Annotated in this window: 43 protein-coding genes and 1 pseudogene (2 of these 44 only partly in view); 23 read left to right on the top strand and 21 right to left on the bottom strand. The window is 70.2% G+C overall.

From position 1 onward, the window contains the following. A protein-coding gene (locus ITJ66_RS05705) for a DUF1972 domain-containing protein (RefSeq protein WP_191940541.1) crosses the window boundary here: on the bottom strand, positions 1–461 show its start. 691 nt of this gene lie to the left of the window's left edge; only the first 461 of its 1,152 coding nucleotides appear in the window; the start codon lies at positions 459–461; the stop codon falls past the left edge of the window. Positions 462–622: 161 nt separating this feature from the next. Beyond that, on the bottom strand, positions 623–1,258 hold the full coding sequence (locus tag ITJ66_RS05700) for a hypothetical protein (protein ID WP_191940540.1): 636 nt from the start codon (positions 1,256–1,258) through the stop codon (positions 623–625). A 251-nt stretch (positions 1,259–1,509) separates the two neighbouring features. Here ITJ66_RS05700 and ITJ66_RS05695 point away from each other — a divergent pair, with 251 nt between their 5' ends. The 5 genes from ITJ66_RS05695 to ITJ66_RS05675 are packed head-to-tail and all read left to right on the top strand — an operon-like array spanning position 1,510 to position 7,781. Continuing rightward, the gene (locus ITJ66_RS05695; protein WP_194643925.1) at positions 1,510–2,952 is read left to right on the top strand and encodes a polysaccharide biosynthesis tyrosine autokinase; all 1,443 of its coding nucleotides are present in this window, start codon (positions 1,510–1,512) and stop codon (positions 2,950–2,952) included. Positions 2,953–2,991: 39 nt separating this feature from the next. Then, positions 2,992–4,095, top strand: coding sequence for a glycosyltransferase (locus tag ITJ66_RS05690; protein ID WP_194643923.1), 1,104 nt, complete (start codon positions 2,992–2,994; stop codon positions 4,093–4,095). Then, positions 4,095–5,444 (top strand): oligosaccharide flippase family protein, encoded by a 1,350-nt coding sequence (locus ITJ66_RS05685; RefSeq protein WP_192018714.1) that lies wholly within the window; start codon positions 4,095–4,097, stop codon positions 5,442–5,444. Before ITJ66_RS05690 ends, ITJ66_RS05685 begins: the two co-directional genes overlap by 1 nt. Next, on the top strand, positions 5,431–6,849 hold the full coding sequence (locus tag ITJ66_RS05680) for a hypothetical protein (RefSeq protein WP_194643921.1): 1,419 nt from the start codon (positions 5,431–5,433) through the stop codon (positions 6,847–6,849). Before ITJ66_RS05685 ends, ITJ66_RS05680 begins: the two co-directional genes overlap by 14 nt. Continuing rightward, the gene (locus tag ITJ66_RS05675) at positions 6,846–7,781 is read left to right on the top strand and encodes a glycosyltransferase (RefSeq protein WP_194643919.1); all 936 of its coding nucleotides are present in this window, start codon (positions 6,846–6,848) and stop codon (positions 7,779–7,781) included. Before ITJ66_RS05680 ends, ITJ66_RS05675 begins: the two co-directional genes overlap by 4 nt. Positions 7,782–7,883: 102 nt before the next feature. Here ITJ66_RS05675 and ITJ66_RS05670 read toward each other — a convergent pair whose 3' ends face one another. Together ITJ66_RS05670 and ITJ66_RS05665 are read right to left on the bottom strand one after the other, a co-directional pair. Further along, positions 7,884–13,562: a PKD domain-containing protein gene (locus ITJ66_RS05670; protein ID WP_194643916.1), complete on the bottom strand. Its 5,679-nt coding sequence runs from the start codon at positions 13,560–13,562 to the stop codon at positions 7,884–7,886. 214 nt (positions 13,563–13,776) lie between these two features. Continuing rightward, the gene (locus tag ITJ66_RS05665; protein ID WP_194643914.1) at positions 13,777–14,415 is read right to left on the bottom strand and encodes a hypothetical protein; all 639 of its coding nucleotides are present in this window, start codon (positions 14,413–14,415) and stop codon (positions 13,777–13,779) included. A gap of 228 nt (positions 14,416–14,643) precedes the next feature. Between ITJ66_RS05665 and ITJ66_RS05660 the strand changes: the two genes are divergently transcribed. The 5 genes from ITJ66_RS05660 (at position 14,644) to ITJ66_RS05640 (ending at position 18,859) form a co-directional block, all read left to right on the top strand. Further along, positions 14,644–15,687 carry a glycosyl transferase gene (locus ITJ66_RS05660; RefSeq protein WP_137242279.1) on the top strand — a complete coding sequence of 348 codons (1,044 nt, stop codon included), beginning with the start codon at positions 14,644–14,646 and terminating at the stop codon, positions 15,685–15,687. Then, positions 15,684–16,664, top strand: a complete 981-nt coding sequence (locus tag ITJ66_RS05655; protein WP_137242280.1) for a glycosyltransferase family 2 protein — start codon at positions 15,684–15,686, stop codon at positions 16,662–16,664. Before ITJ66_RS05660 ends, ITJ66_RS05655 begins: the two co-directional genes overlap by 4 nt. After that, positions 16,661–17,383: a polysaccharide deacetylase family protein gene (locus tag ITJ66_RS05650; protein WP_137242281.1), complete on the top strand. Its 723-nt coding sequence runs from the start codon at positions 16,661–16,663 to the stop codon at positions 17,381–17,383. Before ITJ66_RS05655 ends, ITJ66_RS05650 begins: the two co-directional genes overlap by 4 nt. Before the next feature lie 181 nt (positions 17,384–17,564). After that, on the top strand, positions 17,565–18,035 hold the full coding sequence (locus ITJ66_RS05645; protein ID WP_194643912.1) for an adenylyltransferase/cytidyltransferase family protein: 471 nt from the start codon (positions 17,565–17,567) through the stop codon (positions 18,033–18,035). A gap of 101 nt (positions 18,036–18,136) precedes the next feature. After that, positions 18,137–18,859: a polysaccharide deacetylase family protein gene (locus ITJ66_RS05640; RefSeq protein ID WP_194643910.1), complete on the top strand. Its 723-nt coding sequence runs from the start codon at positions 18,137–18,139 to the stop codon at positions 18,857–18,859. 127 nt (positions 18,860–18,986) lie between these two features. Here the strand turns inward: ITJ66_RS05640 and pip are convergent, their stop codons facing one another. The 4 genes from pip to recQ form a co-directional block, all read right to left on the bottom strand. Next, positions 18,987–19,946 (bottom strand): prolyl aminopeptidase, encoded by a 960-nt coding sequence (gene pip / locus ITJ66_RS05635; protein WP_192018718.1) that lies wholly within the window; start codon positions 19,944–19,946, stop codon positions 18,987–18,989. Between the two features lie 133 nt (positions 19,947–20,079). Further along, positions 20,080–20,967, bottom strand: coding sequence for a neutral zinc metallopeptidase (locus ITJ66_RS05630; RefSeq protein WP_194643908.1), 888 nt, complete (start codon positions 20,965–20,967; stop codon positions 20,080–20,082). 90 nt (positions 20,968–21,057) lie between these two features. Beyond that, the gene (locus ITJ66_RS05625; RefSeq protein ID WP_194643906.1) at positions 21,058–23,139 is read right to left on the bottom strand and encodes an acyl-CoA dehydrogenase; all 2,082 of its coding nucleotides are present in this window, start codon (positions 23,137–23,139) and stop codon (positions 21,058–21,060) included. A 161-nt stretch (positions 23,140–23,300) separates the two neighbouring features. Further along, a complete protein-coding gene (gene recQ, locus ITJ66_RS05620) occupies positions 23,301–25,295 on the bottom strand; it encodes a DNA helicase RecQ (protein WP_194643904.1) in 1,995 nt (664 codons plus the stop codon). Between the two features lie 208 nt (positions 25,296–25,503). On the opposite strand from recQ, the gene ITJ66_RS05615 reads away from it, so the two are divergent. Continuing rightward, the gene (locus tag ITJ66_RS05615; protein ID WP_137242286.1) at positions 25,504–26,163 is read left to right on the top strand and encodes a fasciclin domain-containing protein; all 660 of its coding nucleotides are present in this window, start codon (positions 25,504–25,506) and stop codon (positions 26,161–26,163) included. A gap of 850 nt (positions 26,164–27,013) precedes the next feature. On the opposite strand, the gene ITJ66_RS05610 is transcribed toward ITJ66_RS05615, so the two are convergent. The 5 genes from ITJ66_RS05610 to ITJ66_RS05590 form a co-directional block, all read right to left on the bottom strand. Then, positions 27,014–27,673 carry a copper resistance CopC family protein gene (locus ITJ66_RS05610; RefSeq protein ID WP_194643902.1) on the bottom strand — a complete coding sequence of 220 codons (660 nt, stop codon included), beginning with the start codon at positions 27,671–27,673 and terminating at the stop codon, positions 27,014–27,016. Continuing rightward, the gene (locus tag ITJ66_RS05605) at positions 27,673–28,440 is read right to left on the bottom strand and encodes a YcnI family protein (protein ID WP_137242288.1); all 768 of its coding nucleotides are present in this window, start codon (positions 28,438–28,440) and stop codon (positions 27,673–27,675) included. Before ITJ66_RS05605 ends, ITJ66_RS05610 begins: the two co-directional genes overlap by 1 nt. Before the next feature lie 142 nt (positions 28,441–28,582). Beyond that, positions 28,583–29,197 (bottom strand): hypothetical protein, encoded by a 615-nt coding sequence (locus ITJ66_RS05600; protein ID WP_194599297.1) that lies wholly within the window; start codon positions 29,195–29,197, stop codon positions 28,583–28,585. A gap of 279 nt (positions 29,198–29,476) precedes the next feature. After that, on the bottom strand, positions 29,477–29,920 hold the full coding sequence (locus ITJ66_RS05595; protein WP_192018741.1) for a DUF3592 domain-containing protein: 444 nt from the start codon (positions 29,918–29,920) through the stop codon (positions 29,477–29,479). A gap of 47 nt (positions 29,921–29,967) precedes the next feature. Beyond that, positions 29,968–31,086, bottom strand: a complete 1,119-nt coding sequence (locus ITJ66_RS05590) for an AI-2E family transporter (RefSeq protein ID WP_194643900.1) — start codon at positions 31,084–31,086, stop codon at positions 29,968–29,970. Between the two features lie 118 nt (positions 31,087–31,204). Between ITJ66_RS05590 and ITJ66_RS05585 the strand changes: the two genes are divergently transcribed. The 5 genes from ITJ66_RS05585 (at position 31,205) to ITJ66_RS05565 (ending at position 36,568) form a co-directional block, all read left to right on the top strand. Beyond that, positions 31,205–32,155, top strand: coding sequence for a pirin family protein (locus ITJ66_RS05585; RefSeq protein ID WP_194643898.1), 951 nt, complete (start codon positions 31,205–31,207; stop codon positions 32,153–32,155). A gap of 113 nt (positions 32,156–32,268) precedes the next feature. Next, complete coding sequence (locus ITJ66_RS05580; RefSeq protein WP_079705103.1) at positions 32,269–32,850, top strand: ECF transporter S component; 582 nt, start codon at positions 32,269–32,271, stop codon at positions 32,848–32,850. Continuing rightward, positions 32,851–34,602 (top strand): ABC transporter ATP-binding protein, encoded by a 1,752-nt coding sequence (locus ITJ66_RS05575; RefSeq protein ID WP_194643896.1) that lies wholly within the window; start codon positions 32,851–32,853, stop codon positions 34,600–34,602. Next, complete coding sequence (locus ITJ66_RS05570) at positions 34,599–35,429, top strand: energy-coupling factor transporter transmembrane component T (protein ID WP_194643894.1); 831 nt, start codon at positions 34,599–34,601, stop codon at positions 35,427–35,429. The genes ITJ66_RS05575 and ITJ66_RS05570 overlap by 4 nt, the downstream gene beginning before the upstream one ends. A gap of 47 nt (positions 35,430–35,476) precedes the next feature. Next, positions 35,477–36,568, top strand: a complete 1,092-nt coding sequence (locus ITJ66_RS05565) for an Rv2578c family radical SAM protein (RefSeq protein WP_194643892.1) — start codon at positions 35,477–35,479, stop codon at positions 36,566–36,568. Positions 36,569–36,636: 68 nt separating this feature from the next. Here ITJ66_RS05565 and ITJ66_RS05560 read toward each other — a convergent pair whose 3' ends face one another. Further along, positions 36,637–37,059 carry a GNAT family acetyltransferase gene (locus ITJ66_RS05560; RefSeq protein WP_192018748.1) on the bottom strand — a complete coding sequence of 141 codons (423 nt, stop codon included), beginning with the start codon at positions 37,057–37,059 and terminating at the stop codon, positions 36,637–36,639. A 67-nt stretch (positions 37,060–37,126) separates the two neighbouring features. Between ITJ66_RS05560 and ITJ66_RS05555 the strand changes: the two genes are divergently transcribed. Then, entirely contained in the window at positions 37,127–38,644 is a 1,518-nt protein-coding gene (locus ITJ66_RS05555; RefSeq protein ID WP_194643890.1) for a carboxylesterase/lipase family protein, read from the top strand. A 56-nt stretch (positions 38,645–38,700) separates the two neighbouring features. On the opposite strand, the gene ITJ66_RS05550 is transcribed toward ITJ66_RS05555, so the two are convergent. Further along, positions 38,701–41,076, bottom strand: coding sequence for a DEAD/DEAH box helicase (locus ITJ66_RS05550; protein ID WP_194643888.1), 2,376 nt, complete (start codon positions 41,074–41,076; stop codon positions 38,701–38,703). Positions 41,077–41,320: 244 nt separating this feature from the next. On the opposite strand from ITJ66_RS05550, the gene ITJ66_RS05545 reads away from it, so the two are divergent. Next, complete coding sequence (locus ITJ66_RS05545; RefSeq protein WP_228501758.1) at positions 41,321–43,177, top strand: glycoside hydrolase family 15 protein; 1,857 nt, start codon at positions 41,321–41,323, stop codon at positions 43,175–43,177. Positions 43,178–43,231: 54 nt separating this feature from the next. Here the strand turns inward: ITJ66_RS05545 and ITJ66_RS05540 are convergent, their stop codons facing one another. Next, entirely contained in the window at positions 43,232–43,717 is a 486-nt protein-coding gene (locus tag ITJ66_RS05540) for an NUDIX domain-containing protein (RefSeq protein WP_071262396.1), read from the bottom strand. A 65-nt stretch (positions 43,718–43,782) separates the two neighbouring features. Between ITJ66_RS05540 and ITJ66_RS05535 the strand changes: the two genes are divergently transcribed. Further along, positions 43,783–44,397, top strand: a complete 615-nt coding sequence (locus ITJ66_RS05535; RefSeq protein WP_191940512.1) for an antibiotic biosynthesis monooxygenase — start codon at positions 43,783–43,785, stop codon at positions 44,395–44,397. Between the two features lie 26 nt (positions 44,398–44,423). Here ITJ66_RS05535 and ITJ66_RS05530 read toward each other — a convergent pair whose 3' ends face one another. After that, entirely contained in the window at positions 44,424–45,392 is a 969-nt protein-coding gene (locus ITJ66_RS05530; RefSeq protein ID WP_192018751.1) for an AraC family transcriptional regulator, read from the bottom strand. A gap of 99 nt (positions 45,393–45,491) precedes the next feature. On the opposite strand from ITJ66_RS05530, the gene ITJ66_RS05525 reads away from it, so the two are divergent. Continuing rightward, positions 45,492–45,974, top strand: coding sequence for a hypothetical protein (locus ITJ66_RS05525; RefSeq protein WP_064294230.1), 483 nt, complete (start codon positions 45,492–45,494; stop codon positions 45,972–45,974). Positions 45,975–46,024: 50 nt separating this feature from the next. Here the strand turns inward: ITJ66_RS05525 and ITJ66_RS05520 are convergent, their stop codons facing one another. After that, positions 46,025–46,777: an IclR family transcriptional regulator gene (locus ITJ66_RS05520; RefSeq protein ID WP_079705092.1), complete on the bottom strand. Its 753-nt coding sequence runs from the start codon at positions 46,775–46,777 to the stop codon at positions 46,025–46,027. A gap of 45 nt (positions 46,778–46,822) precedes the next feature. On the opposite strand from ITJ66_RS05520, the gene hutH reads away from it, so the two are divergent. Beyond that, positions 46,823–48,511, top strand: coding sequence for a histidine ammonia-lyase (gene hutH / locus ITJ66_RS05515; protein WP_228501499.1), 1,689 nt, complete (start codon positions 46,823–46,825; stop codon positions 48,509–48,511). A gap of 872 nt (positions 48,512–49,383) precedes the next feature. On the opposite strand, the pseudogene ITJ66_RS05510 reads toward hutH, so the two are convergent. Together ITJ66_RS05510 and ITJ66_RS05505 are read right to left on the bottom strand one after the other, a co-directional pair. Next, positions 49,384–52,548: pseudogene (locus tag ITJ66_RS05510) on the bottom strand (efflux RND transporter permease subunit); the annotation flags it as partial. Positions 52,549–52,692: 144 nt separating this feature from the next. Further along, entirely contained in the window at positions 52,693–54,135 is a 1,443-nt protein-coding gene (locus ITJ66_RS05505; RefSeq protein WP_121291631.1) for a PLP-dependent aminotransferase family protein, read from the bottom strand. Positions 54,136–54,198: 63 nt separating this feature from the next. Here ITJ66_RS05505 and ITJ66_RS05500 point away from each other — a divergent pair, with 63 nt between their 5' ends. Then, positions 54,199–54,864: a YitT family protein gene (locus ITJ66_RS05500; protein ID WP_064294226.1), complete on the top strand. Its 666-nt coding sequence runs from the start codon at positions 54,199–54,201 to the stop codon at positions 54,862–54,864. Between the two features lie 86 nt (positions 54,865–54,950). On the opposite strand, the gene ITJ66_RS05495 is transcribed toward ITJ66_RS05500, so the two are convergent. Continuing rightward, entirely contained in the window at positions 54,951–56,273 is a 1,323-nt protein-coding gene (locus ITJ66_RS05495) for a cation:dicarboxylate symporter family transporter (RefSeq protein ID WP_071262402.1), read from the bottom strand. A 199-nt stretch (positions 56,274–56,472) separates the two neighbouring features. On the opposite strand from ITJ66_RS05495, the gene ITJ66_RS05490 reads away from it, so the two are divergent. Beyond that, positions 56,473–57,671 carry the 5' portion of a sensor histidine kinase gene (locus ITJ66_RS05490; protein WP_192018755.1) on the top strand. The gene runs 460 nt beyond the window's last position, so the window shows 1,199 of its 1,659 coding nt (coding positions 1–1,199); its start codon is at positions 56,473–56,475; its stop codon lies off the right edge, out of view.

Raw genomic sequence — 57,671 nt, 5'->3', positions numbered from 1 at the left:
CCGACCCAGCAGGCGATGCGTTCGTTCACGTAGAGGATCGCCTGCTTCATGAATCCCCAGCGCGCCCGTGACCACTCGATGCCGTCCATGTTGATGACGTTCGGGATGCCCTTGAGGCGCTGCAGGACGTTGAAGACGGCGGTGTTGTAGCCGAAGGTGAGGCAGACGTCGTCGAACCTCGAGGCGTGCCGGATCGACTTCAGGTCGAACAACGAGGTGCCCTTCCACCCGTCGGGACCCACGGGGATCGTCACGCGTTCGATGCCGCGCCACACGTCCTCGACGATCGGTCCGTCGCCGTCGGACTGGCAGTAGACGATGACGCGCCACCCCTGATCCCGGAGGAAGACGGCGATGTTCTCGGCCGCCGTCTCGAATCCGCCGTAGGCCGCCGGGATCCCGTGCGTGCCGAGGATGCGAACCGTCGGCTGCCCCTGCCGCCGTGCAGCGTTGTCCCCCATCGAGCTTCTCCTCATCGCTCCAGGCGCCGTTCGGGCGGCGCGGACACAGAGCGTGTCTCGGCTGGAATGCTGAAGAGCCTACCGCCCAACATTCGTCGGAAAACGGGAAAATCGCCCCCTGCGTACCCCCAAAGACAGGGGTAGTGATGACCCTCGAACCGCTACCGCGTGAGGGCTTCCACAGCGGCGCCGAACCGCTCGACCGAGCGCTGGACGGACCGCAGGGTCGTCCGGTGCGCCCGCTTGCCGAGGTTGTGTCCGTCGGCGATGTCGAGCGGGTCGACGTCGCTCCCGAATCGCGCGAACAGCCCGGTGCGCTCCGGCTTCGGAGCAGGAGCGAGACCTCGACGGGCGTTGAGCAGGGCCGCCAGGTCGGACAGACGTTGATCGGCCGTCGTGCCGGCACCGGGTCGCCAGGTGGCGATCGCCTGGTCGGGCGCTTCCGCCAGCGCGGCCGCCTCGCGGAGCGTGAAGACCTTCGATCGGGCCTCGGGAGAGAGTTTGGCGAGGGCGGAGCGCTCGGCGCGGCTCGCGGTCAGCACGAGCCCCGCACCACCGATCATCGACTTGGTGACGCGGCGTGCACGATGAGCTGGCGCCTTCGGTCCCTCCGACGGCAGGCCGAGGACCGCGGCCGCGTCAGCGCACATCTCGTGCCCGCGACTGACCTCGATGCCGGCGCTCGAGCAGACGAGGCGGTCGAAGCCGGGAATGGTCGAGAGTCGGGCTTGGAGGAGCTGTTCCGCGAGCGGGGAGCGACAGACGTTGGCACTGCACACTACGAGGATCCGCGCCATGACGTCCTTCGGTTTTCGCTCGGGGGAAGAATTCCGACAATCGTAGCGTGAGCGCCACACCCCCTCGACCGCCACCGGAGGAGACCCTCCTGAACCCCGTCGAACGGGGGTCATCCGCGGGGGTGGACACCCTCGGACTGGGGGTCATCAAACGGCCCGTACCCCCCTGAGTGGGGGCGTCTTTCCCCTGATAAACCGGGAAATCGTCGGTACGCTGAGGTGTTGGGTGTCAACAAACCAGGGGGAGTCAGATGGATCTCGGCGACTACATCGCAACGCTGCGCAAGCAGTGGATCGTCATCGTGGTGCTTGCACTCGTCGGCGCGACCGGAGCCTACGTCTTCGCACAGACGATGGCACCGCAGTACCGTTCCACGACGAGCGTGTTCGTGACCACCGAGGCCGGCAACTCCACGACCGAGCTGGTCCAGGGATCCACCTACGTGCAGAACCTCGTGCAGTCGTACGCCGTCCTCGCGTCCTCGCCGATCGTGCTCGAGCCGGTGATCAACGAGCTCGGCCTCGACATGAGTGTCCAGGACCTCGCGGAGTCGGTCAGCGCCGACGCTCCCCTCAACACCGTGATCGTCGAGATCTCCGCGGTGTCGACGAGCGCCGAGCAGGCCCAGAGCATCGCAGCGGCCGTTGCGAACTCCCTGTCCTCCGCGGTGGACGGCATCTCCCCGAGGGACGACCAGGACCGCCCGGCCGTCCAGCTCACGATCATCGCGCCGGCCAAGCTGCCCATCTTCGCCTTCGCGCCCAACACGAAGCTCCTCGTCGCCGGAGGTGGGCTCGGCGGTCTGCTCATCGGCGTGCTGTACGCCTTCGGCCGGGAGCTCCTCGACACGAGGATCCGCTCGCTGCGAGAACTGCAGCAGGTCTCCGACACCCCGGTCCTCACGACGGTCGCCCGCACGCGGAAGGGTGAGCTGCCGACGCAGGCCATGATGCGGAACCCGAACGGCATGATCGCCGAGGGCTTCCGGAGTCTCGCGACGAACCTCAGCTTCGCCGACGTCGACGAACGGATCACCTCCGTCATCGTCACCTCGGCACTCCCCGGCGAGGGCAAGAGCACCGTCGCGCTCGGCCTCGCCCTCGCGATGACCGAACGCGCACCGCGCGTCCTCCTCATCGACGCCGACCTCCGCCGCCCCTCGATCGCCGGCTACACGCAGATCGAGGGCGAGGTCGGATTGACCAGTGTCCTCGTCGGCGACATCACCCTCGAGGAGGCCGTGCAGCCCTGGGGTCGGGGCAACCTCGACGTCCTCGCCTCCGGTGGGGTGCCGCCGAACCCGAGCCAGCTCCTCGCGTCCGACGCGATGCGCCAGCTGGTGGACCGCGCCAAGGAGTCGTACGACTTCGTCATCATCGACACCGCGCCGATCATCCCGGTCACCGATCCGCTCTGGCTCACGCACATGACCGACGGCGCGATCGTCGTGTCCCGCTACAAGTCCACCCGCCGGCAGCAGCTCCACCGCGCGCTCGAGACCCTCGACGGCGCGAACGCCCGCACGATCGGGCTGGTCCTCAACGGCCTCAAGCAGGACGAGACGAGTTCCTACTACCGCTACAACTCGTACCGGTCGGCTCCCGACGCCGCCCCGCTCGGCCCCGCCACGACGGGAACGACCGCCCCCGCGGCGAACGACTCGGCGCGCACGCCGTCCATGGCCGGCCGCTGAGCCGCTGCCCGACGACGCGCCCGAATGGACCGAGGAACGATGCCAACACCCGCCCGCCTGAGCCATCCCCGTGCCAGGCTGTACGAGGTCGTCCGCACCGCGCACCTCGAGCGCGCTCGTGAGCTGGCGCCTGCGAGCATCGTCTACCGTCGCCGCCGCTACGACTTCGATCCGAGCGTCGCCCCGGGCGTCGAGCTCGTCCAGGCCGAGCCGATGGCTGCAGCACGGCTGCTGGTCCGCTCCGGCGTGACCGCGCTCGAGGTCAACGAACCGCTCCAGCTGTCCTCCGCCATCGCCACGCTGAGCACCCTGATCGCCCTCGACCTGCGAGGACGCCTCCGGGGAACACGGCCACTCGTGGTGACGTACGCCATCGAGAACCTCGACCCGATGACCGCTCGTCCCGCCCGGCTCAGGTCCCGCGTCAAACTCCGGGCACAGCGGTGGGCCGCCGGTCGTGTGTGGCGTCGTCTCGACCGCATCGTCTACGGGACGACCGGGGCCCGCGATCTGCACGCCCGGGTCCTTCCGGCGCGACGCGACCTCGAGTCCACCGTCATCGAAGCCCTGCCCGCGCCCATGTCGGAGCGGCGCGACGTCGTCCGGGACCCCATGCAGGTCGTCTTCCTCGGAGCCCTCGTCGGACGGAAGGGCTTCCCCCTGCTCGTCGAAGCGTGGTCGACCGTCTTGCAGCGCGAACCGCGCGCCTCCCTCGTCATCCTCGGCTCCGGTGAGCTCGAGCCCGCGGCGGCCGCGCTGAGTGACCGCCACCCGTCCGTCACCTTCCACCGGGACCCAGCACGCTCCGTGATCTTCGACACCCTCGCCGCGAGCCGCACGCTCGTCCTGCCGTCCCAACCGCGTCCCGACTGGCGCGAACAGGTCGGCCTGCCGATCGTCGAGGGCCTCGCCGCCGGCTGCGTCGTGGTCACCACCACGGAGACCGGCATCGCCGGCTGGCTGGACGAGCACGGCCACCGGGTCGTCGAGCCGGGGGACGACGCGGTGGCGCTCGCCGAGGCCCTCCTCGCGACGCTCGCCAGCACCCGGACCCCGGAGGACGTGCTCGCGGACCTTCCCGCTCGTGACGGCCGCCTTGCCGCGGACACCTGGCTGTTCCGTGACGCCGGCGGTGATCGCTGATGGCGCGCGGCAGGGGCGGCATCTGGGCCTCCGTCAGCCAGACGGCCATCGCCAAGATCTTCGTGATGGGGCTCTCCGGCGTCCTCGGCATCTTCACGAGCCGGATGATCATCGAACACTTCGGGTCCGGCGCCTACGCCCAGTACGGCCTGCTGACGAGCCTGCCGGCCCTGCTGCCGTTCGCCGACCTCGGCATCGCCGCCGTCGTCATCAACGCCATCGCCGGATCCGACGACCCGAAGCGCGACCTGCAGGTGCGGCGCTCGATCGTGACGGCGTTCCGGATCCTCACCGTGTCGGGCGCGGTCATCATGCTCGTCGCCATCCTCATCACCGTCCTCGACCTGTGGCCGGCGATCCTCGGCAACGGCCTCGCACCCGACGGCGGCAGCGTCGCGGCGTTCCTCTGCCTCGCGACGTTCGGACTCGTCCTGCCGATGACCGTCGGTCAACGCATCCTCATCGGGGTCGGCAAGACCAGCACCCAGGTCGCGACGCAGGCGATCGCCGCTCCGGCGATCTTCCTCGGCGTGTGGCTCTTCGTCGTCACCGGGTTCGACGGCGGCTCGTTCGTCGCCGTCCTCTCCTACGCCGCGAGCGGGGTCGTCGCCGCCGTCTGCCTGGTACTCGCCGCGCGCTCGATCAGCCCGCAGGTCTGGCAGGCGATGAAGGAGGTGCCGAAGCTCCGCAGCGCTCCGGGCGTCCCCGCGTTCGCCCTCGCCTGGCCGATGGTCGTCCAGATGATCGCGTTGCCCATCGCCATGCAGACCGACCGGTTGCTGCTCAGCCACCTGACGACCGGACCGGAACTCGCCCAGTACAACCTCGCGACGCAGCTCTTCGGCCTCGTCATCCAGACGATCGGTGCGGCCGGGCTGGCGCTGTGGCCGATCTATGCGAAGGCGCGGTCCGCGAAGCGCGTGGAATCGCCACTCGTCCCGACGCTGTGGTTCCTCGGCGGCGGGCTCGCCCTCGCGGTCGTCCTCGCAGCGATCTCCCCGTGGATCGCCGGGTTCGTCTCCGACGGCGAGATCACCCTCGGCTGGCCGATCCTCGTCTCCTACGTCGTGTTCGTCGCCCTCCAGGCCGCGAAGTACCCGGTCGGGATGTACATGACGGACGCGAAGGGCCTCCAGTTCCAGGTCCTCCCCATCCTCGTCATGGTGCCGCTCAACCTCGGCCTCTCCTGGGTGCTCATCCCCGTCCTCGGCGCCGCGGGCCCCATCGTGGGATCCGCGGTCGCCGTGGCGATCTGCCAGGTCGTCCCGAACCTCTGGTACGTCCAGCGCGACCTCGCGAAGCGACGCCGGCTCGCTGCGGAAGCGGAGCCCGTCGATGTCGCTCACTGATCCGAAGACGAACGCGGGCCCGAAGGCGAACGCCGTCCCGCGGTGGCGTGCGGCGCGGCCCCGTCCCGCGTCACTTGGCGTCGTCGGAGCACCCGCGGACGAGCGGCTCGAACCGCTCCCCGTCCTCCGACCACCGACCGATCCGACCATGGCGACGGTCCACCGCATCATCGCCATCGTGTTCCTCGTGCTCCTCGGCGCTCGCCTCCAGGTCTTCCAGGGCTTCACCGTGGGCTTCGGCGTGGCCCTGATCCTGCTCCCCCTCTGGGTGGGCGAGCTGCGGAGGTACCGCGGCGGGGTGGTCCTGCTCCTCGGAGGGCTCGCTGCAGCGGTGTCGGGGCTCTGGCTCACGGCGGCCATGGCCGACGACCACCAGACCGGCCAGGGCGTCGCCATCGGCGCGACCATCGTGCTCCTCGGCCCGCTCGTGTCGGTCGCGTGCATCGTCTGGACCCGGACGGTCCTGACGCCGTCGCACATCATCGTGTTCTACGGCCTCGGGCTGCTCGTCCGTGCCGTCATCGCCGGCCCTGGCGGTACCGCCTACATGTCGAACGTGTGGAAGTTCCAGTACTCGGTGCCGTTGACCGTGATCCTGCTCGGACTGGCCCTGGCGACCCGCCGCCGTTGGATCGAGGTCGCCGTCGTCGCCGCCCTCGCAGCCGTGTCGATCCTCAACGACTCCCGGTCGCTGTTCGCGATCCTGCTCCTGACCCTCTGCCTCGTCGCCTGGCAGATGCGCTCCGCCGGCAAGAGCCGCAAGGCGTCGACCGCCCGGGTCATCATCGGGATCGGCATCGCCGCGGCGTTCGTGTTCAACATCGGCCAGGCCCTCCTCCTCGACGGGGTGTTCGGCGCGGAGACCCAGAGTCGCACCGTCGCGCAACTCGATCAGTCGGGATCCATCCTCCTCGGCGGACGACCGGAGCTCGCCGCGACCGCCGCCCTCTTCCTCCACCAGCCGACGGGGTACGGGAGCGGCACCTACGCCTCCCTGAGCGACGTGCTGGTCGCCAAGACCGGCATGGCCTCCATCGGGTACGACCCGAACAACGGCTACGTCGAACGCTTCATGTTCGGGACCGGGTTCGAGGTCCACTCCACCATCGGCGACCTCTGGGTCCGCTTCGGCCTCATCGGGCTCGCCCTGGCCGCGCTGATCGCCTGGTTGACCATCTACGGCCTCGGGCACGGCATCGCACGACGCAACGCGAGCGCGGTCGTCATCTTCCTGGGGGTGCGGACCTGTTGGGACCTCTTCTTCAGTCCGCTCTACAGTTCCGTTCCGACGCTCACCCTGTTCCTGGGGCTCGCCCTCATCCTGAAGGTCGGCACCGACGGCCCTGCGGCGGGACGACACCCGGCGGCCCTCGCGTCCGAGCACCGCCGCGGGGACGCAGCATGACCGGACCCGTGCGTTCACCCGAGGGGATCGGCATCGTCGTCGTGAACTACGGCGACCCCGCACTCCTCGAGCAGAACCTCGCGACCCTGACCCGCGCCGTACCGGGCCTCCGGACCGTCGTCGTCGACAACTACTCCTCCCCTGCCGCACGCGACGCCGTCACGCGGCTCGCCGACGCGGAGCGCTGGGACCTCCTCCTGCCCGACGACAACCTCGGGTTCGGTGCCGGCATGAACCTCGGCGTCGCCCGGGCGATCGGACTCGGCGTCGAGCAGGTGCTGCTCCTCAACCCGGACGCATCCCTCACGCCCGAGGCGCTCGACGTGCTCTCGCATCGTTGCGCTGAGCAACCGATGACGATGCTCGCTCCGCGGATCGAGCGACCGGACGGCAGCCTCTGGTTCGACGGGGTGGATCTGTACCTGCACGACGGGACGATCCGATCGCGGAGACGACGCGAGGACCACCCAGGGGCAGCCGTGGCGCCCTGGTTGAGCGGTGCCTGCCTCATGTTGAGCGTGGAACTCTGGGCGCGCACCGGCGGCTTCCACGACGCCTATTTCCTCTATTGGGAGGACGTCGACCTGTCGCACCGCGTGGTCGCCGTCGGCGGCTCGCTGGCCGTCGTCGAGGAGGCCACCGCGGTCCACGACGAAGGCGGCACCCACGACCGCTCGGACGCCGCCTCGGCGCGTGCCAAGTCGACGACCTACTACTACTTCAACATCCGGAACCGACTCCTCTACGCGGCCGAGCACCTCTCGCCGGCCGAGGTGCGGGCCTGGCGACGCTCGACCATCCCCGTGGCGTGGTCCGTGCTCCTGCAGGGAGGTCGTCGGCAGTTCCTCAGCACCCGCAGCCCGCTCCGTGCGGGTGTCCGCGGGGTCGTCGACGGGCTCCGGCTCTCGAAGGCCGCCGCGCGCGGTCGCTGACGGACACCGTCGCTTCGGTATCGTCCGCGACACCTGGACGCCTCCCCACACGTCGAACGGCCGGTCATCCCGAAGGACGACCGGCCGTTCGTTCGCGGTGGACTAGACCGTCGGCTTGACGAGGTACTCGTCGAACCGGGCGATGATCGGTCCGTTGGTCGCGGTGCCCGAGATGTACTGGTTCAGTCCGACCGTGCCGGCGGCCTGCAGCGCCGCCGTCGAGTCGACGCTCGTCAGCTGCCAGTTCGTCGGTTCCGTCGTCCCGGCGGCCCAGACCTTCGCGCGCACCGTGGTGGGCGAGGTGCCGAACACCTGCAGACGGACCTGCAGCTGCTGGCCGGGGACGTACACGAGGTCGGCGATGTTGACCGCGGACAGCGTGGTCCCGCCCTGCAGGAGCTGCAGCTGCACGCCGCTGTTCGAGCGGATCCAGACCCGCGCCGCGTAGTTCGCCGAACCGACCTGACGGCCGATCACCGAGACGTAGTTGCCGCCGCCGGTCGGTCCCTGATCGAACGAGACCTTCACGCTGCTGTCGGAACTCGTCTGGCTCACGCCGTTGAGCGTGGTGGCCCGCGTCTGGCCGGCCGGGGTCGTGATCACGGCCTTGCCGTCGGCGAGGCTGAACGCGGACGGGTTGTTCGCCGGTGTCCAGGCGCCACCCGCCTCGGCCGTCCCCCACCCGGCACCGGCCGGACGCTCGAAGGCGTCCTGCGCGGTGGCCGGGGTGACCGGGGGCACGACGACCGTTCCGGCCACGGTGACCTGCTTCTGGGTCACCGCGGTGGCACCGGCGTTGTCGGTCACGGTCAGCGTCACCGTGAACGTGCCGTCGGCCGCGTAGGTGTGGCTCGCGGTCGCTCCGGTGGCGGTGGCCCCGTCTCCGAAGTCCCAGGCGTACGCGCTGACGGTGCCGTCGGTGTCGCTGGATCCCGACCCGTCGGTCGTCAGGGCGAGGCCGGTCACGCTCGTCGTGAAGGCGGCGGTCGGTGCGACGTTCGGCGGCGGTGCCTGCACCGTGACCGTGCTGGTCTTGGTGGCGGAGGCTCCCGCGTTGTCGGTCACGGTGAGCTTCACCGGGTAAGCCCCGGCGGCCGCGTAGGCGTGGCTCGTGGTGACACCCGTCCCCGAGGCGCCGTCTCCGAAGTCCCAGACGAAGGACGCGATGGAGCCGTCCGAGTCGGTCGACGTCGAAGCGTCGAAGGAGGCGGTCAGGAACGTCGCCGCCTGCGTGAACGCCGCGGTGGGCGGCACGTTCGCCGGCGGGGCCGTGACCGAGCCGGAGGGCTGCGCGATCAGGTTGCCGAAGCGCGTCACGACGGTGCCGCCGGTGGCGGTCCCCGAGATGTACGAGCGGAGGCTCACCGAGCCGGCCGCCTGCAGCGCTGCCGTGCTGTCCGTGGCCGTGAGCTGCCAGGCCGCGGGCTCCGTGGATCCGATCGCCCAGACCTTCGCCTTGAGCTCTGTCGGCGAGGTCCCGACGGCCTGGAACCGGACCTGCAGCTGGGTGCCGGGCAGGTAGGTCAAGCCGTCGATGTTCACCGCCTTGAGGATCGTGTTGCCGTTCATCAGCTGCAGCTGCACGCCCTGGTTGTTGCGGATCCAGATCCGCGCGGCGTAGTTGTCGGCTCCGACGACGCGGCCCATGACCGAGGCGTAGTTTCCGCCACCGGTGGAGCTCTTGTCGAAGGACAGGCGGACCTGCGTCTCGGTGTCCGTGGCGCCGACCGTGGTCAGCTTGGCGGTCCGGGTCAGGCCGACCGCGGTCGAGATGAGACCGCTGCCACCTGCGACGGAGTAGTTGGACGCCGCATCGAGGGTCCAGGCCCCTCCCACATCGGCGGAACCCCATCCGCCGGTGACCGAGCGGGCGAAGGTGTCCTTCGCCAGCACGGTCGCCGCGGGCGGAGCGACCACGGTCACGGACTGCGAGGTCGTGGTGCTGGCCCCACCGTTGTCGGTGACCGTCAGCGCGAGCGTGTACGTCCCGCCGGCGGCGTAGGCGTGGGCCGCCGTCGCACCGGTGCCGGTCGCGCCGTCACCGAAGTTCCAGGCGTACGAGGCGATGGTGCCGTCCGGGTCGCTCGACGCCGAGCCGTCGACCGTGACCGTGAGGCCCGTCGCGGTCGGCGTGAACGCTGCCACCGGGGGCTGGTTCACGGGGACGGTCGTGACGACCGCCTGGCTCGTCTCTCCGAGGAGCCCCTTGTCGTCGGTCACCGTCAGGTGCACGGTGAACGAGCCGGCGGCGGCGTACGTGTGGCTCGGGTTGACCCCGGTCCCGGTCGTGCCGTCGCCGAAGTCCCAGGCGTACGAGGCGATCGTGCCGTCGGTGTCGACGGAGGCGCCGGCGTCGAACTGGACGCCCAGCGCGTTGACCGCTGCGGTGAACGACGCCGTGGGGGCGACGTTCGGTGCGACGACGGTCGCCGGGTGCTGCAGCGTCCCCGTGCCGCCGCGGTTGTCGGTCACGGTGAGGGTCACCGTGTAGGTGCCTGCTGCGGCGTAGGCGTGGTCGGCGGTCACCCCGGTGCCGGTGGTGCCGTCGCCGAAGTCCCAGGCGTAGGACGCGATGGTCCCGTCGGTGTCGACCGAGCTCGAAGCGTCGAAGTGCGCGGTGAGGTCGGTGTTCGTGACGGCGAAGCCGGCGGTCGGAGCGACGTTCGGCAGGATGCCGAGGCCGAGGTCGTGATGCTGGGTGACCTGCGCCGACGTGAGCGGCTGTGCGTAGACGGCCACCTCGTCGATGCGTCCGCTGAACGTGCCGGCGGTCCCGCCCCAGGTCGTGTCGGATCCCACACGCCAGTAGCCCGTGTAGTCCTGAGCGCCCGTCTGCGGGTTGGTGCCCTGCAGGACGCCGTCGACGAAGAGCTTCATGCCCGCCGAGGACTGCTCGGCCACCACATGGTGCCAGGTGCCGTCGTTGTACGCGGCGGGCGTCGTGATCGTGTTGGTCTGGCCCGTCCAGGTCCCGAAGGTCAGCTGACCGCCGTTCTCCATGTAGACGTGTCGGTCGTAGCCGCCCGATCCGCCCTGCTGGTTGGCGCCGAAACCGATGATCTTCCCACCGTTGGTGGTCGTGGTGTTGAACCACGCCTCGAGCGCGTAGCTCGTCGGGTTGGAGTAAGCGGTGTCGCTGGCGACACCCGAACCATCGGGACCGAACTGTGCGGAGCGGTTCCCGGCGACGCCGGTCAGCGCACCGTTCTGATCCTTGGCGACGTCACCGTAGTAGGTGGCGGGCCCGTCGTTCCGGCCGGAGTCCTTCGCCGCGGTGCCGGTCGTCTCATCGAAGCGCCAGTAGGACGTCGGATCGAGGTTGAACACCGCTGCACCGTATGCGTCGGTGGGAGCAGCCGGGACCGGCGAGGTCCGGCCGGAGGCCACGTAGTGGTTCACGATCGTGTCGCGGTCGAGGACCGTCGGGTAGATCGCGGTGTCGTCGATGGAGCCGGCGAAGTAGTCGCTCGAGCGCGAGCCCGGCCACCCACCGAGGTTGTCGCCGCCGACCCGCCAGTAGCCGGTGAAGTCCTGGCCGCTCGTCGTGTCGGTGCGGCTGTCGAGCTTCTTGCCGTCCACGAACAGCTGCATGCCGTTCGCACCGAGCGTTGCGACCACGTGGTGCCACTCGCCGTCGTTGTAGGCCTTCGAGGACTGCACGGTCCGGACGGAGCCCGGGTAGACGCCGAACATCAGGCGCCCGTCGTTGTTCATGAAGATCATGCGGTCGTAGTTCCCGGAGGTCCCGGTCGACGATCCACCGAACCCGAGGATCTTGCCACCGCGGTCGGTGGTCGTCTTGATCCACGTCTCAGCGGTGAAGGTGTTCGGTGACTGCTGTGCCGTCGTGGTCGAGGCCGCGCTGTCGCTCGTACCGGCGAACGTCGTCGCGGTCGTGTTCGAGCCGATGATCGCGCCCGCCGTCCCCCGCGTCGTGTTGCTCGTGAGCGTCAGGTCGTCGCCAGTTGCCCAGTCGTAGCCCGCGGTGCCGCTGGCCTCGCCGAGTGGCCAGAACGATGTGGGGCCGGACGCGAGGACGGCCTGCGCGTACGCGGAGGTCGAGCCGTCGGCCGAGACGGTCACCGGGACGTTGTCGCTCATCGTCGAGTTGCCGAGCGGGTCGCTCACCTTGACGCGGTAGTTGACGGTCGTCCCCGGCGCCAGGCCGCTGTCGGTGTACATGAGGTTGCTGACCTTCCAGAAGGTCGAGCGGACGGACTTCGTCATGATCGGCGTGGCCGTCTGGTTGTTGCGGATCAGCTCGTACTTCAGGAGTTCGTTGTCGCGGTCGTTGTTCGTCTTCCAGGAGACGCGCACGGTGCCGCTGGCGAGGGAGATCGCGGTGATGGGGAAGGCGCTCCCCTTGAGCTTCGGACCCTCGAGGTTCGGTGCGACCGCCTTCGTCGCGAACCGGACCAGTCCCTGCTGCGACTTGTTGTTGACGGCGAGGAACTCTCCGCCGTAGACGACGTAGTTCGTGCTCGCGGCGACGCTCCACGGACCCTGGTTCTGGTTCGTCGCGTTGCCCGGCGTGAAGTCCGGGAACCAGCTCAGGATGCTTGGCGTCGGCTGACCGGCGTAGTTGTAGTAGCCGTACGGGTCTGCCGTGGCCGTGCCGGTGGTGGTCTTCGAGAACGCCAGTGCGTTCTGGAAGGTCCACGGCTGCGTCTGCGGGAAACCGCCGATGTTCCCGCAGTAGTGCGGGTGGCCGGCGATGTAGACGGCGTCGCCGTGGGAGGCGACCGAGTAGGAGTCGCCGTGGCAGTCCTCGACCCAGTTCATGTCACCGTTCGCCCAGCCGGCGTTGAAGGCACCCTCGAGGTTGCCGCCCGAACCGAAGACGTAGCCGGTCCCGTAGACGTTGTTCGCGTCGCTCGTGAGCGAGTAGATCGCGGCGTTCGCGCCACCGTTGCGGATGAGGCCGTTGACGTTCCACGGGAGGAGCGCGCCGGCGGTCGCGTCGACGGCACCGAGGCCGTAGCCGGGATTGCTGCTGCCGTTGAGCGTCGTGAACGCTCCGCCGAGGATCACCTTGGACTGGTCGGGAGCGATCGCGAGGGCGCGGACGACGCCGCCCTCGGTGACGGGAGCCCAGGGCAGGAGGGCACCGGCGTTGGTGAACGCCGCCGCTCCCTTGCGGGTCTGGCCGGCGGCGTTGGTGAAGCCGCCACCGACGTACACGGTGCTGTTCGTCGCCGCGACGCTGTAGCCGATGTAGTTGAGGATCGGAGCGAAGGACTTGAGGGCACCGGTCGCCGTGTCGAACGCGGCGATGCGCGAGCGGTCCTGTCCGTTGACCTTCGTGAAGCTACCGACGACGTAGAGGGTCTTACCGTCCGGCGAGGCCGTCACGGCCTTGACCTCGGCGTTGAGGACCGGAGCGAAGGAGTTGATGAGCACGCCGGTGGTGAGGTCGTAGGCGAGCAGGTAGGTGCGGTCGACCTCGCCGACGCCGGCTGCGTTGCCGGCCGGACGGGCCTTGGTGAAGGTTCCACCCGCGTAGACGGTGTTCCCGACGACGACCTGCGACCACACGGTCTTGTTGATCTGCACCGTGGGAAGCGCGTCCGCCGAGACGGTCGACGCCTCGCCTGCGCCCTGGGGGACCGTGTCGGCCACCGCCGGGGCCGCCGTGGCGGTGAAGGTGAGCAGCGCGGCGAACACCGCACCGATCACGCCGAGTGCCAGGGGCTTCTTCAGCTTGGACGGGACGCCGCGGGCGTCGTTGCGGCTCGGCGCGTGCGCGCTCGGTCGATCCTGGGATCGCAGAAATCTGGACACGGGTTCTCGGGTTTCGCTGGAGGCGGGCTCGGGGCGCGACAGGGCTCCGCGGACGGGCCGAGGGGTGCGATCGTGTTTCGGATCCACGATCGCCGGCCAGGTGCAGGGGTGCCTCGCTCGTGAACCATAACGCGGGGGGCATCAGGGGCGTCACCCCCAAAACAGGTCCGATTTCCCGGGGATCCTGCGGGGGTCAGCGCGGATGCGGATCGGGTCAGCGGGGAGCGGTGACCTGGAACACGGCGGCGGGGACGCCGGCCTGGTAGTCGACGATGATCGTGACGTCGTCCCGCTGCTCGACGGGCACCGTGTACACGAACGTCGCGGTCGCGGTATCGCCGGCCGCGACCTCCGACTCGAAGGGCACGGCACCGGGTTCGGTGAGGGGCTCCGCGGGTACGCGGTCGGCCCCGGAGTACGCGGTGACGACGACGGTGCTGAGGTCGATGCTCGCGTCGGTGTCGTTCACGATCGTGACCGTGAACCGGACCGCCGGTCCCGCGGTCTCACCGGGTGCGTTCGCCTCACCGTCGACGGCCTCGAGCGTGCCCAGGCTGACGGTCACGCCGCTGACGATCTCGACCGGTGCGTCGCCGGCGACCGGGTCGCGCTCGGGAAGCGCTTCGGCCGGGTCGGTGATGATCGGACTCGGCGTGGGGGTGCCCGTGATGGCCGGCGGGTTCACGACGTCGCCGGTGCCGACGCGGTTGGCGTTCACCGCGAACACCACGACCACGGCCACCACCACGACGACGACCGCCGCGAGCACCGAGATGACGACCACCCGGCGTCGGCGCCGCGGGTCGGGTGTGCTCGACGTGGGGGTCTGCTGCTCTGCTGCCGGCTCGCTCACGCCCGTACCTCTCCTCGACGACGGCCACCCGGCGCTCGATGCCCCGAGTGTACTGCCTCGGCTCCGTGTGCAGCCTCGTCCGGCTCGCGACCTCGGCCGTCGCCCATGTCACAATGGCTCACACCACCCGACGCCTCCCCGATCTCGCAGCGGACCCTCGGATGCCGGAAGGCACCGACGGACGCCGAGCGCGACCGATGCACCCGAGCACCGACCCCTGGAGGGTTCATGAGCGGACACCTGACCGTCCTGCAGCAGTTCCCCGTGCCACGCCCGACGACGAACCCGTATCTCGTGATGCTGGCCGACCACCTCCGCGCGGTCCCCGGGGTCTCGGTGCAGAACTTCACCTGGAAGGGCGCGCTCCTCGGGCGGTACGACGCGTTCCACATCCACTGGCCCGAGATCCTCGTGTCGGGGCACACCCCGCTGAAGCAGTTCCTCCGCCAGTGCCTCACCGTGCTGCTCGTCATCCGGCTCGCGATCACCCGGACCCCGATCGTCAGGACGGTGCACAACGTCGAACTCCCGCAGGGCATCTCGCGGGTCGAGGTCGCGCTGCTCCGCCTCATCGACCGACGCACGGACTTCCGGATCACGCTCAACGAGACGACGACCCTGCCCGAGGACCAACCGTCCATCCTGATCCCCCACGGCCATTACCGTGAATGGTTCGCCCGTCACCCGCGCGCGGCACAGCAGGACGGTCGGTTCGGCTACTTCGGCCTCATCCGCCGCTACAAGGGTGTCGAGACCCTCATCGAGGCGTTCCGATCCGCGGCGGCCACGACCCGAGGACTCTCGCTCCGCGTCGGCGGCAAACCGTCGACCACCGAACTCGCCGACACCCTGACCGCGCTCGCGGGCGAGGGAGACGACGTCCTCCTCGACCTCCACTTCCTCGGTGACGACGAACTCGTGGACATCGCGACCTCGTCGGAGCTCGTGGTCCTCCCGTACCGCTTCATGCACAACTCCGGCAGCACCCTCGCCGCCCTGTCACTGGACCGCCCGGTGCTCGTGCCGGACAACGCGGTGAACCGACTCCTCGAAGCCGAGGTCGGGCCCGGCTGGGTGCATCGGTTCTCCGGTGAGCTCGACGCCGAGGCACTGCTCTCGGCGATGGAGCACGTCCGCGCCGCAGCGCGCGGCCCGGTGACGTTCGTCGACCGCGATTGGGATCTCGGAGCCGCACGACACGTCGAGGCCTACCGACGAGCGATCGCCGCGCGACGCGGGACTCCAGCGCCCACGGTCGGGGCCGCGCGATGACCGGGTCGTCCGCCGGCAGGCCCGACGCCCGCGCGGCCGAGGTCCGCCTCATCGTCGGCATCCTCACCTTCCGACGCCCGGCGACCCTCGCCGCGAGCCTGCCGAAGGTGCTGGAGCAGACCCGGTGGCTCCGCGACGCCGACGCGTCCGTCGTGAGCACCGAGGTCCTCGTGATCGACAACGACCCCGCGGCGAGCGCCAGGGAGGTCGCCGGTTCGACGCCCGGCGTCCGCTACGTGGTCGAACCGACCCCGGGCATCGCGGCGGCACGGAACCGCGCGCTCTCGGAGGCGGACCAGGCGGAGCTCCTCGTCTTCATCGACGACGACGAGGAACCGGGCGAGCACTGGCTGCTCCCGATCGTCGAGACGTGGCGGGCGACGGGCGCTGCGGCGGTCATGGGCCGCGTGCAGTCGCACCTGCCGGAGGGAACCGACCCGTGGGTCGTCGCGGGTGGGTTCTTCGACCGCGTGCAGCGCACGACGGGCACCGTCATCGGCGAGGCCGCGGCGGGGAACCTGCTCCTGGACCTCGACCAGGTCCGGGCACTCGGCGTGCGGTTCGAGTCGAAGCTCGAACTGGGCGGTGGTGAGGACACGCTCTTCAGCAAGCACCTCGTCCGGCGGGGTGGACGGATCGTCTGGTGCAACGAGTCCGTCACCCACGACTTCGTCGAACGGGACCGCGCGACGAAGCGCTGGGCGTTGCAGCGCGCGTGGAGCCATGGCAACACCAGGATCACGGTGGAGCGTTACTTCGCGGCAGGACGTCGTGACCGGGCGCGGATCCGTGTGGTCGCGGCGGTCGGCGGTGCCGCTCGGGCCGCGGTCGGTGTGGCACGTTCCGTGTTCGGGACGCTCACCGGCTCGCTCCATCACCGGGCGCGCGGCGCGCGAGCCATCCGGAAGGGTGGCGGCATGTTCGTCGGCGCCTTCGGCGTGGTCTTCCGGGAGTACGCGCGGGACGAGCGGTCATGAGCGGCCTCGGAGCACGGCTCAAGGATCGCGTGAAGCGGTCGCTGCCGGTCCTGGGCTCGATCATCGAGGTCGAGACCTCCACCCCGACCGTCGTGTTGACCTACGACGACGGGCCGCATCCGGTCGGCACGGACGGCGTCCTCCGATCCCTCGCCGACGCCGAGGCGACCGCCACGTTCTTCGTCCTGCTGAGCAGCGCTCGCCGTCACCCGGAGCTCATCCCGCGGATCACCGCGGAGGGGCACGAGATCGCGTTGCACGGTGTCGACCACCGTCGTCTCACGGCGTTCACCGCCGAGGAGGTCACCCGTCGCACCGTCGACGCGAAGCACGAGCTCGAGGACCTCGCCGGCACGCCCGTCCGATGGTTCCGGCCGCCGTACGGCGCGCAACATCTCGCGACCTGGCGCGCCATCCGTCGGGCCGGTCTCGAATCCGTCCTCTGGTCGGCGACCACCTGGGACGCACGTGCGGTGGCCCCCGAGGAGCGCGTCGCCCACGCCCTGTCCGACTGCCGCCCCGGCACGATCCTGCTGGCGCACGACGCCTTCGCCGGCCCGGCCGACGGTGTCGACGACGGGGCCGAACCCGAGGTCGACCGAGGGGCGCTCGCCGCGACCCTGCTCGCCGAGTTCCGGGCGCGAGGCTGGGTCGGTCGGTCCCTCGCCGATGCGCTCGTGCAGGGGCGCCCGATGAAGAGCGCCATCTTCTCCTCCTGACGCTGGCCTGCACTGCGCGGGGTTCGCCCCTGCGCCCCGTCCGGGTGCCACTCGAAAGTGGACTCGGCAAGCGTTGATGACCCTCATAGGCTCGCAAGAGGCCCGATGGATGTGCCGAATGCCGGAGTCGATCCCGACGGCTCCGTGCGCACACCACCACGAGCATGCCAGGGGGCAGACCATGACGGATCGCAGTGCAGTCGGACGCGTCGGCTACGCCGCAGGGGCGTTCGACCTCTTCCACGTCGGCCACCTCAACATCCTCCGTCACGCGAAGAGCGCCTGCGACTACCTCATCGCCGGGGTCGTCTCCGACGAGCTGCTGCGCACCCGGAAGCGCATCGAGCCGATCGTCCCGCTGACGGAACGCCTCGAGATCGTCCGTCACATCGGCTTCGTCGACGAGGCCGTCGAGGAGACCTGGGACGACAAGCTCCAGGCCTGGGATGCGCTCCGGTTCGACATCTTCTTCAAGGGCGACGATTGGCGCGGGACCGCAGAGGGCCTCCGTCTCGAAGCGGAGTTCGCCAAGGTCGGCGTCGAGGTCGTCTACTTCCCGTACACGATGAGCACCTCGAGCACGGCACTCCGCCGTGCACTCGCCCAGCTCGAGGAGCAGCGCGAGCTCGACACCACGCTCGTCCAGGCCTGACACCCGCCCTCCCTGCGCCCGTTCCGCCGCCGCGCCCGCGCTCCCGTTCGCCACGGCAGCGAGGTACTGTTGGACGGATCGACTCACAGGGCGGTGGACACATGACGAAGGCTCGGCAGGCGCTGCTCGCACGCCTCACCGGTTCGCTGCCCGTCCACGGTTCCATTGTCGGTGTGGCCACCGAGGAGCGCACGGTCGTCATGACCTACGGCGACGGCCCGAGTCCCGACGGCACACCAGGGGTCCTCGACGCCCTCGCCGAAGCCGGCGCCACCGCGACGTTCTTCGTCCTCGTCGGCCGCGCGCGGAAGCACCCCGAGCTCCTCGAACGCATCGTCGCCGGTGGGCACGAACTCGCGCTGCACGGCGACGACCACGTTCGCCTCACCGACTTCTCCGAGGAAGCGGCCTACCGGCGGACCCTCGCCGCCAAGCAGGAGCTCGAACAGCTGAGCGGCCAGCCGATCGAGTGGTTCCGGCCGCCCTACGGCGCGCAGAGCATCGAGACCTGGCAGGCCGTCAAGCGAGCCGGCCTGCAGACCGTGCTGTGGACCGCGACCGCCTGGGACGTCAAGGACGTCGGCGAGCACGAGCGCGTCGCCCACGCCGTCCGGCACTGCCACCAGGGCTCGATCCTGCTCGCCCACGACGGCTTCGCCGGCCCGGCCGACGGCGTCGACGACGGCCCGGAACCCGAGGTCGACCGCGGCGCACTCGCAGCCGAGCTGCTGAGCGGTTTCGCCCGCGAGGGCCTCGTCGGCCGTTCGCTCGGCGAGGCCCTGCGCGCGGGCAAGGCCGTCCGCCGGGCGCGCTTCACGGAGTGATCATCCCCGGTCCCTGAACCGACCCCGGTCCCTGAACCGACCCCGGTCCCTGAGCCAACCCCGGTCCCTGAGCCGACCCCGGTCCCTGAGCCTGTCGAAGGGCGTCGTCAGGGACCGGAGCATTCCCTCAGTCCTTCGCGAAGCGGTCCGTCGCGTCGATGAGCGCCGACAGGATGCCCGGCTCGTCGAAGGCGTGCCCCGCGTCGGGGACGATCGTGAAGTCCGCCTCCGGCCACGCCCGGTGCAGGTCCCAGGCGGTGAAGACCGGGGTGCACATGTCGTAGCGGCCCTGGACGATCACGCCGGGCACACCGGCGAGCTTGCCGGCGTCGCGGATGAGCTGCTCGGGTTCGAACCAGCCCTTGTTCGTGAAGAAGTGGTTCTCGATGCGCGCGAACGCCACCGCGAAGTGGGGGTCGGTGAACCGGGCGACGGTCTCCTCCTGCGGGAGCAGGGTGATCGTCGAGGACTCCCACCGCGACCAGGCGACGGCCGCCGGCCCGTGGACGGCCGGGTCCTCGTCGAACAGGCGGCGGTGGTAGGCCTCGATGAGGTGGCGGCGCTCGCCGACCGGGATCGGCTCGAGGTACCCCTCCCACAGGTCGGGGAAGACCGCGGAGGCACCGCCCTCGTAGAACCAGTCGAGCTCGGCGTCGCGCAGCGTGAAGATCCCGCGGAGCACGAGCTCGGTGACGCGCTTCGTGTGCTTCTGCGCGTACGCGAGCGCGAGGGTCGAGCCCCAGGACCCGCCGAACACCATCCAGCGCTTGATCTTCAGCGCCTTCCGGAGGACCTCGAGGTCGGCGACGAGGTGCCAGGTGGTGTTCGTCGACAGGTCGGCCGCCGGGTCGCTCGCGTGCGGGGTGCTCCTGCCGCAGCCGCGCTGGTCGACGAGGACGATGCGGTACCGCTTCGGGTCGAAGAGCCGACGGTGGATCGGACTCGTCGCGCCGCCCGGGCCGCCGTGGAGGAACACGACGGGCTTGCCGTCGGGGTTGCCGGAGGTCTCCCAGTACAGCGACTGCCCGTCGCCGACGTCGAGCATGCCGGTCTCGTACGGCTCGATCTCGGGATACGGCTCACCCATACGGTCCACTTCCTCCTGTGTTCACGACATGTGTCTCATCTAGCATGCCGCACCCATCGCCCCACAGCTCGCGAGGGGTCCCGAATGGCCGGCTCGGCACACCCGGAACCGACCATTCGGGACCCCTCGCGGGCTAGAGCTGGTCGGCGGACACCGAGAAGGTGTCGCACGCGGACGGACCGGACTGGTAGCCGGTCATGAACCAGCGCTGCCGCTGCTCGGCGGAGCCGTGGGTCCACGCCTCGGGGTTCACCTGGCCGGTCGCGGCCTCCTGGATGCGGTCGTCACCGACGGCGGCCGCGGCGCTCAGGGCGTCGTCGATCTCCTGCTGGGTCACGGGCTTCAGGAAGGCGACCCCCTTCGCGTCCTCGGTGTCGGACGCGGCGGCGACCCACGCGCCGGCGAAGCAGTCGGCCTGTACCTCGATGCGCACGGAATCGGAGGCCGGGCCCGTACCGCTGCGGTCGGCGCGGTCCATGATGCCGGTGAGCGCCTGGATGTGGTGCCCCCACTCGTGGGCGACGACGTACATCTCGGCGAGCGGTCCGCCCGAGGCGCCGAAGCGGTCGCGCAGTTCGGCGTAGAAGCTGGTGTCGATGTAGATGGTCTGGTCCGGCGGGCAGTAGAACGGGCCGGTGGCGCTCGTGGCGGCGCCGCAACCCGTGTTCGTCTGCTGGTCGAAGATGATGAAGTCGGCCGGCGAGGTGTAGTCGACGCCGAGCGCGGGCAGCTCCTCGGCCCAGTAGGCGTCGAGCGACGAGTAGGCACCGCCCATGCGGCAGTCGACGTTCGCGTTCGCGTCGGCACCGGTCTGGCACTCGTCGGAGAGCTGGCTCTCCTCCTGCTGGCCCCCACCGACGCCGGCGCCGCCGAGGATGCCCGTCACGTCGACCCCGAGGAACTGCGAGATCAGGGCGATCACGATGACGCCGACCGCGCCACCACCGACGGCGATGCCGGCCGTGCGGCCCCGTCGCTTGACCTTGTTCCCGCTGATGTCGGCGTTGTCGTTGAACGTCATGTCGGCACCCTACCGCGCAGCGCGAGGTGAGGCATATCGTCGCCGGACCCTTGCGCCGACGACGATATGCCTCCTGTCAACCGGCTGCGGTCAGCGGGACTTCTTCGTGAGCGTCTTCTCGTCGACGGGAGCGTCGCCCGAGGCACGGAGCTCGGCGAAGTAGTCGGCGGCCTCCTGCTGGCGCTGCGCCTCCTGGCCGGTCGCGATGGGTGCGCGCACATGCTCAGGCGCGAAGCCGAAGGCCTCGACGAGGTCGAGGGCGTGCGGACGCAACCGGGCGATGAGGCGGTCGACGTACGCGCTGACGGCCTGGCCGCGCTGCGGGGAGAGGCGCCCGTGGATGAGGTACCAGGCGAGGTGCTTCTCGATGAGCGAGAGCCCGAAGAGGTCGTGCACCCAGGTCAGCACCTGCTTGGTGCCGGGGTCCTGGATCTGCTCGACACCCTCGGTGAACGCCTCCCACTGGAGGAGCTCGCCGTGCGCACGCGCGGCCTCGATGAGTTCGTTCTGGTGTGCGTTGAACAGGTCGGACGCGGCCTGCTTGGAGAGCTTGTTCGCGCCGCGCAGCTTCGTCGCGACCTCGGCGATCATCGACTCGACGCGCTCGGTCAGCAGCTCGCGCTGGACGTTCGTGTCGCGCAGCTGGCTCACCGAGCGTGCGGTGGACCCGAAGTCCTTCACGGTCTGCGCGAGGCTCCGGAGTCCGCTGCTGTGCACGGCGCGGTCGGTCGCCTGCTCGACGACGTAGCGGGCGAGCGCACCGGCGTCGACCTTCGCGAACTTCCGGCTGTAGTCGGTGAGGAGGCGCTTGGCGACGAGCTGCAGCAGCACGTTGTTGTCGCCCTCGAACGTCGCGTAGACGTCGAGGTCGGCGCGCAGGCCGGTGAGGCGGTTCTCCGCGAGGAAGCCGTTGCCACCGCAGGCCTCCCGCGACTCCTGGAGCGTGTCGAGCGCGTGCCAGGTCGACAGCGGCTTGAGGGCCGCCGCGAGCGTCTCGAGGTCCTGACGGTCGTCGTCCGAGTCGGCCTTGCCGCTGAACACCTCGTCGAACTTCACGAGCAGTCGGTCGTGGGCGAAGATCTGCGCGTACGTCGTCGCGAGGCGCGGCAGGAGCCGGCGCTGGTGGCGCTGGTAGTCGAGGATGACCTCTTCCTGGGTGTCGCTGCCCGCATTGAACTGCCGACGCTCACTGCCGTAGGTGATCGCGATCTGCAGGGCGAGGGCGGAGGCCGACGTCGCGGCTCCGTCGAGGGACACCCGGCCCTGGACGAGCGTGCCGAGCATGGTGAAGAAGCGTCGCCCGGGGCTCGTGATGGGCGAGGAGTAGGTGCCGTCCTCGGCGACGTCGCCGTAGCGGTTGAGGAGGTTGGTGCGCGGCACGCGGACACCGGTGAAGTGCAGTCGGCCGTTGTCGATGCCGTTGAGCCCGCCCTTCAGGCCGTCGTCCTCGCCGCCGATCCCGGGGAGGAATGCGCCCTCGTCGTCGCGGATGGGCACGTAGAAGCAGTGGACGCCATGGTTCACGCCGTTCGTGATGAGCTGCGCGAACAGGGTCGCCGCCTTGCCGTGCACGGCCGCGTTGCCGAGGTAGTCCTTCCACGCCGCGCGGAACGGGGTGTCGATGACGAACTCCAGGGTCTCCGGGTCGTAGGTCGCCGTGGTCGCGATCGAGGCGACGTCGGAGCCGTGACCGGACTCCGTCATCGCGAAGGCACCGGGGACGTCGAGGTTCATCGCGCCGGGCAGGAACGCGTCGTGGTGCGGCTCGGTGCCGAGGTGCAGGATCGCCGCACCGAAGAGGCCCCACTGGACACCGGACTTGATCTGGAGAGACGGGTCGGCGAGGACGAGCTCCTCGAACCCGGCGATGTTGCCGCCGTGGTCGTCGGCGCCGCCGAGGCGCTTCGGGAACGCCTTGAGCACCTGGCCGTTCTCGACGAGAAGCTTCAGCTGGTGGAAGACGCGGTCGCGGTGGTCGTCCATCGACTGGCCCTCGATGCGCTGCATCTCCGGCTTCGCGGCGAGCGCGCGAGAGGCGAGACGGGCCTCCGGCCAGGTGCCGAGCAGCTGGTGCGCGAGCGCCGGGACGTCGATCCGCGCGTCGGACGGCGCCACCTCGACCGTCGCTGCCGTGGTACCGCTGACGCTCGTCCGGATCGCTGTGTCGACCATCGCTGTGTCCTGCCTTTCACCCATGAAAACCTCCCACAATGGTAGGACTGTCATAACGATGGGTGAAAGCGCCTGTGGGATGTGGACAAGGGTCCGCCCGATCGCCGTCGATCGACTTGGTCCTCCCCCACAGCTGTCGCAGCTCGCTCTCAGGAGCGGCGTCAGGCGTTGGCGGCGACGACCTCGATGAGCGCCTGCCCGTAGGCGTCGAGCTTCTTCGCACCGATGCCGCTGATGCCGTCGAGCGCACCGAGCGAGTCGGGCTTCGCCGTCGCGACCTCCCGCAGGGTCGCGTCGCCGAAGACGATGTAGGCGGGGACGCCCTGCTCCTTCGCCACCCCGGCCCGCCAGGCACGCAGGGCCTGGAACAGCTCGGCCGCGGCCGGCTCGAGCTCGGCGTTCGCGCTCGACGAGCGGGAGGACGACCTCGACGAGGAGCGTGCGGCACGTTCCGGCTCGCGACGCATGGCCACCGGCCGGTTCCCGGCGAGCACCTCGGCGCTCCCGTCGGTGAGGCCGAGCGTGCCGTACTCGCCGACGGTGGCCAGGAGGTCGCGTGCGAGCAGCTGACGGACGACGCCGCGCCACTCCTGGTCGCTGAGGTCCTCGCCGATGCCGAAGGTCGCGAGTTCGTCGTGTCGCTGCTGGGCGACGCGGTCGGTCCGCTTGCCGCGGAGGATGTCGATGATCTGCCCGGCGCCGAAGGACTGGTTGCGCTCGCGCTTGAGGCGCACGATCGTCGAGAGGAGCTTCTGCGCCGGCACGGTGCCGTCCCAGGTGACCGGGGGTTCGAGACAGGTGTCGCAGTTGCCGCACGGCGTGGAGGGCTGACCGAAGTAGCGCATCAGGTTGACCCGACGGCAGTCGACGGTCTCGCAGAGGGCCAGCATCGCGTCGAGGTGGGCGCTGAGGTTGCGCTGGTGCGCGAGGTCGCCCGGCGACTCGGCGATCATGCGCCGCTGCTGGACGACGTCCTGCAGGCCGTAGGCGAGCCAGGCGATGGACGGCTCGCCGTCGCGCCCCGCTCGGCCGGTCTCCTGGTAGTAGCCCTCGACGCTCTTCGGGAGGTCGACGTGGGCGACGAAGCGGACGTCCGGCTTGTCGATCCCCATACCGAAGGCGATGGTCGCGACGACCACGACGCCGTCCTCACGGAGGAAGCGCGATTGCGCCGCGGCACGCACGGAGGCGTCGAGTCCGGCGTGGTACGCCACGGCGTCCACCCCGTTGTCGCGCAGGAGCTGCGCCGTCTGCTCCACCGTCTTGCGACTGAGGCAGTAGACGATCCCGGCGGTGCCGGCCGGCTGTTCCTTCACGAACGCGACGAGCTGCTTGCGGACCTCGTTCTTGCCGACGATCCGGTACTGGATGTTCGGGCGGTCGAAGCTCGAGACGAAGTGCTTCGCCTCGCCGAGGTGGAGCCGCTGCGTGATCTCCTGGTGCGTCGCGTCGGTGGCGGTCGCGGTGAGCGCGATGCGCGGGACGTCGGGCCAGCGTTCGGCGAGCTCACCGAGCATGAGGTAGTCGGGGCGGAAGTCGTGCCCCCACTGCGACACACAGTGCGCCTCGTCGATCGCGAGCAGTGCGATGGTGCCCTGGCTGAGGAACCGCCGCGTCGCCTCGGAGCTCAGGCGCTCGGGCGCGACGTAGAGGAGGTCGAGCTCGCCGGCGAGGTAGGCCTGTTCGACCCGGGACCGCTCGGCGGGATCCTGCGTGGAGTTGAGGAACGCGGCGCGGACGCCGACGGCGAGGAGTGCGTCGACCTGGTCCTGCATGAGCGCGATGAGCGGGGAGACGACGATGCCGGTGCCCGGTCGGAGCAGGGCGGGGATCTGATAACAGAGGCTCTTGCCCCCACCAGTCGGCATGAGGACGACCGCGTCGCCGCCGCCGGAGACCTGCTCGATGATCTGCTGCTGCTCGCCGCGGAACGCGTCGTACCCGAAGACCGTGTGGAGTGCCTCCTGCGCCGTGGCGAACTTCTGGCCCGCCGCACGGGCGGCCACCGGAGCCGCAGCGGCTGGAGCGGACGCGACCGCTCCGCTCCCCCACGCGACACCACCGCCGAGGTACGCGTCGTCGGGCGGTGGGGCGTCGAAGTCGTCGGGAGCGTCCGCGTCGTCCGGGATCCAGTCGGGTTCGGTGCTCCAGCTCATCCGTCGATCGTAGCCGCAGCGGCTGACACCCCGGTGCCCCTCCACAGGAACGGATCCGAAGAATTTCGCTCCTCTTAATGCGCGACCCCGTCCGACACGCGATCGGATCTTTTTCCAAACCACCCCCGTGGGGGCTCCGAAGTGTCATCGAGGGCCGGTTCTGAGAGGCACTCGACAACCGGTCCAAACCTCATCAAAGGAGAATCACATGCGTACCATCAAGCGAAACCACATGGCAGTGCTCGCACTCGCCGCCGTCGCGACCTTCGGCCTCGCAGCCTGTTCCAGCGGCTCCAGCTCCGACAGCGGTTCCTCGATGGAGCCGAGCTCCGCTCCCTCCGAGTCGAGCATGACCGCCGACCCCGCAGCGGACCTCGTCGGCTCGGGCTGCGCCGCCTACGCTGACGCCGTCCCGGACGGTGCTGGCTCCGTCGCCGGCATGTCGGCCGACCCCGTCGCCGTCGCCGCGTCCAACAACCCGCTGCTGACCACGCTCACCGCTGCGGTCTCCGGCCAGCTGAACCCCGACGTCAACCTCGTCGACACGCTGAACGGCTCCGAGTTCACCGTCTTCGCCCCGGTCGACGACGCGTTCAAGAAGATCGACGCCGCGACGATCGACAGCCTCAAGACGCCTGAGGGCGCTGCGACGCTGACCTCGATCCTCACGTACCACGTGATCCCCGGCCAGATCGCTCCGTCCGACATCGACGGTGAGCAGACCACCGTCGAGGGTGGAACCGTCAAGGTCGAGGGCTCGGGTGACAACATCACCGTCAACGGTGCCAAGGTCATCTGCGGTGGCGTCAAGACCGCCAACGCGACCGTGTACCTCATCGACTCGGTGCTGATGCCGCCGGCAAAGTAGCCGACCGCGGGTTCACCCGCACGCTACACCGGTAACAACGGAACAGCCCCGTCATCCTCTCGAGGATGGCGGGGCTGTTCCGTTGTGTCGGGACCGGAACCCGCTCGCCCGATCCTCCCCCGGTCACTGAGCCTGTCGAAGTGCCCACGAAGCACCTCGCCATCCGAGGACACCATCGACCGGACCGCCCTTCGACAAGCTCAGGGACCGAAGCGTGTCACCTCCCCCGGTCACTGAGCCTGTCGACGTGCCCACGAAGCACCTCGCCATCCGAGGACACCATCGACCGGACCGCCCTTCGACAAGCTCAGGGACCGAGGCATGGCACCTCACCCGGTCACTGAGCCTGTCGACGTGCCCCCGAAGCACCTCGCCAGCCGACAGCACCATTGCCCGGACCGCCCTTCGACAAGCTCAGGGACCGAGGCATGGCACCTCCCCCGGTCACTGAGCCTGTCGAAGTGCCCACGAGATGCCCCGCCAGCCGACAGCACCATCGCCCGGACCGCCCTTCGACAAGCTCAGGGACCGAAGCGTGTCACCTCACCCGGTCACTGAGCCTGTCGACGTGCCCACGAAGCAGCTCGCCATCCGAGGACACCATCGACCGGACCGCCCTTCGACAAGCTCAGGGACCGAGGCATGGCACCTCACCCGGTCACTGAGCCTGTCGACGTGCCCACGAAGCACCTCGCCATCCGAGGACACCATCGACCGGACCGCCCTTCGACAAGCTCAGGGACCGAACGGGGTGCCGCTCAGGGACCGAACGGGGTGGCGCTCAGGGAACGCACGGGGTGCCGGCCCAGGACCGGACAGGGTGTCGCTCAGGGACCGGACGGGGTGCGGCTCAAGGACCGGACGGGGTGTCCGTGCCCTGGTCGTCCGAGATGGGCTCCGGCTTCCGCCGGGTCACGAGCAGCACGCCGATGCCGGCGATCAGGACGACGCCGATCGCGCCGACGATCCACCACACATCGCCACTGAGCCCGCCGGAGGACGACTCCGGCTCGACACCGCCCGCCTCCGATGAAGGCTCGACCGTGGAGGCACCGCTCGTCGCGCACGCGGGCTTCGCACTCCCCGCGGCGAGTTCCTGGCCCTCGGCCGGCGCCCACTCGAAGGTGTAGCTGCCCGACAGCGGGTGGCCGTCGGTCGAGACGAGCTGCCAGACGACGGTGTACTCGCCGGCTTGCCCGAGCTGCAGCGGCATGACGAGCGCAGGTCCGTTCACCGCTGCGCACGCGGTGCCGTAGTACAGCCGCTCGTCGCCGGGACCGGTCACCTGGATCTGGTTGGACTGGCCGGCTTCCCCGAGGTCGAGCAGGTTGTCGTTCGTCGTGATGACGAGCTGCTCCGGCTGCTCCGTGATCGTCGAACCCTCGGCCGGCGTCGTCGAGATGATGCTGTTGTGCGCTGAGGCCGGCTGGGCCACGGCGAGCACCGCTGCGACCGCGAGGAACGCGGTCGCAGCGGTGCCGACGAGACGGCGACGACGGGAGACCGTCATCAGGCCTGGCGCTTCGCGTCGGACGCTGCGCGGCGTGCGGAGGCAGCGATCACGATGCCGGCGGCACCGACGACGAGACCGGCGATGCCGAGCACGCGGCCCAGCACGTCGGTGGTGCCGGCGTCGGTCGAGGCAGCGGCCTCGGTGTGGTCGCCGTCACCGTCGTCGTCCATGGCAGCGCCACCGTGGTGGTCGCCGGCCTCGGCAGCGGTCACGACGACGACGGGCGCCGGCGACTCGAGGTCGTCCTCGGTCTGACCGTCCTTCGCGACGTCGGTCCAGTCGGTCTGGCCGACCTCGCACGTCTGCGTCACCGGGAAGACGAGGGTCTTGCCCTCGGCGTCGGCCGGCAGCTGGACCTGGAAGGAGACGGTGTCGCGGTAGCCGTCGGCGAGGGGCGTCTTGGCCGTGTAGACGACCGTGCCGACGCGCTCGGCGAGCTGCTCACCGTGACTGTCGGTGATGGGCTTCGCGAGCGGGGCCATCTGCTTGTCGATGGTCCAGTTCGGGTTGACCGTCGGCGTCACGGCGTTGATCTCCTCGGGGATCTCGAAGGAGAGGCTCGTCGTGGGCGAGCCGTCGCAGCCGTGACCGACGGCGAAGCTCAGCACCGTGTAGGAGCCGGCGGCCGTGGAGGTCGGCGTGACGCTGACGTGGGCGCTGGCGGCGAGCGGTGCGCCGACCGCGAGGAGCGCTCCGGCGCCGATGGCGACGGCACCGAGTACGGCGGGCTTGCGGAAGGTGGGGCGGAGGGTGGTTGCGTTCATGATCGTCCTGTCGACTGCTCCGCACGGCGTCGAGCGTGCGGAAAGGGGATGGTCACGCCGGATGGCGCGCCGAAGGGTGCTGCTGCGTCGGGCCGGCCCGGCCGCGCACGGCACCCGTCCCGGTCGGAGGGTGGTGCGTCGGTCAGGCGGCGGCGAGCGCCGGCGGACCGCGGTGTCGCAGGTGGAGCAGGACCACCCCGAGGTTGCGGGGACGTCGGTTGACCCGGACCCAGCGAACCCGGCGGGGTGCGGGGACGAGGTGCGTCGGTGCCGCGCGGCGGGCGAGGATCCGGACGGTCAGGGCGGCGAGAGCTGCGAGTGTCGCGCGTTCGGCGAACAGGATGGCTGCGATGGTCGCGACGGCCGCGACGAGGTGCGCCGCCCACATCGTGGTGTCGCCGTGGGTGTGCGCCGCGGTGACGCCGCCGGTCGCGAGTTCGACGACCCCGTGCCGGTGCCAGTCGGCGGGGCCGGTCGCACCGCCGGATGCGACCGTGGCACTGACGGTGCTCGGGACGAGGGTGAAGAGCGCGTGGTAGCCGAGCTGGCTCACCAGCACGGAGGCGATGACCCCGAGTGCGGTGATGCGGCGGCCGGCGAGGAGGACGCAGACCAGGACGGCGAAGGTGCCACCGACCAGGAGGACGAACGCGGACGGTGCGGCGGCCCCGCCGATCGTGTGCGAGAGGGCGGCGGCGAAGGTGGCGAACGCGGCTGCGGCGGTGCCGCGGGCGACACGGGCCCACCGTTCCGTCATGCGATGCCTCCGGGAGAGCGAGCGGACCAGGTGTCGACGCTCGTGTTCACAGCCTACCCGAGCGTCGCCCTTCGACAGGCTCAGGGACCGGGGAGGGGGTGGCCAGGACGATCGGAGCCCGGACCAGGGGTCACTCGGGGGCATTTCGACAGGCTCAATGACCGGGAGGATGGCCCTTCGACAGGCTCAGGGACCGGGGAGGGGGTGCTCAGGGACCGGAAGCAGATTCACTCGGAGGGCACTTCGACAGGCTCAGTGACCGGAAGGAGGACCAGGTGGTCAGGCCCCGGTGTCGGCGACGAACAGCAGGACGATCGAGGCGATGGAGCAGACGACGCCGATGCCGAAGGTCACGCCGAAGAGCAGCCGGAGCGCTCTCGTGTGATCGGCCGTCCTGCGGAAGCGTGCGCGCGACGGTTCCCGGCGGGCGTAGAAGACGTTCGGCTCCTCGGGGTCGCGGAGGGCGTCGAACTCCGCATCCGTGACGGGTCGTGAGTACAGCTCGGCCGCCTCGGTCATCCAGCGGACCTCGCGCCCCGGACCTCGATCGACGTCCCCGCCGCCCGCGTCGTCCGGCAGGTCCACGATGACCCCGTGCGTCTCCACCCAGCTGCCGTCCGCAGCCCGCGCGATGAGCATGACGAGCAGCACGACGACGGCGCTGCCGAAGCCGATCCAGGTGAAGACCTCGAAGACGAGGCCGAGGAGATCGTGGGGGTCCACGATCACATGCTATCCGGCGGGCGGACCCACGACCCGGACGGCCTCGCTCAGACGGACTCGGGTCGCTTCTGCCGCATGGGCTCGGCCGGCTGGTCCGGACCGTTCCAGACGCCGATGATGCCCCACGCGACCGCGGCGATCGGGACGGCGAGGACCGCGCCGACGATGCCGCCGAGGATGGTGCCGGCGGTCAGGGCGAGGAGGACGACGAGGGCGTGCAGCTTGAGCGAGCGTGCCATGACGACGGGCTGGAGGAAGTTGCCCTCGAGCTGGTTCACGAGCACGACGATGCCGACGACGATCAGGGCGGCGACCGGACCGTTGGCGACGAGTGCGACGAGGGCCGCGAGGATGCCGGCGGCGGTCGCACCGACGATCGGGATGAAGGCGGTCAGGAACACGATGACGCTGAGCGGGAGCGCGAGCGGGACCCCGATGATCGCGAGGCCGATGCCGATGCCGATCGCATCGACGGCCGCGATCGTGGCGGTGCCGCGCACGTACCCGCCGAGGGTGTCCACCGTCTTGCCGCCGATGCGCTTGGCGCGGTCGTACGCGGTTCCGGTGAAGGGGCGGAGCAGGAACTCCCAGAGCCGCGGCCCGTCCTTGAGGAAGAAGAAGAGGACGACGACCATGAGGACCAGGCCGGTGAGGAAGCTCGCCGTGGCGGAGACGCCGGCGAGCGCCCCGCTGCCGAACTGGCTCGAGGTGAGGAAGTCGACCGCGGTCTGCTTGCCCTCCTCGATCTGTTTCTCGTCGATGTCGAACGGCAGGGTGCCGAGCCAGTCCTGGAGCTGCCCGAAGCCCTGCGAGGCCGAGTCGACGAGGTCCTTCCACTGGCTGCGGACGGCCCAGACGATGAGCCATCCGATGCCGCCGAGGACGACGAGGATCGAGATGAGGGCGATCCAGGTGGCGAGGATCGAGGGGAGTCCCTTCGACCGCATCCACCGCATGAGCGGGTAGATCGCCGAGGCGAGGATGAGCGCGATGACGACGGGGATCATCACGAGCGAGAGCTGGGTCAGCGCGAAGACGATCAGCGCGGCGACCGAGACGATGGCGAGCGTCTGGATGCTCCGGGTCGCGAACGTGCCGATGCGGTCGTGCCAGAGGCCGCGGGCGAGCGGCTCCGGTGCGTCCTCATGCTTGTCGAACAGGCCCATGGGATCCCCAATCTCGGCAGCGGCGGAGCCGGACGGGCCCCGCGCCCAGTCAACCACGTCGGTGCGGGCCGAGGTCAGGCCGAGCGGGAGTAGCGTTGTCCGTGATAAGGAGGCGCTCATGACGAGACTCGACGCCGACCCGGTCCCCAGCGTCTGCCACGCACCTGATGGATCCGGGACGAGACTCCTCGAGGCCCGCGAGGTCCCCCTCGGCGGCGTCCGCGGCCTGAGCGTCCATCGCACCCTCCCGCAGCGCGAGCTGCCGATGATCGGCGCCTGGTGCTTCCTCGACCGCTTCGACGAGGACCGCTCGCTGATGCGCGTGCTGCCGCATCCGCACACCGGCCTGCAGACCGTGACGTGGCCGCTGGTCGGCGACATCCGCCACCGCGACAGCGTGGGCAGCGACGTGGTCGTCCGCCCGGGCGAGCTCAACCTCATGACGAGCGGTCGAGGCGTGTCGCACTCCGAGTTCTCGGTGGGCGAGGAGGCGGCCGCGATGCACGGCCTCCAGCTGTGGGTGGCGCTCCCGGAGACCGCCGCCTCGGTGCCGGCGGCGTTCGAGCAGCACACGGACCTGCCCGTCCACCGCGCTCCAGGCTTTGAGGCGACCGTCCTCGTCGGCACGCTGGGCGGCGTGACGTCGACCGCGACCGTCCACTCGCCCCTGCTCGGTGCCGACGTGACGCTCGAGGCCGACACCGTCGTCGAGGTGCCGGTGGATCCGTCCTTCGAGCACGGCGTGCTGGTGCTCGACGGGGCGCTCGAGGTCGGCGGCGTCGAACTCGGCTCCGGCCCGTTGCTCTACCTGGCGCCCGGGTGCGATCGACTCGAGCTCCGGAGCGCGACCGGTGCCCGTTTCGTGCTCCTCGGAGGGACGCCGTTCCCGGAGGAGCTGGTCATGTGGTGGAACTTCGTCGGTCGCACTCACGAGGACATCGAGTCCGCCCGGGAGGACTGGGAGGCGGGGTCGCCGCGCTTCGGTTCGGTCGCCGGCCACGGTACGGACCGCATCCCGGCGCCGCCGTTGCCGAACGTCCGTCTGACCCCGCGCCGACGCTCGATCTGACCGCCGGGATCGGGCGCTCCGGACCCCGTTCCGAGCGGTGTCCGTCGGCGTCTCGACGGGCTGATAAAGGATAGGCTGTCCTCAGGAGATCGGCTGCTCGTGAAGGTGGGCTCATGCAACGTCTGAGTACGCGACTGCTGCTGACCTGCGCCGCCATCGGCGTCGGCGGCGGCCTCGTCTTCGTCGTCTCCGGGTACGTCGGCGGCACGATCTCCGCGACCGCCCCCGTGCTCTACGGCCTCATCATCGGCGTGTACTTCCTGCCGGGCGTCGTCTCGCAGGCGCTCCTCCGACGAGGTGGCGTGGCCCTCATGACCGGGCTCACCGCCGGCCTCGTCTCCGCGGCGTTCAGCCCGCAGTGGTTCTTCCGCTACTTCGGCACCGGTCTCGCGATCGGGCTCCTGCAGGAGATCCCCTTCGCCGTGTCGCGTTACCGCGTCTGGAGGGCCTGGGTCTTCTATCTGGCAGCGGGCATCGCGGGACTCGTCTTCGGTGGCTCCGTGCTCGTCGTCCTCGGAATCGAGCACTTCGCGCCCCTCGCCCAGACGGTCTACATCGCACTCTTCGTGCTCAGCCCGATCGCCTTCACCGCGCTCGGGCGGGCGGTCGCAGCGGCGCTCGCAAGAGCCGGTGTGGGTCGGTCCATCGCGAAACCCCTGCAGCGCGACCGCGGCTCGGCCGGCACGCGGGCCTGAGTGGACCCCGTACCGACGACGCACCCCGCCACCGTCGTCCGGCGGGTGCGCATCCGTCACGACGAGCGCGAGGAGTGGACCCCGGACGACGTGTCGTTCCAGGTCGCACCCGGTGAGGTGGTGCTCCTGCTCGGGCCGAGCGGCTCGGGGAAGTCGACGCTCGCCCTAGCCCTCAACGGCCTCGTCCCCCACGCCGTCCCGGCCGAGTTCGAGGGTGCCGTGATCACCGGCGGGCTCGACACGGCCACCTCGACGGTCGCGCAGTTGAGCGAGCACGTGGCGATGGTGTTCCAGGACCCCGACGCGCAGATCGTCACCGGAACGGTCCTCGACGAGGTGTGCTTCGGCCCGGAGAACCTCCTGCTCCCCGTCGAGGAGGTGCTGTCCCGCGCTGAACGGGCACTTCGGCAGGTCGGTCTCTGGGAGCGCCGGACCGAGAACCCCGACCGACTCTCGGGCGGAGGCCGACAGCGACTCGCGATCGCCTGCGCCCTGGCCATGGGGAGCGACCTCCTCGTCCTCGACGAGCCGACGGCGAACCTCGATCCGGCCGGGATCGAGGAGGTCTACGCCGCCCTCCGTTCACTCGTCTCCGGACCGGACGGCGCCGGGAAGCGGCACGCGATCCTGCTCGTCGAGCACAACCTCGACGCCGCCATCGACCTCGTCGACCGGGTCGTCGTCCTCGATCGCGACGGGCGGCTCGCCTTCGACGGCCCGACCCGCGACGTCCTGCTCGGACACCTCGACGAGCTCCTCGCCATGGGTGTCTGGCTTCCCGTCGCGACGCTCGCCGCGCTGCGTCTGCGGTCGGCCGGTGTCGCGTTGCCGGACCTCCCCCTGACACCCGCCGAGTTGACCGCCGCACTCGACGCGATCGCGCTGCCGACGCCGCCGCCGACGGTAGCCGTCGCGCCGGTCACCGCCGAGGGACCGGTCGCGGTCCGCGTCGACCGGCTCAGCGTCGAACGCGGTCGGGGCCGCCGGCGCACCCCGATCCTCCACGAGGTGAGCCTCGAGGTCGGGACGGGCGACTTCCTCGCGGTGATCGGGACGAACGGTGCCGGCAAGACGACCCTGCTCCAGGCGATCGCCGGGGTGGTCCGGCCTCCCCGCGGCCGTATCGACGTCGGCGGGATCGACCCGGGGCGCAGCGACGTCCGGACGATCGCGGCACACATCGGATTCGTCTTCCAGAACCCCGAGCACCAGTTCATCGCCCACACCGTCCACGACGAACTCGCGCACGGCCTGCGGATCCGGGGCGTCGATGATGCCGGGATCGAGCGGCGCGTCGACGACCTGCTGCGGCGGTTCGGCCTGGAATCCGCACGCGACGTGCACCCGTTCCTCCTGTCCGGCGGCCAGAAGCGCCGGCTGTCCGTCGGGAGCGCCCTCATCGCCGGAGCTCCGGTGCTCGCGCTCGACGAGCCGACCTTCGGTCAGGACCGGGCGCGGGCGAACGAGCTCCTGGACCTCCTCGCCGGACTCAACGCGCAGGGCACCACGGTCCTCGTCGTGACCCACGACCTCCAGCTCGTCGCCGATCACGCGAGTCACGTCGCGGTGATGGCCGGCGGTCACCTGCTCGCCCACGACACGACTGCCGCGGTCCTCGGCGACGACGAGCTCCTGCACCGCGCGGGGCTCCGGCCACCACCGCTCGCCCAGGCGATGCGCTCGCTGGCGAACCACCCCGACTGGCGGCATCTGTCGAGACTCGACGACCTGCCCGGGGCGGCCGCCCGATGAGCGCCTCGACGATCGACCCGTACGCCTCGGGCACGGCACCGGCCGGTCGATTCCTGTACCGGTTGAACCCGCTCGCGAAGCTCGGTGCTCCGCTCCCGGTGATGATCCTGCTCGCGTTCACGAGAGATCCAGTGACGCCGGCGCTGTTCATCGCCCTCGCGGTCGTCGTCATCCTCGTCGGGGCCCGCCTGACGCGGACGGTCGCCCTCCTGCTCTTCGTGGCGCTGCCGCTCATCGTCGCGATCATGTCGTTCAGCTTCGGCCTGTGGACCGACCCGAGCCGCGTCGACCAGTCCGTCCTGCTGTTCCAGGTCGGCGACTACCGGTTCTTCCTCGGGGCGCTGCTCGTCGGCCTCGCGACGGCACTGCGGCTCGCGGCCCTCCTCGTCCTCGCCTGCATCGGCGGCCTCACCTCGACCGGCCCGGAGTTCGTCCGCGCGATGATCCAGCAGCTGCACGTGCCCTACCGGATCGGGTACACGGCGCTCGCCGCCTACCGGTTCGTGCCGCGGTTCGGGCACGAGCTGGAGGTGATCCGTTCCGCCCACCGGGTCCGCGGCATGGCCGAAGGTCGCGGACCGATCGCCGCCGTCCGCCGCGCCGCCGGCACCGTCGTGCCACTGCTGGCCGGTGCCATCCGTCACGCGGAGCGGGTCGCGCTCGCCATGGACTCCCGCGCGTTCGGCGCCCATCCGCAGCGCACGGAGCGGACCCGCATCCCCTTCCGCACCCGCGACTGGTGCTTCATGGTCGCCTTCTGGCTCGTGAGCGCCGCCCTCCTGTGGTTGAGTCTCGCCGCGGGTCCGGGCCCCGTCATCCGGAACTGATCGTCCGGAGTCACCCGCAGGACTCGAACATATGTTCTAATGGAGGTATGCGGTGGAGCGGACAGGAACTCGGGGTTGAGGCGACGTCGGCGCTGCCGGGCCTCGCGAAGCTGAACAACCTCGTGCGCAGCGTCCAGACGCCGGAGTTCGCCGGGATCACCTTCCACGAGGTGCTCGCGAAGTCGGCGCTCAACCGCGTGCCCGGCCAGTCCGTGATGCCGTTCGGGTGGACCATCAACCCCTATCGGGGATGCTCGCATGCGTGCGTGTACTGCTTCGCACGACCGACGCATTCGTACTTGGACCTCGATGCCGGGAAGGACTTCGACTCGCAGCTCATCGTCAAGGTGAACGTCGCCGAGGTCCTCGAGAAGGAGCTCGCGAAGGCGAGCTGGGGCAGGCACCCGGTGGCACTCGGCACGAACACTGACCCGTATCAGCGCGCCGAGGGCAAGTACCGGCTCATGCCGGGGATCATCAACGCCCTCGCCGACTCGGGAACCCCGTTCTCGATCCTGACGAAGGGCACGCTGCTCCGGCGAGACCTGCCACTCCTGGCCGAGGTCGCTCAGCGCGTACCGGTCGACCTCGCCATGTCGATCGCCATCTACGACGACGAGCTGCAGCAGTCGATCGAGCCCGGCACCCCGACGGCGGCGGCCAGACTCGCGACCGTCCGCGCGGCTGCCGACCTCGGCTTCGACGTCGGGGTCTTCATGATGCCGATCCTCCCCTACCTGACCGACACCGTCGACCACCTCGACCTCGCCCTGTCGCGCATCCGCGAGGCGGGCGCGAGCACCGTCCTCTTCTCGACCCTGTACCTGAAGGCCGGCGTCAAACCCTGGTTCATGCAGTGGCTGTCGCGAGAGCACCCCGAGCTCGTCGACCGGTACACCTCGATGTACGCCGACGGCGCCTACGCCCCGAAGGAGTACCGGAAGTGGCTGGCCGCGCGCATCCGCCCGATGATCCGCGAGCACGGGCTCGAGCGCGGCACCGAAGACCCCGCCACCGGGGGTGTCCGCTCGTCGGCGCTCGGCATGTTGCGCGACGGGTACGGCGAGCGGGCCGAGCTGCGCAAGCGCGTCCCGGAGTTCGTCACGACCGGCCTGCAGGTCCAGCCGACCCTCTTCTGACCCGTTCGTTCGCCCATTCTTGGGCGAACGAGGACTCCCTCGCCCAAGAATGGGCGAACGAACCGGCGTCAGGCGTCGGGGATGAGCCGCTTGCTCAGCAGCGCGACCTCGTCGGTGCCGTACCCGAGCGCCTCGTAGAACCCGATCACCCGGTCGTTGCCGGTCCGGACCATGAGGTTGATCTTCGGGCACCCGAGTTCGATGAGCAGGCGTTCGGCTTCGGCCATGAGCTCCCGCCCGAGCCCACCGCCCTGCTGGGCCGGCGACACGGCCAGGTAGTGCACCCACCCGCGGTGGCCGTCGTACCCCACCATCGCGGTGCCGATGAGGGCGCCATCGCCGTCGGTGGCTATGAGGAACAGCTCGGGCTGCGTCGTCGACTTGCGCTCGATGTCCTTCGCCGGGTCGTTCCAAGGCCGGGTGAGCCCCACGGTGTGCCAGAGCGCGATGACGGCCTCGGTGTCGGAAGGCGTGAAGGGACGAATCTGCATCAGCCCAGTCTTCCGCACCCGGGGCGTCGATACAGTTGGTCACCCGAGCATCGACGAACGGACCCGTATGAGCATCGACCCTGGCCTGGAACCGACCGGCGAACCGATCCCTGCGCATGGCGGATCGACGCCGGTCACCGTCACCATCGGCAGCGGCCCGATCACCGGGGTCACCGAAGCGGGTGTCTCCCGATTCCTCGGTGTCCCCTACGCGGCAGCACCGTTCGGCGACGACCGCTTCCGACTCCCACAGCCGGTCGTCCCCTGGGAGGACGCCCGCGATGCGACCCGCCCCGGCGCGACCGCCCCGCAGCCGCCCTACACCGGCGCGGTCGGCGAACTGCTCGCCACGGTGACGGTGCCGGGCAACGAGATCCTGAACCTCAACGTCTGGACCCCGGCCGAGCGGTCGGACACCCCGCTCCCGGTCATGGCGTGGATCCACGGTGGCTCGCTCGTGCACGGCTCCAACGCGCTCGACTCCTACGACGGCACCGCGTTCGCTCGCGACGGCGTCGTCCTCGTCTCCATCAACTACCGCCTCGGGTCCGAGGGGTTCTCGGTGCTCGACGACGTCCCGCTGAACCTCGGTCTCGCCGACCAACTCGCGGCGTTGACGTGGGTGCAGGACGAGATCGCCCGCTTCGGCGGTGACCCCGACAACGTCACCGTCTTCGGCGAATCCGCGGGCGGGGCCTCGGTCGCGGCACTCCTCGCGCACCCGGACGCCTCGTCCGTGATGCGACGGGCGATCATCCAGAGCGGCCCGCTGCGCTCGGAACCCCGAGAGCGCTCCGGCCGGATCTCGAAGCTCATGGCCAAGGACCTCGGCGTGCCGGCCACCAGGGCCGGCTTCCGCCGTGTGCCGCCCGAGGGACTCGTCGGGGCCCAGGAACGGGTGATGGGCGGAGGCAACCCGCTGACCGGTGGTCCGGGATTCTCGATCACGACGTCGTCGCCACTCGCGCCGCTGAGTCCGCTGGACGCCCTGGTGTCGGGCGGCTCCGCCGACATACCCGTGCTCATCGGGACGACGACGGAGGAGCACCGACTGTTCCTCGTCCCGACCGGCATCGCCCGGCGGATCACGCGCCTCCAACTGTTCGCGGCGCGACTGCGCTTCGGAGTCAGTGCGTCGGCCGTGCGGACCTTCCGCCGCAGCCGTCCGAAAGCGAAGTCCGGCGAGATCCTCGGGGCGATCGCCACCGACATCCTGCTCCGCGTCCCACTCAATCAACTGGCGGACGCACGCGCCGACAACGGCTCGGACACCTGGGTGTACGAGTTCGCCTGGCGGAGCCCGGTCGGCGGGGACGGCGAGGGAGAGCTCGGTGCGGCCCACGCGATGGAGATCGGCTTCGTCTTCGACCACCTCGACTCCCCGGAGGCGGTCCGCATGGCGGGCCCGTCCGCCCCGCAGTCGCTCGCGACCGCGATGCACGACGCCTGGGTCGCGTTCGCGAAGACAGGGGACCCGGGCTGGCAGCGTTGGGACGCCACCCGTCCGGTCCGGACCTTCGACGGGGTCGACGACGCCGTCGTCCTCGCGCCGCGCGACGACGAGCGGGCTGCCCTCACCCCCTGACACGCGAGAACGCCCGCCGAGCGTGAGCTCGGCGGGCGTTCCTGATGCGGTGCGGACTACGCGGTGGCGATGTCCTCGACGAGCTGGTCGCCGGGGGCGGCGTCGTCGAACGCGGCCTCGATCTCAGCGCGGTCGAGCAGTTCGGTCATCCGGCGGCGACGGGCCTTGGGGATGATCGTGACGACGCGACCGATCTTGCCGGCACGACCGGTGCGGCCGGCACGGTGCAGGTACGTCTTGTACTCGTCCGGGGCGTCGGCCTGCACGACGAGCGTGATGTCGTCGACGTGGATGCCGCGGGCGGCGACGTCGGTGGCGACGAGCACGTTGACCCGACCCGAGGTGAGCTTCTCCAGGTTGCGCGTGCGGCGCGCCTGGTTGAGGTCGCCGTGGAGCGAGACGGCGGGGATGCCCGCCATGCCGAGCTGCTCCGCGAGACGCTCGGCGTAGGCCCGGGTGCGAGCGAACACGAGGGTCTTCTCGGTGCGGTTGACGAGCTCCTCGATGAGGCGGTCCTTGCCCTTGTGCTCCACCACCAGCACGCGGTGATCGATCGTGGAGGAGGCCTGGTCCTCACCGGCGACCTCGTGCACCGACGGGTTCGGGAGGAACTCGTTGACGAGGGCTGCGACACCCTTGTCGAGGGTGGCGGAGAAGAGGAGCTTCTGGCCATCGGGCGCGGTGCGACGCAGGATGCGCTGCACGGGCTCGAGGAAGCCGAGGTCGCACATGTGGTCGGCCTCGTCGAGGACGGTCACCGTGACCTGCGAGAGGTCGAGGCGACCCTGCTCGATGAGGTCCTCGATGCGACCGGGCGTGCCGACGATGATGTCGACGCCGCGCTGCAGTGCGCCGACCTGGCGACCCTGCGGGACACCGCCGTAGATCTGGGTGGTGAAGAGGCCGACGGCGCGCGCGATGGGCTGCACGGTGCGGTCGATCTGCAGGGCGAGCTCACGCGTCGGGGCGAGGATGAGGGCGCGGGGCTTGCGACCCGGCTTGCGGTTCTTGCCGCCGCCGTTCTCCATGAGCTTCTCGACGAGCGGGGCACCGAAGGCGATGGTCTTGCCGGAGCCGGTGCGGCCACGGCCGAGCACGTCGCGGCCCGCGATGACATCCGGAATGGTCGCCGCCTGGATCGGGAACGGGCTGTCGGCGCCGAGCTCGGCCAGTGCACGGACGATGTTGCCGCCGAGGCCGAGGCTCTCGAAGGTCACACCCTCGACGTCGCCGGCCTGGATCGCGTCGGCCTCGAGGCGCTCGAGCACCACATCGTCCTGGGGCGTGTAGGAGCCGGCGTCGCGCTTCGGGTAGTAGTCGCTGCCACGGCCGGCGTCGGACGCGCCGCGGTCGTCGAACGAGCGCTTCGGGCGGTCGTCGAAGGACCGCTTGGGGCGGTCGTCGTACGAACGCGCCGGGCGCTCCTCGAAGGAACGCTTCGGACGGTCGTCGTAGGAACGCGCGGGGCGGTCGGTGCGGTTCGCCTGACGCGGGTCACCCTGACGGGCCGGGCGGTCACCGTAGGAGGGACGCTCGGTGCGGTCACCGTAGGAGGGACGCTCGGACCGCTCGCCACGGTTGTACGCGGGACGCTCGGTGCGGTCACCGTACGAGGGACGCTCCGTGCGCTCACCCCGGTTGTAGGCCGGGCGCTCGTTGCGGTCGCCACCACGGTTGTTCGCGGGACGGTCGTTCCGGTCGCCGTACGAGGGACGCTCGGACCGCTCGCCACGGTTGTACGCCGGACGCTCGGTGCGGTCGCCACCACGGTTCGAGGCCGGGCGGTCGTTCCGGTCGCCGTACGAGGGACGCTCGGACCGCTCACCACGGTTGTACGCAGGACGCTCGTTCCGGTCACCGTAGGAGGGACGCTCGGACCGCTCGCCACGGTTGTACGCAGGACGCTCGTTCCGGTCACCGTAGGACGGACGCTCGGACCGCTCGCCACGGTTGTAGGACGGGCGCTCGTTCCGGTCGCCACCGCGGTTGTACGCAGGACGCTCGTTCCGGTCACCGTACGAAGGACGCTCAGTCCTCTCGCCACGGTTGTAGGCGGGGCGCTCGTTGCGGTCGCCACCACGGTTGTACGCAGGGCGCTCGTTGCGGTCGCCACCACGGTTGTACGCGGGACGCTCGTTCCGGTCGCCACCACGGTTGTACGCAGGACGCTCATTGCGGTCGCCGCGGGGTGCGCGGTCGCCGCGCTCCTCCGACTCGAAGCGGGCGGCGCGCTCGGCACGCTCGTCTGCGTTCCAGCGTGACTTCTGCGGCGCTCCACCGGCGTCGGGACGGTAGCCGCGGTGGCCTTCGCTCTTGCTGCCGGACTTCGCGCCTGGGCGTGAGCCGAAAGGCCGCTTGTTCTCGCCGTACTTGGACTTGGGGTCGAAGTTCTTGGCCGGGCGTTTGCCGGCGGGGGTGTTGTTCTTGGGCATGGAGAAATGCTTTCCGGGTTATAACTCGTTCGCATGAACAACCTGCATGACTCACACAGCGCCATCCGAAACCTCGGCTGCGCTGCGGCATGCTCATACCCGGGCGATCACTGGCCGGGGCCGTCCACATCATGTGTGTGTTCGCGGAGTTCTCTCCGACGAAACCGGCCCACCAGACTGACATAACCCTCCGCGGTACAAACGCGGTGTCTAGAGCCGACTCACCTACGTTACCCGATCCACCCTGAGAAGTCACGGAGCATGGCTCCCAGGCAGGCCCGCGGCGGCGTGGCAGCATGGGTGCATGCCCAGCCCCATCGAGGATTACGCCCTCATCGGTGATTGCCACACCGCCGCGCTCGTGTCGTCGGAAGGCAGCATCGACTGGCTGTGCCTCCCCCGGTTCGACTCGCCCTCGATGTTCGGCGCACTGCTCGGCACCGAGGACCACGGCTGCTGGATGGTCCGGCCCGCCGACGCGCGGGCGACGGCGAGCCGCGCCTACCTCGACGACACCTTCGTCCTCGAGACCGTCTGGACGACCCCCGACGGGCAGGTGCGCGTGACCGACCTCATGCCCCACGGCGACCGCCGGGCGGATGTGGTCCGCCGGGTCGAGGGGCTCAGCGGCACCGTCGCGGTCGACGTCGAGGTGCGCCTCCGCTTCGGGTACGCCGACGCGATCCCGTGGGTGCGGCAGCTCCCGGACGGCTCCGGGATCGTCGCGGTCGCCGGCCCCGACGCCGTCGTGGTCCGCGGTGTGCACCTGACGGCGTCCGATCACGCCCACTCGGCGACCGTCGAGGTCTCCGCGGGCGACACCGTCGACCTCACCCTCACCTGGTACCCCTCGCACCGCGAGGTACCGGACCCGGTCGACGTCGGCCCGCGCATCGACCACACGATCGCCTGGTGGCGCGACTGGGCGTCCCGCTGCGATCCCGCCGACGAGTACGAGGAGGCGGTCGTGCGGTCGCTACTCGTCCTCCGTGCCCTCACGCATGAGGACACCGGGGGCATCGTCGCCGCCGCGACCACGAGCCTGCCGGAGTCGTTCGGGGGCGTCCGCAACTGGGACTACCGCTACGTCTGGCTGCGCGACGCCTCGCTGACCCTCGAAGCCCTCATGCAGCACGGCTTCACCGAGGAGGCGCACGACTGGCGCAGGTGGCTCCTCCGGGCGATCGCCGGTGATCCGAACGACCTGCAGATCATGTACGGCCTCGCCGGCGAACGCCACCTCGTGGAGGAGGAGCTCGACAGCCTCCCCGGCTACCTCGGCGCCGCCCCCGTGCGCGTCGGCAACGGCGCCTACACGCAGTACCAGGGCGACGTCTTCGGGTCCGTGATGATCGCCCTCGACGAGGCGCGCTCGGTCGGTCTCCCGGACGACGACTTCTCGTGGAGTCTCCAGCGCGCGCTGCTCGGCGTCCTCGAGGAGCACTGGAACCGTCCCGACCGCGGCATCTGGGAGGTGCGGGGCGACGAGCAGCACTTCACCCACTCGCGCGCCATGATCTGGGCGGCGCTCGACCGCGGTGTCCGCGCGGTCCGCGAGCACGGCCTGGACGGGCCCGTCGAACGCTGGGAGGCCCTCCGCGAGACCCTCCGCGAGACGATCGAGCGCGAGAACGTCGACCATGCACGCGGGTGCTACGTCCAGCACGCCGGGACGACCGAGGTCGACGCGTCGCTGCTCGTCCTCGCGCAGATCGGCTACGTGGCGCCCGACGACCCGCGCATGCTCGCGACGGTGGCCGCCATCGAGGAGGACCTCCTCCAGGACGGTCTGCTCCTGCGCTACCGCACCACGAGCGGGGTCGACGGTCTGCCGGGCGACGAGCACCCGTTCCTCGCGTGCTCGTTCTGGCTCGTGCAGCAGTACGCGGCCTCGGGCCGACTCGACGACGCCCGCGAGCTGATGGACCGGCTGCTGTCCTTCCGCAACGACCTGGGCCTGCTGTCCGAGGAGTACGACGTGCAGCAGGCGCGGCAGGTCGGCAACACCCCGCAGGCGCTCTCGCACCTCACCCTCGTCCGAGCCGCCGACGCCATCGCCGCAGCCACCCCCTCCAGCCCGCGAACTGTCACCAAACGCTAGTCACAGGCCCCGGAACGAGCCTCAAGTGACAGTTCGCGGGCAGGTGGAGGGACGTCAGCGGGTGAAGCGGGCCTCGCGCTCGTCGGAGGCGGCGAGCGCGATGCGCGTACGGAAGTTCTGCGAGACCTGCTCGGGCAGGGCGTCGAGCGGGAACCACCGCGCCTCGGAGTTCTCGCCGTCCGCCGGATAGGGCTCGCCCGACTCGTAGCGGCATCGGAACACGAGGTCGATGTACTGCGTGATGTCGCCGTTGTCGTAGACGTTCTGCGGGAGCACCTGCACCTGGGCGAGACGCTCGGCGACCGCGACCACGGCAGCCTCCTCGAGGACCTCGCGCTCCGCCGCCACCGCGGGCTCCTCACCCGGGTCGATGATGCCCGTGACCGGCGTCCACGCCCCGTTGTCCTGGCGCCGGACGAGCAGGACCTCGGCCTCGGGTGTCCCGAGACCGCGCAGGACCACCGCGGTCACCCCCGTCAACCAGAGGGGCGCGTGCCCGATCCGCTCGCGGAGGGCCAGTACGAAGTCAGGAGTCGCCATGCCTCGACTCTACGGGGGCGGCACCGGGACACGAGATCGAAACACGAGTGCGGTCTACTGGGCGTATGGAACACGATCCCATCACCGTCTCGATCGAGCGACGCGTCAACCCGGCGTCGATCTCCGAGGCCACCATCTGGGTCCAGGCGGGCATCAACCTGGCGAACCGGTACCCCGGCTTCCTCGGCTCCGGCTGGGTGCGCGCGGGTGCCGAGAGCGACGTCTGGTACATGCTGTACCGCTTCGCGGACGAACAGACGCTGACCGACTGGGAGGAGTCGAAGGAACGCGCCTGGTGGCTGTCGAGCGGCCGCGAGTTCATGGAGCAGTCCCGCGTCGAGCGGCGCAGCGGGATCGAAGGGTGGTTCGACGCACCGGACGGCATCCTCCGCGTCGAGGAGGCCGAGCTCTCCGGCGACCCGGATCCGATCCCGCCCGCGCCGCCGCGCTGGAAGCAGGCGGTGAGCATCTGGTTGGGCTTCTTCCCGCTCAACCTCGTCTTCACCCTCCTCGTCACGGCGCTCGTGCCCGGTTGGGAGCCGCTCGGTGTGTTCCTCCATGTGCTCATCTCGACGCTCGTCCTGACGCCGATCATGACCTACTGGCTCCTGCCGCTCGTCACGAGGCTGCTGCGGCCCTGGTTGACGGCTCCGCGACGAAGCGGGCGCACCGCAGGCTGATCCGGCGGCCTGACGACGCTGCGACGTCAGGCGTCCTCCGCCTTCGTCTGCTCCCGGAACTGGCTCGGGCTGAGACCGGTGTGCGCGACGACCGCTCGACGGAGGTGCGCCTGCGAGTGGTAGCCGCATCGGGTCGCGACCTCGGCGATCGACAGGCCCCGGTGATCGGGGTCCGAGAGGAGGGCGAGCGCGAGCTGCACCCGCCGCTCGGCGATCTCGCCCGCGGCGCTCGTGCCCGAGCCCTCGAACACCCGTTGCAGAGACCTCGTCGACATGTTGAAGCGACGCGCCAGCGTCTCCGGTCGCAACTCCCGCTCGGCGAAGGACGCGGCGATGTGCTCGATGATCCGGAGCCGGAGTGGAACGCGTCCGGCTTCACCCTCGGCCCGGAACAGGTCGTTCTCCGCGTAGAGAGTCGCGAGCATCGTGTCGATCACCCGGCAGAGCCTGAGCTGCGCGGCGCCGCCGATCGGTTCGAACGCGGAGATGACCTCCACGAGGAATGCGGCGCTCCCCCGCAGCAGCGGCGACGGCGCCAGCGGGCCGAGGGCACTCGTCGGGGTGATGCCGAGGCGGCGGAGCGCACGCATCGGAACGAACACGTACAGATAGGTCGCGTGGTCGTGGATCGTCGTCCGGTACGTCTCGGCACCCTCCGTGAGCGTCCCGGTCCCGGGGAGCAGGTCGAGTTGCTGTCGGCCGTGGACCAGGCTGGCGGCGCCCTCGATGAGCATCACGATCGTCGCGACCGGCTCATCGAGCCCGTAGGCGTCGGCGACGAGGTCGAACGTCCCGGGGCCGACGGTGTTGCGATGGACGACGTACTCGCCGAGCATGACCGAGTCGACGGTCATCGAGAACCGATCGGGGTCCACGTCCACGAATCGGAGCGCGCCCGACACCTCGTGCATCCCGGTCGCACCCTCGAACCGTCGTGTGGTGACGCGGCCGCGCGCAGGGAAGCGACCGGAGAGGCCATCATCAGGTGCGGGCATCATCGGACCCTTCGAAGAGATCCTCCACCCTCGCACAGGGTTCCGCCCGAATCGAGGGGTTGCCAGCCGCATCGCACAGTGGTCGGCGATACTGGACTGATGATCTCCGCTGACCTCGCCCGAGCGCTCCGCACCGCCGGCCTGCGCTGGACTCCCGAACCCGGCGACCGCTTCACCATCGACGGCGGTGAGCTCGCCGGCGACGTGTTCACGGTGAGCGAGATGACCGTCGAGGTGCACGAGCACCCGGGTGGCCGCAGTTTCGGCTTCAACGGCACGACCGAGTGGGCGTTGGACTCCGTCGATCAGGAGGAGACGCTCTGGCTGCCGTCGGAACACCAGCTGCGTGCCCTGCTGCGCGGCTCGTTCCGGTCGCTCGAACGCGCGGTGTCCCCGGCTGCGCCGACCGACGGCGAGCCGACACTCGACGACGAACTCGACGTCCTCCTGTCGTTGGGCGACGCCGAGGCGTACACCGTCGTGGTCGAGCTCGGCGGCGAACTGCGACGGTTCAGCGCCGCGACGGCGCCCGACGCTTACGCGACCGCCCTGCTCGAGCTCATCCTGCGCTCGGTCGCCTGACCACGGTTCCGGAGCCGCCGCACCGCCCGCCCGCCCGCTCCGCCGAGCGCTCAGCGACCCCGGATCCGCCGCGACAGCTCGGCCGCCGCCGGGTGGATCTCGCGGGCCAACCACGCCGGATCGAGCCCGGCATCGGCGTCGTAGGTGACCGCGATCGCCGCCGCCGGCCACCCCGTGTGGTCGCGGACGACCACCCCGACACTCGCGAGACCGAGCGTCACCCCGCCGGCCTCGCGCGCATAGCCGTCCTGGGTCGTCTGGGCCAGGACCTGACGGAGCTCCCGGTACCGCTTCGGCCCGTGGCCGGTGCGGTCGACGAACGCCGCCTGGTCGGGGAACAGGGCGCGCAGCTGGCCGGCCGGGAGCGCGGCGAGGATCGCGCAGCCGCTGGCGGTCAGGTGAGCCGGGAGGCGCACACCGACATCGGTGACGAGGTGCGGCCGACGCGGGGCGCGCTCATCCACGATGTAGAGCACGTCCCGGCCGTGCAGCACGGCGAGATGCGCGCTCTCACCCACCCGGTCGACCAGCTCGGCGAGCAACGGGCGCCCGAGCATGCTGAGCGGCTCCTGGCGCGCGTAACCACCGGAGAGTTCGAAGGCGGCGACCCCGAGCCCGTAGCGACGGGCTTCGGGCAGGTGGACCACGAAGCCGTGCTCCTGCAGCACGCTGAGGAGGTGGTAGACCGTCGATCTCGGCAGGTCGAGTGCCGAGGCGATCGCCGCGGCCGGAAGCGGGCCGCGGGCGCCGGCGAGATGGCTCAGCACACGAAGGGTGGCGTCGGCTGCCGGGACCTGACTCACCGCTGACCTCGTCTCCGCGGCTCGGACGCGGCCGCCTGGTCGTCCATGTCTGTCATCCCAGACACGGACGACTCTACGCGCACCGCCGCGATCGGCGTCCGGGTGTTCCATCGGAACATGGACATCCAGCCCGGCGCGACCCCGACCACCAGCGACCCGACGACCTCCGGTCGCTCGCATCCCGAACCCGCCGGCCCGACCTCGGTCTCCCTCGGCGCCGGGCCGCTGTCGATCGACGAGGTCGTCGCCGTCGCCCGGCACGGTGCACGGATCGACCTCGACGGCGCGGCCCTCGACGGTGTCGCCGCATCCCGTCGGATCATCGAGGCGCTCGCCTCCGACCCCGAGCCCCACTACGGGATCTCGACCGGGTTCGGTGCGCTCGCGACCACGTTCATCGAGCCGGCGCGCCGCGCGCAGTTGCAGGCGAGTCTCGTCCGCTCGCACGCCGCCGGCAGCGGCGAGGTCGTCGAGCGGGAGGTCGTGCGTTCTCTCATGACGCTGCGCCTCTCGACGCTCATGACGGGCCGCACCGGGGTGCGGGTGGAGACGGTCCGCGCCTACGCGGCGATGCTGAACGCCGACATCACCCCGGTCGTGCGCGAGTACGGGTCGCTCGGCTGCTCCGGCGACCTCGCGCCCCTCGCACACTGCGCGCTGGCGGTGATGGGCGAGGGCGAGGTGACCGACGTGTCCGGTCGCGTGCGCCCCGCGACGGACGCGCTTGCGGACGCCGGCCTCCAGCCGGTACAGCTCGCCGAGAAGGAGGGGCTCGCGCTCATCAACGGCACCGACGGCATGCTGGGGATGCTCGCGCTCGCCGTGGACGACCTGCGCATGCTCCTGCGCACCGCCGACGTCGCCGCGGCGATGAGCGTCGAGGGCCTGCTCGGCACGGACGCCGTGTTCGCCGCCGACCTGCAGGCCCTGCGCCCGCAGTCGGGTCAGGCCGAGAGCGCCGCGAACCTGCGGTTGCTGCTCGACGGCTCCCCGATCGTCGCGAGCCACCGGGGCCCTGAGTGCACCCGGGTGCAGGACGCCTACTCACTGCGCTGTGCCCCGCAGGTGCACGGTGCCGCCAGGGACACCGTCGACCACGCCGCGACGGTCGCCGAGCGGGAGCTCGCGAGTGCCGTCGACAACCCGGTCCTCACGCCGGACGGACGCGTCGAGTCGAACGGGAACTTCCACGGCGCCCCGGTCGCCTACGTGCTCGACTTCCTCGCGATCGCCGTCGCCGATGTCGCGTCCATGTCGGAGCGCCGCACCGACCGTTTCCTGGACCGGAGCCGGAGCAACGGCCTCCCGCCGTTCCTCGCACACGAGGTCGGTGTCGACTCGGGCCTCATGATCGCCCAGTACACGGCGGCCGGCATCGTGAGCGAGCTGAAACGCCTGGCGCACCCGGCGTCCGTCGACTCGATTCCGTCCTCCGCGATGCAGGAGGACCACGTCTCGATGGGCTGGGCGGCGGCGCGGAAGCTCCGTCGGGCGATCGACGGTCTCACCCGGGTGCTGGCGATCGAGGTCATGACGGCAGCCCGTGGCCTCGACCTGCGCGGCCCGCTCGAGCCGGCCGTCGGCACCGGGGCGGTACTCCGCCGGGTGCGTGAGCAGGTCACGGGTCCCGGTCCCGACCGGTTCCTCTCCCCCGAGATCGAGGCGGTCACCGCGCTGGTGCAGTCGGGCGAGGTCCTGCGGGCGGTCACCGGCGCGGTCGGCGATCTCCGCTGAGTCGGGCGTCACACGACGAAGCCCTCGGGCGCCGGTGACGGCCATCCCGAGGGCTTCGTGTCGAACGGCTCGAGCCGCAGCTCAGCGACCGAGCGGCAGGTGGTCGATCACGGCCACTGCGCGCGGCGACGCTTCGGTCGTTCGGTGCCCGAAGACGGCTCGGTCCCGGGTGCCGTATCGGCGTCAGGCGTCGGCTCAGCATCGGGCGTCGACTCGGCGTCGGTCGTCGGCATGGACTCAGCAGCTCGCTCAGACTCAGCCGGGAGCTCGGATTCCGCCGTCGGGTCAGTCTCCAGAGCCGGTTCAGGCTCAGCGACCGCCTCAGCCTGCTCGTCCGGCTCAGCCTTCGCTTCCGGCTCAGGCTGCACCGCCGGTGCGGCGTGCTCGCCGGAATGCACGACCTCGTCCGCAGGGGCTTCTGAGACCGCGTCGGGAAGGGTGATCGCCTCGGTGCGCGGCAGCTCGTCACCCGTCGCCACATGCGCCCCGTGCACCTCGTGGGCTTCGTGCACCTCGTGCGCGGCGGGCCGCGTCATCGGTCGATCCACCGTCGGCTCACTCGGCGCAGCGACCTGCGGCTCGGGTGCCGCATCCGAGTCCGTGGGAGCCGCATCGGCAGGATCGGCGTCGGCAGGGACCGAATCGATCGGGGCCTCCTCCGCCGGTTCCGCGTCAGCGGGAGCGGCGGCATCTGGAGCCACGTCGACCGGAGTCACGTCCACAGAATCCGACGGAACGGATGCGTCAGGCGCGCTCGGCGCGGTTGCAGCGCTTCCGCCACCGGCGCCGACCATGGCCGGCTCCTCAGCGGGGACCGTCGCGGCCCGCGGCCCCTCGATCGCGGCGACCGTGCGCGGCGTCGGCTTCGGCTCGGCTGCAGCCCGCCGCTGCTCGCGACGTTCCCGGAACCCCTCGACGAGGTTGTAGAGGGTGGGGAGCACGACGAGCGTCAGGATGGTCGAGGAGACGAGCCCGCCGATGACGACGATCGCGAGCGGCTGCGAGATGAAGCCGCCGTGCCCGGTGACACCGAGTGCCATGGGGGTGAGCGCGAAGATCGTCGCGAGCGCCGTCATGAGGATCGGGCGGAGCCTGCGCGCGGCGCCGTGCTCGACGGCCTCGATGACCGTCATGCCGCGTCGCCGGTACTGGTTCACGAGGTCGACCAGCACGATCGCGTTCGTCACGACGATACCGATGAGCATCAGCACGCCGATGAGCGACGGGACGCCGAGCGGCACACCGGTGATGATCTGGAGCCCGATCGCGCCGGTCGCGGCGAACGGCACCGACACGAGCAGCAGGAGCGGCTGCCGCAGCGACCGGAACGTCGCGACCATGATGACGTACACGATGAGAATCGCCGCGAGGAGCGCGAGGCCCAGCTGTCCGAACGCGTCGCTCTGCGATGCCGTGACACCTCCGAGGGTCGCCGTGGTGCCGGCGGGCAGCTTGACGTCGTCGATCGCCGTCTGCACCTCGGCGCTGGCGGTACCGAGGTTGTCGCTGCCCGGCGTCGCGCTGATCGTGGCTGAGCGCAGCCCCTTGACGGTCGAGATCGTCGCGGGTCCGTCGACCTGCGAGACCGTCGCGAGGGCGTCGAGGCGTCTCGGGCCGGTGGCGGTCGGGACCTCCGTCGCAGCGAGGGCGTCGACGGTGGTCGGCGGGTCCTGGGCGTCGACGTAGATGGTGAGCGTGGTGTCGTCGATGACGATGGAGCCCACCGTCGTCGGCTGCATGAGCTGCGAGACGTACGCCCCGAGCGCGACCTCGCTGAACCCTGCAGCGGCAGCGGCGTCGCGGTCGACGGCCACCTGGACGTAGGGTCGCGATTCGCTGAGGTTGCTCGTGACCTGGTCGATGCCGTCGAGGCCGGTGACGGCCTGCTGGATGGCGTCGGCGGCCGTCGCGAGATCACTCTGCCGCGCGGAGGTGATGTCGATCTCGATGTCGCTCGACCCGCCGAAGCCCGCGGACGCGGCGACCTCGATCTCGCCGACGTCGTCGAGCCCGGACAGGTCCTTGCGGACCGTCTTCTGGAGTGCCGTCTGGTCGGCGTCTTCGCTCGTCGTGATCGAGTAGGTGATGGCTCCGCCACCGCCGCCCGAGAACGCGTCGCGCAAGGAGCTTCCGCTCGACCCGATCGAGAGCTGGACGGTGTCGATGCCGTCGATGTCGCGCAGCTTCGTCTCGACCTGCTTCGCCGCCGCGTCCTGAGCGTCGAGGCTCGTGCCGACCGGCAGGGTCTGCGTGACCGTGAGGGTGTTCTGGCCGGAGTCACCGAGGAAGTTGGTCTTCATGAACGGCGTGAGCGCAAAGGTGCCGACGAGCACGAGCACCGACAGCAGCAGCGTGGTGACCGAATGCTTGAGAGTCCAGTGGATGATCGGGAGGTACGCCTTCTGGAGCCGTGACGGCTTCTCGAGGTCGTCTTCGTCCTGCACGCTGACCCGGCGCTCGCGGCGGCTCCGGACCGGTCCGGTCGTCGCGTCGGACGGCGCTTCCTCCGCTGCGGCTGCAGCTGCGAGCCGCTGGGCCTTCGGGGCGCGGAGGAACCAGTAGGCGAGCACGGGGACGATGGTGAGCGCGACGAGGAGCGACGCGAGCAGCGCGATCGTGACGGTGAGGGCGAAGGGTCGGAAGAGTTCTCCGGTGACGTCGCCGACGAACGCGATGGGCAGGAACACGGCCACCGTGGTGATGGTCGAGGCGGTGATCGCGCCCGCGACCTCCTGGACGGCGCTCAGGATCGACCCGGCACGCTGCGCACCGGTGCGGTTGTCGCCGAACGAGAGATGCCGCTTGATGTTCTCGATGACGACGATCGAGTCGTCGACCACGCGCCCGATGGCGATCGTCAGCGCGCCCAGCGTGAGGATGTTGAGTGAGTACTCGGCGACCTGGAGGCCGATGAAGGTGATGAGCACCGAGGTCGGGATGGAGATCGCCGTGACCAGCGTGGCCCGGACGTCGAGGAGGAACACGAGGATGATCAGCACCGCGAAGACGAGGCCGAGCAGCCCCTCCGTCGTCAGGGCCTCGATGGACTGCTCGATGTAGGGCGCCTGATCGAAGACGACGGTGAGTTTGGCGTCGGACCCGATGGTGCGCTCGAGCTCGGGGAGGATGTCGCGCACACCCTGCGAGACCTCGACGGTGTTCGCCGCGGGCAGTTTCGTGACGGCGATGGTGAGCGCCGGCTCGCCGTCGACGCGCGAGATCGAGGTGATCGGGTCGTCGCTCAACGCGACCGTCGCGACGTCGCCGATGGTCAGGACGGAGCCGTCGGCGGCGAAGGCCCCCGTGATCGGCAGGGCGGCGATGTCGTCGACCGAGGTGAGCTTCGTGCCTGTCTGCACGGAGAACGTCTTGTCGCCTTCGGTGATGTCGCCCGCGGGCTGCAGGGAGCCGTTCTGCTGCAGCGTCGTCCCGATGACCCGGCTGGTCTGCCCCGCGAGGGCCAGTTTGGCGTCGTCGGGGGTGATCGTGACCCGCTTGCCCACCTCGCCGACGATCGCCGCGTCGCGGACGCCGTCGACGTCCTTGATGTCGGGGACCACGGAGCTGGAGAGCACCTCGGCCAGGGAGTCCTGGTCGGCCGCACCGGACACGGCGATCTGGATGACCGGGAGGTCGTCGATGCTGCCGCTGACCACCTGCGGGTCGACGGTGTCGGGCAGGGTCGATTTGATGCGGTTGATCGCCTGGGTGATCTTCTGCTCGGCGGTCGCGAGGTCCGTGCCGTAGGTGAAGGTCGCGCTGATGAGGCTCGTGTTCGTGCTCGACGTCGCCGAGGTGGACTCGATACCGGGCACGCCCTGGATCGCGGTCTCGATCGGGGTCGAGACGTCGTCGTTGACGACCTCGGGTGCCGCCCCCGGGTAGCTCGTGATGATCGCGAGCTGCGGGAACTGGACCGACGGGATGAGCTCCTGCTTGAGGCCGCCCACCGCCAGGACGCCGAACACGGCTGCCACGATGGTGACGAGCGCGATCAACGCGCGGTTCTTCATGCTGAGGACGGAGAGCAGGTGCACGGAGCCGCTTTCGGTTGTTGCGAGAGGTGCGGACGCTGTAATTATGTCACCGCACACCCGTCCGACGGCGGTCTCGCGCGGAGGCTGGACACGGCACGCACAAGCACTGCGTGTGGAGCGGTGTCACGCTCGTCGGCGGCGACCTCAGACGACGTCTTCGAGGTAGTCCAGGGCCGGCACGTGCCCGAACATCGCGGAGTGCCACGTCTGCGTCAGCAGCTCGACCGCCTGCTCCGTCTGGGCCCACGGATAGCTGATCGGGATGCGCAGGTAACGCTCGAACGCACCGTCGATCCCGAACCGCGGCCCGGCGACGATCACGAGCCCGTGGCTCCGCGCCGCGAGCGAGAGCTGCGATGACGCGGCCTCGCCGAGGTTCACCCAGGTGGCGATCCCGCCATCGACCCGCGGCACGGTCCACTCGGGGAGGCGGTCGGCCAGGAGGTCGACGAGCCGGTCGCGGGTCTCGCCGAGCGCGACACCGCGCCGGGCGACGATGCCGTCCATCGCCGGCATCAACTGCTGGACGGTCAGCTGGTCGAGGATCGGGGTGCCGAGGTCGCCCAGCGAGCGTGCAGAGACGAGCTTCCTGATCGTGCCGCGCTCGGCCCGGATCCACCCGATGCGGAGCCCGCCCCAGATCGTCTTGCCCACCGAACCGATCGTGATGATCGACGCCGGCGCACCCTCGAGAGCAGCGAACGGCGTGCCGTCGAGCCCCTGGTCCGTCGGCCGGTCGATGTCGAGTTCCGCCGTGGTCTCGTCGATCACGAGCACCGTCCCGTGCCGCTCGGCGGCTGCGGCGACCCGTCGGCGGGTCTCGAGCGGCATCGACGCCCCGGTCGGGTTGTGGAAGTCCGGCATGAGGTACGCCATCGCGGGGCTCGTGCGCTCGAACCACTGCTCGAGTTCGCGGACGTCCCAGCCGGTCTCCGAGGAGACGGTCGCCGCGCCGAGCCTGGCCCCGGCCGCCCGGAGTGCCTCGTAGGCGTGGGGATAGCTCGGCATCTCGACGAGGACGCGGTCGCCTCGGCTGAGGAGGGTGCGCGCGATGAGGGCGATCGCGTGCTGAGCCCCCACGGTCACCATGATCTCGTCGGGGTCGGTGGGCAGCCCGCGCGCGGTGTAGCGGTCGGCGATGGCCTGCCGCAGCTCGGGCATGCCGACGAGATCGTAGTCGAAGTCGTGCATGTACCGCGGCAGTTCTGCGGCGGCGGTGGCGACGGCGTCGATGATCTCGGGGCACGGCGGGACGGCGGCCTTGCTGAAGTCGAGGAACCCGCCCTGTGGCACGGGAGCCAGCGCAGTGGGCGCCGACGGCAGGAGGGTGACACTGCCAGAACCGCGGATGCTGCGGAGGTAGCCCGCCTCGCGCAGTTCGCGGTACGCCGCGGTGACCGTAGTGCGGCTCAGCGCGAGCCGATCGGCCAGTTCCCGCTCGGCCGGCAGACGGGTACCGACCGGGATGCGTCCGTCGAGGACGAGGAGTCGGATTCGGTCGGCGAGACCGCGGTATGCGGGCGCAGCGGTCTTCCACTGCCCGAGCAGGGCGGCGAGCGATCGGGCACTCAGGGTGATGGAAGCCATTGAACCACGATACCCAGATTGGCCTCTAGCGCCAAAGCCAATCGTGCAATTGGATTGTCCACCATGACCCGTCGTGTGCTCCAACTCCTCATCGGCCTCTTCCTGTACGGCATCGCCATCGCGATGATCGTGCGCGGTGCCGTCGGGGTCGCCCCCTGGGACGTCCTCACACAGGGACTCAACCTGCGGACCGGCCTGAGCTTCGGACTCATCACGATCATCGTCGGCGGGCTCGTGCTCCTCGCCTGGATCCCGCTCAAGCAGCGGCCGGGTGTCGGCACCGTCCTGAACGTCCTCCTCGTGGGGCCATCGGCCGACATCGGGCTGGCGTTCATCCCCGCGGACCTCGACCTCTGGGCGCGCATCCTGCTGTTCGCCGGCGGACTGCTCCTCCTCGGCGTCGCCTCCGGCCTCTACATCGGCGGCAACTTCGGCCCCGGCCCGCGGGACGGCCTCATGACCGGCATCCACCGTGTCACCGGGTGGCCGATCTGGGTCGGGCGCACGGGCGTGGAGCTCGTCGTCCTCGGCATCGGGTGGCTGCTCGGCGGGAACGTCGGCATCGGAACAGTGGTCTTCGCCGTGCTCATCGGCCCGATCTGCGGCTACACGATCCCGTTGTTCCGGATCGCTCCGCGTACGGAACACTCGACCACCGCCGTGGACGAGGCGGTGCTGGAGGGCGACACCCCGCCGTCGAAGCCGATCGTCGACTCACCGGCCAACTGAGCACCCTTCGACAGGCTCAGGGTCCGGGAGCGACAGGCTGAGGGACCGGGTTCTCCGGTCCCTGAGCCTGTCGAAGGGCCTGCTGCTCAGCGCTTCGCCACCGCGACTGCGCCCGTGTGGTCGTCGACGCTCATCGTCGCCTCGTCGAACCGCGAGCGACCGGAGAGGACCTCGCCGACCTGCACCCGGTCGACCTCCTTCACCCACGTGCCGATGATGATCGTGGCGACCGCGTTGCCGGTGAAGTTCGTGAGCGCACGCGCCTCCGACATGAAGCGGTCGATGCCGACGATGAGGCCGACCCCGTCGACGAGGTCGGGTCGGTTGGCCTGCAGGCCGCCGGCGAGGGTCGCGAGACCAGCGCCGGTGACGCCCGCGGCGCCCTTCGACGCGATGATCATGAACACGAGGAGCGAGATCTGCTCCCCGAGGTTCATCGGGACGCCCATGACGTCGGCGATGAAGATCGACGCCATGGTGAGGTAGATCGCGGTGCCGTCGAGGTTGAAGGAGTAGCCCGTCGGGACGGTGATGCCGACGACCGGCTTGGAGACACCGAGGTGCTCCATCTTCGCGATGAGTCGCGGGAGCGCCGCCTCGGAGGAGGAGGTGCCGACGATGAGGAGGTACTCACGGCCGAGGTACTTCATGAGCTTGAAGATGTTGAAGCCCGTGGCGAGGCGCAAGACCCCGCCGAGCACGACGACGATGAACAACGCGCAGGTGATGTAGAACGCGATCATGAGGGTGGCCAGCCCGACGAGCGCGCTCGCTCCGGCGGACCCGGTCACGGCGGCGATCGCGCCGAAGGCGCCGATGGGTGCGATCCACATGATCATCGCGAGCACCCGGAACACGAGCGCCTGGATGAGCTTGATGCCGCGCAGGATCGGTTCACCCGTCGTCCCCATCTTCTGCAGCCCGAAGCCGACGAGCAGGGCGACGAAGAGGACCTGCAGGATGTTGCCGCCGGTCAGCGAGGACACGAGCGTCGTGGGGATGATGCCGAGGATGAACTCGGTCGTGCTCTTGGCCTCCCCCTCCACCTGGTAGCTCGTCTCGGCGAGGTTCAAGCCGGCGCCCGGCTGGATGAGGTTGCCGACGACGAGGCCGATCGCGAGGGCGAAGGTCGACATCACGATGAAGTACAGCAGCGCGAGCCCGCCGACCTTGCCGACGGTCGCGGCCTTCGCGATCGACCCGACGCCGATCACGATGGTGCAGAAGATGACCGGGGCGATCATCATCTTGATCAGCGCCACGAAGGCGTCGCCGATGGGTTTGAGTCCCTTCGCGAACTCCGGGGCGGCGAGACCGACGACGATGCCGGCGAGCACCGCGACGATCACCGCGAGGTAGAGGTAGTGGGTCTTGTCCAGCCGTTTCAGGGAGGAGAGCGTCATTGCCATTCCGGATCCGTTTCGTCGGCCGCGTCAGTGCGGCAGCGGGTGGTCGATCGACCCATGCTGCGACCGCCCCGCCGGATCGAGCGGGTTGTGGTCGTAGTGGCCGCTTGTGGTCGTACTGGTCGCGGTCGGCGACACCTGACGCCCTCGTCACCACCGATACTTGAGGGGTCGACGCGACGGAGCAGACGGAGGTGACGCGATGGCCGGTCGGTCCAGGAGCATCGCCTCGAGGCTCTTCCTCGTGCAGCTCGTCGCGGTCGTCGCGATGACGCTCGTCGCCGGCGTCCTGCTCTGGTTCCAGGCCCGCACCGAGACCGAGGACCGCGCGGTCGCGAAATGCCTCGACGTCGCGAACGGGGTCGCGGACAACCCCTACGTCGTCGCGCAGCTCGGCTCGGATCGCCCGTCGGACGCGCTCCAGCCCTACGCCGAGGCGCTCATGCGCGACACCGGCGTCGACTTCGTGACGATCATGGCTCCGGATCGCACGCGGTACACGCACCGCGAGCGCGACCAGATCGGCAAGCCGTTCATCGGCACGATCGGACCGGCGCTCGAGGGACGGACCTTCACCGAGACGTACACGGGCACGCTCGGCCCATCGGTCCGCGCCGTCGCACCCATCCGTGACGACGCCGGCGAGGTCGTCGCCCTCGTCGCCGCGGGGGTCACGGTCAGCAACGTGTCCGAGACCTTCGAGACCCGGGTGCCGTGGTTGCTCGGGACGGCCCTGCTGGTGCTCGTCATCGGCGCGATCGGCTCCTGGACGCTCCGCCGCTACCTCGCTCGGGTCACCGGTTCGCGCGGACCGGAGGACCTCGCCAGGATGTTCGACTACTACGAATCGGTGCTCCACTCCGTACGCGAGGGGCTCGTCCTCGTGGACCGACACCGCCGTCTCGTGCTCGTCAACGACCAGGCGGCCGAACTGCTGGGGCTGCCCTTCGGCGAGCGTTCCCCGGGAGCGGTACCGGTCGACGAGCTGCCGATCGACGCGGGGCTACGGGAGCTCCTCGCGAGCGGACGCCAGGCCGTCGACGAGATCCACCTCACGCGCGACCACGTGCTCGTCGTGAACCAGGAGTCGGCGGTCGGTCCGGGCGAGACGGCGGGACCGCACCCGCGTGGGTGGGTGATGACGCTGCGCGACCACACCGAGATCGAACACCTGAGCGGCGAGCTGGCCTCGATGCGGACGATGAGTGACGCCCTGCGCTCGCAGACCCACGAGTTCGCGAACCGGCTGCACACGATCGTCTCGCTCATCGAGCTCGACCGGCGGGAGGAAGCGCTCGACCTCGCGGCGCAGGGACTCGGAGCGAGTCAGCGGTTGACCGACCGCGTACTTGCGGCGGAGCAGGAGCCGGTGATCTCGGCGCTGCTGCTCGGTAAGACGGC

Source organism: Plantibacter sp. VKM Ac-2885 (assembly GCF_015351205.1).
In the GTDB taxonomy this organism is placed as follows: Bacteria; Actinomycetota; Actinomycetes; order Actinomycetales; family Microbacteriaceae; genus Plantibacter; species Plantibacter auratus.
The sequence above is the reverse complement of the archived record's forward strand: the minus strand, read 5'-3'. Positions and strand labels throughout refer to the sequence as shown.

Excerpts from the sequence above, each read along its gene's own strand:
- ITJ66_RS05700 (WP_191940540.1), bottom strand. The coding sequence starts at position 1,258 with ATGGCGCGGATCCTCGTAGTGTGCAGTGCCAACGTCTGTCGCTCCCCG.
- ITJ66_RS05695 (WP_194643925.1), top strand. The coding sequence starts at position 1,510 with ATGGATCTCGGCGACTACATCGCAACGCTGCGCAAGCAGTGGATCGTC.
- ITJ66_RS05690 (WP_194643923.1), top strand. The coding sequence starts at position 2,992 with ATGCCAACACCCGCCCGCCTGAGCCATCCCCGTGCCAGGCTGTACGAG.
- ITJ66_RS05685 (WP_192018714.1), top strand. The coding sequence starts at position 4,095 with ATGGCGCGCGGCAGGGGCGGCATCTGGGCCTCCGTCAGCCAGACGGCC.
- ITJ66_RS05680 (WP_194643921.1), top strand. The coding sequence starts at position 5,431 with ATGTCGCTCACTGATCCGAAGACGAACGCGGGCCCGAAGGCGAACGCC.
- ITJ66_RS05675 (WP_194643919.1), top strand. The coding sequence starts at position 6,846 with ATGACCGGACCCGTGCGTTCACCCGAGGGGATCGGCATCGTCGTCGTG.
- ITJ66_RS05660 (WP_137242279.1), top strand. The coding sequence starts at position 14,644 with ATGAGCGGACACCTGACCGTCCTGCAGCAGTTCCCCGTGCCACGCCCG.
- ITJ66_RS05655 (WP_137242280.1), top strand. The coding sequence starts at position 15,684 with ATGACCGGGTCGTCCGCCGGCAGGCCCGACGCCCGCGCGGCCGAGGTC.
- ITJ66_RS05650 (WP_137242281.1), top strand. The coding sequence starts at position 16,661 with ATGAGCGGCCTCGGAGCACGGCTCAAGGATCGCGTGAAGCGGTCGCTG.
- ITJ66_RS05645 (WP_194643912.1), top strand. The coding sequence starts at position 17,565 with ATGACGGATCGCAGTGCAGTCGGACGCGTCGGCTACGCCGCAGGGGCG.
- ITJ66_RS05640 (WP_194643910.1), top strand. The coding sequence starts at position 18,137 with ATGACGAAGGCTCGGCAGGCGCTGCTCGCACGCCTCACCGGTTCGCTG.
- pip (WP_192018718.1), bottom strand. The coding sequence starts at position 19,946 with ATGGGTGAGCCGTATCCCGAGATCGAGCCGTACGAGACCGGCATGCTC.
- ITJ66_RS05630 (WP_194643908.1), bottom strand. The coding sequence starts at position 20,967 with ATGACGTTCAACGACAACGCCGACATCAGCGGGAACAAGGTCAAGCGA.
- ITJ66_RS05625 (WP_194643906.1), bottom strand. The coding sequence starts at position 23,139 with ATGGTCGACACAGCGATCCGGACGAGCGTCAGCGGTACCACGGCAGCG.
- recQ (WP_194643904.1), bottom strand. The coding sequence starts at position 25,295 with ATGAGCTGGAGCACCGAACCCGACTGGATCCCGGACGACGCGGACGCT.
- ITJ66_RS05615 (WP_137242286.1), top strand. The coding sequence starts at position 25,504 with ATGCGTACCATCAAGCGAAACCACATGGCAGTGCTCGCACTCGCCGCC.
- ITJ66_RS05610 (WP_194643902.1), bottom strand. The coding sequence starts at position 27,673 with ATGACGGTCTCCCGTCGTCGCCGTCTCGTCGGCACCGCTGCGACCGCG.
- ITJ66_RS05605 (WP_137242288.1), bottom strand. The coding sequence starts at position 28,440 with ATGAACGCAACCACCCTCCGCCCCACCTTCCGCAAGCCCGCCGTACTC.
- ITJ66_RS05600 (WP_194599297.1), bottom strand. The coding sequence starts at position 29,197 with ATGACGGAACGGTGGGCCCGTGTCGCCCGCGGCACCGCCGCAGCCGCG.
- ITJ66_RS05590 (WP_194643900.1), bottom strand. The coding sequence starts at position 31,086 with ATGGGCCTGTTCGACAAGCATGAGGACGCACCGGAGCCGCTCGCCCGC.
- ITJ66_RS05585 (WP_194643898.1), top strand. The coding sequence starts at position 31,205 with ATGACGAGACTCGACGCCGACCCGGTCCCCAGCGTCTGCCACGCACCT.
- ITJ66_RS05580 (WP_079705103.1), top strand. The coding sequence starts at position 32,269 with ATGCAACGTCTGAGTACGCGACTGCTGCTGACCTGCGCCGCCATCGGC.
- ITJ66_RS05570 (WP_194643894.1), top strand. The coding sequence starts at position 34,599 with ATGAGCGCCTCGACGATCGACCCGTACGCCTCGGGCACGGCACCGGCC.
- ITJ66_RS05565 (WP_194643892.1), top strand. The coding sequence starts at position 35,477 with ATGCGGTGGAGCGGACAGGAACTCGGGGTTGAGGCGACGTCGGCGCTG.
- ITJ66_RS05560 (WP_192018748.1), bottom strand. The coding sequence starts at position 37,059 with ATGCAGATTCGTCCCTTCACGCCTTCCGACACCGAGGCCGTCATCGCG.
- ITJ66_RS05555 (WP_194643890.1), top strand. The coding sequence starts at position 37,127 with ATGAGCATCGACCCTGGCCTGGAACCGACCGGCGAACCGATCCCTGCG.
- ITJ66_RS05550 (WP_194643888.1), bottom strand. The coding sequence starts at position 41,076 with ATGCCCAAGAACAACACCCCCGCCGGCAAACGCCCGGCCAAGAACTTC.
- ITJ66_RS05540 (WP_071262396.1), bottom strand. The coding sequence starts at position 43,717 with ATGGCGACTCCTGACTTCGTACTGGCCCTCCGCGAGCGGATCGGGCAC.
- ITJ66_RS05535 (WP_191940512.1), top strand. The coding sequence starts at position 43,783 with ATGGAACACGATCCCATCACCGTCTCGATCGAGCGACGCGTCAACCCG.
- ITJ66_RS05530 (WP_192018751.1), bottom strand. The coding sequence starts at position 45,392 with ATGCCCGCACCTGATGATGGCCTCTCCGGTCGCTTCCCTGCGCGCGGC.
- ITJ66_RS05525 (WP_064294230.1), top strand. The coding sequence starts at position 45,492 with ATGATCTCCGCTGACCTCGCCCGAGCGCTCCGCACCGCCGGCCTGCGC.
- hutH (WP_228501499.1), top strand. The coding sequence starts at position 46,823 with ATGTCTGTCATCCCAGACACGGACGACTCTACGCGCACCGCCGCGATC.
- ITJ66_RS05505 (WP_121291631.1), bottom strand. The coding sequence starts at position 54,135 with ATGGCTTCCATCACCCTGAGTGCCCGATCGCTCGCCGCCCTGCTCGGG.
- ITJ66_RS05500 (WP_064294226.1), top strand. The coding sequence starts at position 54,199 with ATGACCCGTCGTGTGCTCCAACTCCTCATCGGCCTCTTCCTGTACGGC.
- ITJ66_RS05495 (WP_071262402.1), bottom strand. The coding sequence starts at position 56,273 with ATGGCAATGACGCTCTCCTCCCTGAAACGGCTGGACAAGACCCACTAC.